Consider the following 57,671-nt stretch of genomic DNA (forward strand, 5'->3'; position numbering starts at 1 on the left):
AAGCTGGCGCAGGTCAGTAAACGTCTGCATCGTCATTACGGCCTGACCACGCACATTAATGAGAACCTGTACGACGCGCTGACTGATGCCTGCCTGCTGCCGGACACCGGGGCACGCAATGTTGACAGCCTGCTGAACCAGCAGATTCTGCCGGTGCTGAGCCAGCAGTTGCTGATGCATATGGCAGCGGGGCAGAAGCCGCATACCCTGACGCTGGGCTGGGATGAGGAAGAGGGCATAGTGCTCGAGTTTGACCGGACAGAAGGAGTGCACGCATGAGCAATAATCCCCCGCTAAGATTCAGCCACAGCCATCACCTGCTTTCGGTGAAGGGCTGCGATGCAGGGCTTGATGTGCTGGCGTTTGAGGGTGATGAAGCTCTGAGCACGCCGTTCAGCTACCGTACTGAATTCACCAGCGCGGACCATGCCATCAGCAAAGAGATGATGCTGATGAAAGCGGCTTCCCTGACGCTTCAGGCCCCGGTAGACCAGGGGTACGGCATCAAAATACAGCAGCCGGTGCGGGTGATTCAGGGCGTGGTCACGGGTTTTGAACGCCTGGGTACCTCAAAGGATGAAACCCGTTACGCAGTGACACTTGAGCCGCGTCTGGCCCTGCTCAGCCGCTCGCACCAGAACGCCATCTACCAGGATATGTCCGTCCCGCAGATTGTGGAGAAAATCCTGCGCGAGCGCCACGGCATGCGCGGCCAGGACTTCCTGTTCTCACTCTCAAAAGAGTATCCGCGCCGTGAGCAGGTGATGCAGTACGCTGAGGACGACCTGCACTTTATCACCCGCCTGCTGGGTGAGGTCGGTATCTGGTTCCGCTTCACCACCGACACGCGCCTCAACATTGACGTGGTGGAGTTTTACGACAGCCGGCAGGGATATGAGAAAGGCCTGACGCTGCCGTCGGTGCCGCCGTCAGGGCAGCACTCGCAGGGGGTGGACTCGGTGTGGGATATGGAGTGCCACCATAACGTGGTACAGAAGGAGGTCAGCACCCGCGACTACAACTACCGTCAGGCCTCGGAGGATATGAACACCCGGGTTGACGCAACCCGCGGGGATACCACCACCTACGGTGAGGCCTATCACTGGGCCGATAACTACCTTACACCCGGCAGCGCGTATGACCGCAACCCGGCCCCGGAGTCCGGGGCGTTTTATGCCCGCATTCGTCACGAACGCTACCTGAATGACCAGACGCAGACCGTTGCCTTCACCAGTTGTCCGGAGCTCTCTCCGGGTATGCTGCTGAAAGTCACCGGCGGGTACGAAGTGGCAGAAGTGTTTAACCAGGGCGTGGTTGTCACGGCGATGCACAGCCATGCGCAGCGTGATGCGGACTTTTGCGTCAGGTTTGACGGTATCCCGGACAGCCCGGATTTCAGTTTTCGCCCGGAACCTGGTTCACGTCCGGTGATGGCCGGTACCTTACCGGCCCGCGTCACCAGTACCACTGAAAATGACATCTACGGGCATATCGATAAAGACGGCCGCTACCGCGTCAACATGCTGTTTGACCGTGAGAACTGGGAGACCGGGTTCGAGAGCCTGTGGGTCCGTCAGTCCCGCCCGTATGCGGGTGACACGTACGGCCTGCACCTGCCGCTGCTGGCGGGCACTGAGGTGGCGATTGGTTTTGAGGACGGCAACCCGGACCGACCGTACATTGCCGGCGTGCTGCACGATTCGGCGCACGGCGACCACGTCACCATCCGCAACTACAGACGTAACGTGCTGCGTACGCCGGCGAACAACAAAATCCGCCTCGACGACGAGCGCGGGAAAGAGCATATCAAGGTCAGCACGGAGTACGGCGGCAAGAGCCAGCTCAATCTCGGCCATCTGGTCGACAGCGAGAAACAGCAGCGCGGCGAGGGGTTTGAGCTCAGAACCGACAGCTGGGGCGCCATCCGGGCGCAGAAGGGGATTTTTATCAGTGCTGACGGCCAGGCGAAGGCGCAGGGGCAGGTGCTGGAGATGGAGCCTGCACTCGCACGGCTTTCAGCAGCATTAGTGGAAATGGAATCCCTTGCTGCCTGCGCACAGCAGGCTCAGGCTCTGGCTGCCGATGTTGGCCGTCAGCAAAAACTCCTGAAGCAGAAAATCGAACAACTGCATGAAGAGGTGATTCTGGGCAGTGCGCCAAAAGGCATGGCACTGGTGAGCGGCGAAGATATGCAGCTATCAGCCAGTGATAATATGACGCTGACAGCGGGTAAACAGCTGGATGTCGGTGCGCAGAATGACTTTACGCTGGCGGCCGGTAAACAACTCAGCCTGTACAGCCGTGAAGGAGCAAAACTGTTCAGCTCGCAAAACGACATTGATATTCAGGCGCAGGGCGGAAACATCACCACGTGGTCCACACAGGATACGCATGTTTCAAGCGGCAGGAAAATGGTCATTACAGCACAGGACGAGCTGACGCTGATTTGTGGTGGCGGCTACATCAAAATCAAAGGCGGGAATGTTGAGATTGGTGGTCCGGGTAAACTGCTGATTAAGAACACGGGCATCAGGAAAGCGGGCACGGGCAGTATGCAGGGGGTGATGAAGTCGTTTGAACCTTCTACGTTTGATGAGAAATTTGTCATCAGAAATGCATTAACCCAAGAGCCGCTTCCAGGAAAAGCCTATAAAATAACTATGCCAAACGGGTCAGTTGTCACTGGTATAACAGACGCGCAGGGCGCAACGACGCTTAATTCTTCGGATTTGATAGATGATATGATAATAACACTTACCGGTCGTTAAATAATATTAATGGAATACATATGTTAGGATTAATACTCTTTATAATGTGTTTATATTCTCTTGTAATTGGTAGCATCTTATATATTTTTGTTGGCTTTTTGCATAAACCTATTAATGGTGGGTGGAAAAAAGCAGGCAAGTGGTGTATGTGTGTGGTTTTATCATATTTCATTATATATATCCTCCAATCACATGGTGTCCCAGTAATAAGATAAGTGGCGGCTTGTCTAATAGATAAAAAAGGATGCTTCTAATGAGTGAAAAAACAGATACAACCAGGGCTTTAGAGTTAAAGTATGACGACAATGGAAAACCTTCATGGCGTTCATGCCCTTCTCATAAAAATATAAAGGTCCGCGGAGGATGTGATTTACCTCCTCATCTCCCTGGTTTGATAATACTCGTCCATGGGGTTAACTCAACAGGTGAATGGTATCAAAATGCGGAAGAGTCTCTCTGCAAAGGATTAAATGACAGGTTAGGGCTCAATGGTTCTCAATTTGAATTGAAGCCGAACAAATATAGTACAGATTGTGAGAAGGAGGAAGGGAAAAGTAACTCGTCACCTTCACCTTTAGCTCGTAGAAAACTTATTGAAAATTCTGAGCGCTCTCCAATCATTCGATTCTATTGGGGGTATTCTTCTGTGAGGGGGGAAGAGGATAAATATATTATCCCGTTAGCTAATGCGGATGGTGAAGATTATCATGAAATGAAAAGAACAGGTATAAAACAAGATGACATTCAAAAAAAAGGGCCATATATATGGGGAGGTGGCCCATTCCAAAATGGCACGAATAACTTACACTCGCTTTGGAGTGACTATGGATTCGATGAGAATCTGGCGGGAATCTCTGGAGCAAAACTTCAGTATCTCAATGAAGATAAAGATAGACTTTTAACAAATGCTCCACCAAGAAAATACTATTCACATGCAGCTAAGAGATTAGCAGATCTTTTAGACCTTATCCGGGATAAATATCCAAATGATACGGTTAGTATTATCTCTCATAGCCAAGGGACAATGATTTCGCTAGCCGCAGTCGCATTAGCAAAAAAAGGGCCAGATACTCTTTTTATATTAAACTCCCCTTATGCAATGCATAATAGCCAGCTTAATGAGCTTTCAATTCCTCAGAAAGAGAGAATTTCTCCAAGCGGACGCGAAAATACATTATCATCAATAATTGAAAAAATTGCAAAGCAATCCACGCATCTGTCCTCTGTGGGTTATAAAGGGTTATGTGTAGGCAAGTTTACTGATAAAACGAATTGGAAGCCTGAAGGTGAGAATGTAATACGGGCTGGAAAAATACAAGAGCGTGATAATCATGGCAGAACGTATATTTATTTTTGCCCTCATGACCGAGTTATGGGGTCATTACCGCTTCGCTCGATAGGGTGGCAAGGGCTACCTAATGATAAAAATGGTAATCCACATCCATTAATTGTGAAATTTAAAAATAATTTGTACCAGAGGATGTTGGCCAGGAATACGCCATGCGGTTCTTATCCTGATAAGCAGACACCATTTGGTACTTTACCTGATGGAAAACCATTTTGGGATGATGATGGTGATAAATATCAAAGTAGTAGCATTACATATCCTGACCCTCCAAAATGGCAAACAGTGTTTGTAAATGCAGAGAAAGTCCCTGAGCCTATTAATCCCAGTGAGCTGGCCGAATTTGACGAAACCAGAGTAGGTAAAGAGCATGGCTCAAAACAACAGGATGGGTGGGGTGAGATAGCCCCTAAAACTGGAAAGAAAAATGACAATACATATGATAACTATGTCAATTTATATCCAAACCAAGATGTCGTAATCGGCTATAAGGAGCTTCCAAGTGGTTATGTGCAAGAGATAACAAGGAAGGAAACTTTCGAAGAAAAAGATAAAAGGTTACGAACTTATGTTTCTCAACCAACAGATCACAGCACACTGCCCGGAAACAAGGAATTTATGACCAGAGTAGTAGCTTATGATTTACCGATAGGTTACTGCGATGCTACATGGGATAAAGAATTTCTTTCAACGCTCCGATATCTTGCTGATTGGACCACTGGCGCAGACCCTTATATGAACACTGGGGTTGTTGAAAGAATTAATGAACCTTCAATGATAAGTCGGGAAACGGGTATCGAGGAAATTATTCGAGAAAAGGCAAAGGAGTATGGTTATTAAATGAGTAGATACGTCGTTGTTTTAGGGGATGCCACTACGCATGATGGTAAAGTTACATCAGCCTCATCCAGTTTCGATATAGCCGGTAAAAATGCCGCACTTTTGAATGATACCGTCAGTTGCCCGGAACACGGTATGAATAAAATTATTGAATGCGATGTTTCTGCGTATGAAGAAAACGGGCGTGGAATTGTATTGCATGGCTGCAAGACGCAGTGTGGTGCGAGTGTCATTGCAAGTTATGCAGCTATCAGTCAGTGATAATCTTACGCTGACAGGGGGTAAACAGCTGGATGTTGGTGCGCAGAAGGACTTTACGCTGGCGGCCGGTAAACAACTCAGCCTGTACAGCCGTGAAGGGGCAAAACTGTTCAGCTCGCAAAACGATATTGATATTCAGGCGCAGGGCGGAAACATCACCACATGGTCCACACAGGATACGCATATTTCAAGCGGCAGGAAAATAGTCATTACAGCACAGGACGAGCTGACGCTGATATGCGGTGGCGGCTACATCAAAATCAAAGGCGGGAATGTTGAGATTGGTGGTCCGGGTAAGCTGCCGATTAAGAACGCGGGTATCAGGAAAGCGGACATAGGCAGTATGCAGGGGGTGATGAAGTCGTTTGAACCTTCTACGTTTGATGAGAAATTTGTCATCAGAAATGCGCTGACAAAAGAACCTATACCAGGTAAAGCGTACAAAATCACCATGCCAGATGGTTCTGTTGTTTCCGGTATTACAGATGCTTCTGGAGCAACGTCACTCAATTCTTCTGATGTTATCGGCAATATGATTATCAGCTTAGTAAAGGCGAATTAAGATGAGATGGAATCAGTCAGACAGGAAAGTCCTTACAATTATAGCCATTATTGGTGTATTCCTGTATGCCATTTATAAAGGCTTACAGTTCCTGGCAGGAGCCAGTATGGGAGCCAGTTTTGGGGTGGGTCTGGGAGGAATGAGCGGTTCTCAGAAGGTAGAAGAGTCACGAAAAGTTGAAACAGATGCTCCTGCTCAAATTATTTATCGCATAGATAAAAATCGATACCTGACGCTGGAAAACTACATATCCTGTGATAGGGGTGGACAAGTATATTACAATGACTCTCAGAGGGGAATAAAAACACACCTGGGATGGGATAACGATTTTTATGATTTCTCATATCGCCGGGGAAATAATATTGCGGCTTATCAAGGCTCTATTATTAATGGGGCGGATAATGGTTATCTGGCATTCCCTGGCGCATCTACCAGACAATATTGTGGTAGTGGAAGGTCAGAAACAGGTTGCCCTGTGTTTTTCTTCTTTTCAGCAGATCATGGTAACACATTTATATATAAAATTGTAGCTATGGAATACAGCACCCCAGAACGTTTTAGTCAGCTTAAAGTAGTAGTAGCTAATGATGGTGTTTATCTAAGGGATGAGTCTAAAACGGAGGATAGCTATTCTCGCCCTACAGGTCTCAATGACCTTAGCTCAGTGAATAAATTAAGGTTTTCTGACGGCAATTTAATCAGTGTTTATGATGACTGGCAGAAAAAAATTGATGAGTTAGTGAAAGAAGAACTGATAAGAAAAAAAATGCCCTATGCAAACGAGTATGGACCTAGATTTCATATATTCGACTATCTCAGAACATTAACGCCACCGAAAACACATGAGGAAAGGAATTTAATGGCAAACGAATTGTCTGAAATCCAGATTAGGATTGAAGATGAAGTTTATAAAGATGGAATTAAATTTCCGAAGCTTTCAACGTCAAGTATTGATGTTAAATATCAATGTAATAAAAATATTAAAGCTAAAGCCATCACATATACTAATGAGTCAAATGGGAAAAAGGAGGTGGTGAAAAATGAACAATAATTATGAACCTGTTCGGGAACTTGAATGTAAGTTTGATGATAATGGGCATCCTTCCTGGCGTTCATTTCCCTCTCATAAAAATTGCCAAATCAGAGGTGGGTGTGATTTACCTCCACATTTGCCTGGAATTATTATTCTTGTACATGGTGTTAACTCGACAGGAGAATGGTTTTCAATTGCTGAGGACAAAATTTGTGAAGGCCTGAATAAGAGACTTGGATTAAAAGGGACTGATTATAAACTGGTGGCTAATAAATATTTTCTGATGAAAAAATAGAGATTGAACCTCTTATAGAAAGAGATTTGCCTGTGCCTAAGAAGGAAACCTCTCCAGTCATTCGCTTTTACTGGGGGTATGCTTCACCTAAAGGTAATGAAGATAAATATGATATACCGTTAGCCAATAGGAAAGGCGTTGATTACCATCACTTAAAAAGGCAAGGCATGCCTCATGAAAATATTATTGCTCAGGGGCCATTTTTTTGGGGCGGCGGGCCATTCCAGAACGGTACAAATAATCTGCACTCTTTATGGAGTGAGACAGGGTTTAAAGAGAGAGTAGCAGGTATCAAAGTCCAGTGGTTTAATGAAGACAAAGATCGCCTGTTAACCAATGCGCCACCGCGATAATACTACGCGCATGCTGCAAAACGCCTTGCAGACCTGGTTGACAGTATTCGTAATAAATATCCCAAAGATACAGTAACCATTATTTCTCACAGCCAGGGAACCATGGTTGCAATGGCTGCGGTAGCGATAGCCAGGAATGCACCTGATGCATTATTTGTACTTAATTCTCCTTATGCACTGGATCATAACGATCTTAATGGGGCGTCACTTCCGGCAGATGAGTGCATTTCGCCAGAAGGGCGGCAGAATACGTTATCTGCCATCATTGATAAGGTGGCTTCCAGAAAAAATCATTTATCATCACTGGGCTATGAAGGGCTTTGTGTCGGACAGACGGCAGATAAAAAGAACTGGCGACCAGATGTCGCTCTTGCCAGTGAAAGTGGCAGCAGTCTTGCCGAACGAGATAACCACGGACGCACTTATATTTACTTCTGTCCTCATGATCGAGTTATGGGGTCACGTCCGCTACGCTCAATTGGCTGGCAGGGATTACCCAATAATTCTCAGGGGCAGCCTCATCCTCTGCTGAAAAAGCATCAGGGAAATTTATTTCAGCGCATGCTGGCTCGCAGTACTCCATGTGGCGAAGCGCCAAATCCCGCAACACCTTTTGCAAAATTGCCGGATGGTAAACCGTTCTGGGATGATAAAGGCGACAAGTATCAAAGCAGTAGTTTCACCTATCCAGATCCTCCGGAATGGCAAACGGTTTTTATTAATGCCGAAAAGGTACCTGAACCTATAGATGCTGCAAAATTAGCTAATTTTGATGTATCACGTGTTGGAGCTGAACACTATGACAGACAGATAGATGGCTGGGGGGAAATTAATCCGGATAAAAATCTAAAAAACGACAATACCTATGACAATTACATCAATTTATACCCCAATCAGGATATTGTGATTGGATTTAAAAATGTGGGAACTGAATCTGAGCCCCGAATGGTGCCTGTGACCCGTAAGGAGACATTTGAAGAAAAGGATCTTCGCATAAGAACCTATGTTTCTCAGCCCACAGATCATAGTACTCTTCCTATGCGTGCTGATTTCATGTCTCAGGTGGTGGCATATGATTTACCGATTGGGTATTGCGATGCAACCTGGGATAAAGAATTTATGGCAGATTTACGGCGAAAAGCGGACTGGACGCAGGGAGAGGATCCTTATCTCTCCAGTGGAGAGCCAGACAAAGTACCTGAACCTGATTTAATTAGTCAGGACACTGTTGTTGATGAATTTTATAAAGAGCAAAGTAAGCTGCCAGCATATAGAGCTGTAAATAAAGCATAAACACACTTCGGTAGGTTGTTGTTCAGTGAGTTTGCTAAAATTCAACGCTATATATTCAGTTGTTTTCTTCGAATTAAAGGATTAGCAAATGGGGAAATTTGTCGTCGTTTTAGGGGATGCCACTACGCATGGTGGCAAAGTCACATCAGCCTCATCCAGTTTCGATATATCCGGTAAAAATGCCGCACTTTTGAATGATACCGTCAGTTGCCCGGAACATGGTATGAATAAAATTATTGAATGCGATGTTTCTGCGTATGAAGAAAACGGGCGTGGAATTGTATTGCATGGCTGCAAGACGCAGTGTGGTTCGAGTGTCATCGCAAGTATGCCGGATATGGAGGTTGGCTGATGGGATGGTCTCTGCCGGAAGTGCCTGAAAAAGAGCAGGCACCATCCTGGTCACCGTGGAACTGTCTGTTGATTATTATTCTCGGACTTTTCACCGGGCTGCTTGTTGCTGTACTGAAATCTCCGGCGACAGGGTTACTTTCATTGAGCAGTGGGGCCTGGTTGCCACTGACGGCCTGGACATTTGCGGGCATTTCGGCTGCCATCGCGGTCTACACTTTCAGGCAGGAAATGCTGGCAGTTCGTGTCTGGAACTGGAATGAGTGGTGCCGGAACATGCGTCTGAAGTGGCGCTTACGTGCACAACAGCATCTTGTCATTCTCAGCCATGTTTTCATTACTGCCGATACGGGACTGTTAGATCGTCTCGCACATACGCAGGAAGAGGAAAGTGCAGACACATCGCCTCTCACGATGTTGCCAGACGAACCGCTTACACCCGGTATTTCACGTTTTGAGCAGCTGCTTCGTCATCTCATTGCTCAGATAATGCCCTCGATTCGGCGGCGATATCCTTCCGGCCCACTCCAGATTATTGTTCAGACCAACGGTAGCGACAAAGACCGTGAATCTCAGTCATTCTATCGTATCTGGTCAGCAGGTTCCCCTCCCTGGAAAGCTGAGATTCATTTTCAGGACGCAGACTCATCCTTTGATGGCTGGAATCAATTTGTGGCGTCAACAAAGCGGCCCGTACTGGTACTGGCAATGCACTATCGTTTGCCCAATGATGTTCTGCCGGAATTTGCCAGCGCGTTATTTTTGATGCCACCATCGATGCTGAATCCGGGTGAGCAAAAAAATGCATTACGGCTTTTCCGGGCGATGCCGCTCAACACCCGTATGCTTGCAACGGAACTCACTGAATTACGGGATATGGCCCTCACGTCTGCCAGCAAGAAACACCTTGTCTGGCACAGTGGGCTCTCAGATGCGCCAAGACAGTCAGTGAGCAGGGTGCTGAATGATCTGTCGGTTCCTTTGTACGATAGCATTGGCACTGGCGGTGTCATTGACTATGACACCGCCAGTGTCCGGTATGGCGGTCTTGCTGGCTGGGCAATGACTGGCGCTGCGGCTGAGATGGCTGCTTATGGCCCCACCAGCCAGTGGCTTCTTCTCGAAGGTGAAGACGATGCCTGGGCTGTGTCGCTCGGAAACGCCGCTCCTGCAGTCGGGCATGATCATTTCGTGATTCAGCCTCCCTTTCCCGGGGGATCTGTTCTTATGGCATTACTGCTTAATGCTGGGCTGTACAGTCTGATGATCCGCTATTTCCCTTCAACTGCATTCTCCTGGGCAGGGATCTCTCTTCTTCTGCTTTCAATGATTGTGACATTGCCTGGGCTGGCCATTTTGCTGAGACGAATTACAGCCTGTCTTCAGCGCCCGGAATTTATCAGGGTTGCACGACACTCCGGAAAGGAATAACCGGCATGAAAAAGGTTTCAAAGCCACTGGGAGCAGGACTACTTATCGTGGCAGTTCTGCTGATGATACTCTTTATTTTTGCACAGACAGCGCAGTTACCGTCCGGTAGCGGTGACGATAATTTCTGGTATGTGCTGGCAGGTTGCATCATTCTGACCGCCACATTATGCACCCTGGTGTTCTTTACGTTGTCCAGGCAACAAAATCCCTATCCCGTTACGCCTGATGGTGAAAACAATCCCAACGAAGAAAGCGCGTCGGATCAATATGATTTTTCAGCACTGAGCAGGAATCTCAGAAGGCGGCACTCGTTCTTCTGGCGGCGTAAAGTCCGCCTGCTGCTGATCACCGGCGATGAAGCCGCGATTGAGCAACTGGTAGCCGGCCTGCAACAGCAGCAGTGGCTTGAAGGCAACCGCACCGTGCTGATTTATGGCGGCAGCCTGGCATCGGAGCCTGACCGCGAAAAATACACAGCGCTGCGTAAACTACGCCGCGGGCGCCCTCTGGACGGGATTATCCGTGTACTGCCCGAGTCGCTTAAGCTGACCCCACATATCAGCGACAGCGATTTACGCGGCCTGGAAAAAATCAGCGAACTGCTGCGTTATTCCGCTCCGGTCTGGCTGTGGCAACTGTGCAGCAGTCACTGGTCGCAGGGTACGCGTCCTGAGCAGGCGGTAGGCGCAAGCTTTCCACCACGCGCAAAAGAAGACGATGTGATCCGCCAGCTGGAACTGATGCTGCCGGCCCTGCGGACGCAGGGGATGAGTCAGGTCGCGGAAAACAGCAGCCACGACTTCCTGCTGCGCCTGAGCCAGCACCTGAACGACGGTGCTATTGCCCGCTGGGCTCAGCAGTTGCAGCCATGGCTCTTTGTTTCTCAGCAGCGCGTCCCGCTGCGTGGTCTGATGTTCAGCCTGTCGGAGAAGAAACCTGCCGGAATGTCAGCGGGAACAGCCGACGCTGAGAATTATGGATCACAGCGTCATGCCCTGACTCTGCCAGCAACCTGGCAGGGTATTGTTGACGACTGCACCCGCATACATGGCCGTCGTGTCGGTATGCGGTGGGAACGGGCGATGGCCTGGACACTGATGGCCATCATCAGTGTCTGGGGGGGAGGGACGCTGCTGTCGTTTGCGGTCAACCGGTCACAAATAGTTTCTGTTGCACAGCAGGCTCATGCTCTGGTGGAGCACCCTTCTGTATCGGATTACCAACTGACTGCCCTGCATGCTTTGCGTAATAATGCCGGTCGCCTGCTGCACCATATTCAGGACGGCACGCCATGGTATCAGCGCTTTGGTCTGAACCATGATCAGCAGTTGCTTGACGCAATGCTGCCCTGGTACGGGGTGGCGAACAACCGTCTGATACGTGACCCGGCAAATGAAGCGCTTAAGCAGAAGCTCATTGCGCTGGTCAATTCGGCACCCAACAGCGACCAGCGGACACAGATGGCGAAACCGGGTTATGACCAGCTGAAAGCCTGGCTGATGATGACCCGGCCGGATAAAGCTGATGGTGCATTCTACGCGCAAACCATGAAAACCGTGCAGCCGACGCGTTTAGGCATCTCAGCTGGCCTGTGGCAAAGCCTGTCACCAGATTTGTGGGCTTTCTACATCACCGAACTGCCAGCGCAGCCACAGTGGAAAACCACACCGGATGCGCAACTGGTCAGCCAGAGCCGCCAGGTGCTGTTGCAGCAAATTGGACGGCGCAACGCGGAAAGTACGCTGTACGAGAACATGCTCAAATCCGTGCGTCGTAACTTCGCCGATGTGTCTCTGGAGGACATGACCGGCGGTACCGATGCCCGTCGCCTGTTTACCACCGATGAGGTTGTGCCGGGCATGTTCACCCGTCAGGCCTGGGAGGGAGGTATTCAGCAGGCCATTGAGAAAGCGGCGAACTCCCGCCGCGATGAAATTGACTGGGTGCTGAGCGACAGCCGGAAAGCCGTCTCCTCAGACCTGTCGCCGGAAGCACTGAAAGCACGTCTGACGGAACGCTACTTCACCGACTTTGCCGGTAGCTGGCTGAGCTTCCTCAACAGCCTGCAACTTAATCCGGCAAACAATATTGCAGACGTCACCGACCAGCTGACGCTGATGAGTGATGTTCGCCAGTCACCGCTGATTGCCCTGATGAACACCCTCGCCTGGCAGGGGCAGACCGGCCAGAAGAGTGAAGGCCTGTCGGACTCCATCATCAAATCGGCTAAAGACCTGGTAGGCGGGAAGGACAAACCGGTAATTGACCAGTCAGCCTCAGGCCCGCAGGGCCCACTGGATGAAACCTTTGGACCGTTGCTGGCACTTATGGGTAAAAACAAAGGCAGCAACGTTATGTCGGCTGACAACTCACTGAGCCTGCAAACGTATCTTACCCGTATCACCCGTGTGCGTCTGCGTCTGCAACAGGTCGCCAGCGCCTCTGACCCTCAGGAAATGATGCAGAGCCTGGCGCAGACCGTGTTCCAGGGCAAAAGCGTGGACCTGACCGACACCCAGCAGTACGGCAGCCTGATTGCTGCAAGCCTGGGCGAAGAGTGGAGTGGTTTTGGCAGCACCATGTTTGTGCAGCCACTGACCCAGGCCTGGGAAACTGTGCTTCAGCCATCGGCAGCGAGCCTGAATGACAAATGGAGTCGCTCCGTGGTGGCGAACTGGCATACGGCATTTGACGGACGTTTCCCATTCGCTATCAGCAAGAGTGATTCCTCTCTGCCAATGCTGGCTGAGTTTGTGCGTAAGGATAGCGGACGCATTGAGCGCTTCCTGACCACGGAACTCGGCGGTGTGCTGCACAAGGAGGGCAGCCAGTGGGTGCCGGATAAGGTTAATAGCCAGGGGCTGAGCTTTAATCCAGCCTTCCTGCGGGCGATTAATCAGCTCACCCAGCTATCGGATATCTTATTTACCGACGGCAGTCAGGGCATCAGTTTTGAGCTACAGGCGCGTCCGGTACCGCAGGTGGTAGAAACGCAACTGACTATTGATGGACAAAAGCTGCACTACTTCAACCAGATGGCAGACTGGCAGAGCTTCCGTTGGCCTGGTGACACCTACAAGCCCGGAACCATGCTGACATGGACCACCGTCAATGCGGGCGCACGTCTGTTTGGTGATTACAGCGGAACCTGGGGCTTTATTCGCTGGCTGGATGAAAGTAAGAGAGAGCAGCTAGACCGCAGTCAGTGGATGATGAGTTTTACCGCCCCGGATGGTCGGACCCTACAGTGGGTACTGCGTTCACAACTGGGCAGTGGGCCGCTGGCGTTACTGGCACTCCGGGGTTTTACGCTGCCAGATCAAATATTCAGCGTCGACAGCGCGGCTATGGCGCAGGCGCTGATGACCAACACAGAAAACAGTGACATGGACGGAGTCGAATAATGGACGCTTTGCAGAATCTGGTTGTTGCCTTCCAGGCGGATGAAACCTTGCTGCGACAGCAGGCGCAGTCACGTATGGAAAGCTGGCAGCGCTGGCTTACCCCTATCAGTGAGATCAATCCTACAGGAGAAGACCCGGGTTATGACGATGATTTCCAGCGTATCCGGGAGGAGGTCAATAAACTTTCCGGCATTGATACCGGGCTGATTTGCCAGCTGGCTGAAAAGGTGCTGACCACAGAGGCCAAAGATGTCCGGGTTGCTACTTACTATTGTTGGGCGCGCTTGCACCAGGACGGTGAAACCGGGTTTGCTGAAGGGCTTGAGTTACTGGCGGGATTACTAACCCAGTATGGAACACAGCTCCATCCTCAGCGCGAGCGAAGCCGTAAACCGGCGCTGGAGTGGCTCGCAGGCTCTCGTCTACTTGACAGCCTGTTACTCTGGCCAGAAGTGGTACGCGACGATGCCCAGCGTACGACCGGTGCGTTGCTGCTCATCCGAGACAGTCTTGAAACTGAGCCTGAAGCGTCACGTCCAGATCTGAGTGCCCTGTACAGCGCGCTGGGAGCCCGCCTGATGAAAGCCGGTGGCGTGGATGCGGTAATACCCCAGAACGCCAGCAGTAAAACACGCGAGCATCCAGCATTTCATACGGCAGAACAGGACGCGCCAGTGCTGAGCCGCATCACGTCCGGTCAGGATTTGCTGGCTCAGGCCCGAACCCTGACGGGATATTTGCGTGAGCAACCTGATGGCTGGCTTGCCGCACACCGGCTGATGAAAAGTCTGCGTCACGACACGCTGAGAGCGATCCCGGCACCGGATGCCGAAGGGAAAACGCGCATCGAACCGCCGCGGGCTGACCAGCGTGCAATGCTTAAACGGCTGTATTTGCAACAGAGCTGGCTGGAGATACTGGAACAAGCGGACAGCACTTTCTCGCGTGGCGCCAATCATCTCTGGCTGGATTTGCAGTGGTACATCCATCAGGCCCTGATTAAATCAGGCCAGGATGTGCTGGCCGATATCATTACCGCTGACCTGAAAGGGCTGCTGCGGCGCCTTCCTGGACTTGAAACGCTGGCCTTCAATGACGGCACACCCTTTGCTGATGAGGTCACGCTGAACTGGATAAACCAGAGCGTGCTCGACGAGATGTCCAACTGGCGGGATGAACCTGTCAATGCCGTGAGTGAAACTGGCAACGATATTCTGGCCCTTGAACCGGAAGCTTTGGAGAAAGCGGACACGGATGGTCTGGATGCCACATTCCACTGGCTGCAGACGCGCCCGGGTACGGACTCAACGAAAGACAAATGGCTGCTGCGCCTGCTGATGGCACGTGTGGCGGAGCAGAAGGGTAGGAATGAACTGGCCCTGCATCTGCTGGGTGAACTTGACGGTGCAGCACAGGCCATCACCCTCACTCAGTGGACACCGGCGCTGTTGTTTGAAGTGAAATCGCGCCGTCTCAGGCTGCTGCGCATGAAAGCCGCCCGCAGTGAAACCGACAAGTCACGGCTTCAGCCAGAGATGGACCAGCTTCTGGCGGGTCTGATTGCGCTTGACCCGGCAGGCAGTGCGGTGCTTTGCGGGTAAAGCGACTGACATACCTTTAAAACACACATATTCAGGTTCATATGGACGACTTAACCCTGCGTTATTACGACGCTGAAATGCGCTACCTGCTGGAAGCCGGCGAAGAATTTGCCCGCGCTCACCCGGAGCAGGCAGCAATGCTCAATCTCGATAAAGCGGGCGCGCGCGACCCATACGTGGAGCGCCTGTTCGAGGGCTTTGCCTTCCTGATGGGCCGCCTGCGTGAGAAGCTTGATGACGACCTGCCTGAACTAACTGAAGGGCTGGTCAGTCTGCTGTGGCCGCATTACCTGCGCACTATTCCCTCGATGTCGGTGGTGGAGTTCACTCCTGTCTGGCGTGAGATGAAAGAACCGATGCGTATTGCCAGAGGTTTCGAGGTCAATTCGCGGCCGATCGGTGAAAAAGGCACGCGTTGTCGCTACACCACAACTAAAGAAATAACCCTTCAGCCACTGGCGTTGGAGCATGCCCGCCTGTCGACTGATCCTGACGGGCGCTCTGTCATCAGCCTGCGCTTCAGTTGTAGCCATCTTGCTGACTGGAGCCGTGTCGATCTCAGCCAGATCCCGTTCTACTTCAACGCTGACGCACCGCTGGCCTGCGCCATGCATGAAGCCTTTACCATGAATACTGCGCGCCTGTGGCTACGCATGCCGGGTGACGCGGACAGAAGGCCGATGGACGGGTATTTCACCGCACTGGGATTTGGTGATGATGACAGACTGTGGCCGAAGGGGGACAGTAGTTTCAGCGGTTACCAGTTGCTGCTGGAGTACTTCACCTTTCGCGAAAAATTCATGTTTACGGGGCTGCGCGGGCTTGACAGCGTGGTCTTTCCGGCTGAGATCCCGTGGTTTGAAATCGACGTGGTGCTGGCGGAACGCTGGGAGCATGACTTCAGCTTTACCGAAAAGCACCTGCGCCTGAATTGTGTGCCGGTCATTAACCTGTTCCCGCTGGAATCCGATCCGCTGACGCTCAATTCTCTGCAAACCGAATACATGCTGCGCCCGATGCGCGTCCAGGATGGCCATACCGAGATATATACCGTGGATTCGGTGATGTCATCGAGCCAGCATACCTACGTGCCGTTTTCGAGCTTCCGTCATAAGGGAGGAATGATGCGTCATGAAGCACCGGAATATTACTACCACACCCGCGTGCGCCGCGGTCCGTCCGGCCTGCATAACACCTGGCTCATCCTTGGCGGCGAAGCATTTGATAATCATACCGTCCCGGAAGACGAAAGCCTGTCGCTGACGCTCACCGGCACCAATGGTCAACTGCCACGACGTGCGCTGCAAAGCACCGTGCTTGATACGGTGATGAAAACCACTTCGGTCAGCATTGCCGTGCGAAACCTGTGTGCGCCGACGCTGCCTTGTTACCCACCTGCGCAGGACCGTTTTCACTGGCGCGTACTGAGTCACCTTGGCAGCGGATTTCTGTCGATGATGGATAATGCCGACGTGCTGCGCGGTACCCTGGCGCTGTATGAATGGACCGACAGCGAGATGAACCGTCGCCGTCTGGAAGCCATCCTCGAGGTGAAGCACAGTGAAACGGAGCGCTTTGAACAGGGCTACCTGGTCCGTGGCGTGCAGATTGAAGTCACGCTGGACAGCAATGGCTTTGCCGGACGCGGCGACATCTGCTTATTTGGCGAGATGATGAGCCGATTCTTTGCGCTATACACTGACATCTATTTGTTTAACCGCCTGATTATCATTCTGCAACCGACCGGAGAACGCCTGGAATGGGAAGAGAAGCACAACCGCCGCATTCCCGGCTGAGCCCACGGCTGGAAGCCGACCTGCATCGTATTAACTTTTACCGTTTATGCCAGTTGCTGGAGAAGCGTAACCCGGGCAGGCCGCTGATGGGCTCGACCAGTCACCCGGGCGATGACCCGGTACGCTTTGCCCCGCATCCGGGGATGGGATTTCCGGCCAGTGAGCTGAAAGCCGTGGAGTATGATGAGGATGATGACAGCCGGCCACCACTTATCCGCACGACCTTTATGGGAATGTACGGTGTCGACTCACCCCTGCCGATGGCGTATCTCGATGACATCGCTCAGCGTCGGGAAGGGCATGACGCACTACAGGGTTTTCTGGATATTTTCAGCCATCGCATTCTGACGCAGTTTTACCGTATCTGGCGTAAATACTCTTATCCGGCCACCTTTGAACCCGGTGGTACGGACAGCATCTCGCAGTCACTGCTGGGCCTGGTGGGATTGGGTATTCCCGGCACAGCAGACCACATTGCCACACCAGTATCCCGTTTTCTGGCTCTGCTGGGTGTTCTACAGCAACCGGGCAAAACTCAGGAGGGAATGCAGGCGCTGGTGACGTTGCTGGCCCCGGATACCACCGTGAAGGTCAGTCCATACTGCCTGCGGCCGGTGGAAATGGGTCAGCCGCTGGGCTTTTACGGTGATGACGATTTTCTGCTGGACGGCAACACGCCACTGGGTGACGAAGCGATGGATGCGGGTAGCCAACTGCTGGTTGCGCTTACAACGGATAATGAACAGGAGGCACAGGGCTGGAAGCCGGACGGTCTGCTGTATCAGGACTTTCTGGTGATGCTTCGTGTCTGGCTCGGCTGGCGTTTTAAAGCAAAGCTCACCCTGACCACACGGACCCGACTGCTGGCCGTTCCGCCGCTTGGCGAAGGCCCTTTCTGGCTCGGGATGAACGGCGTGCTGGGTGCTGATGAGGGGGAACTTAAAGACGATATCCCACCGACCTTTACGACGGAACTGGGCTATTACACTGGCCTGAAGCCGGCAATACCACAACAAGGAAACCGACGTGTTACGTACAAGTTTGATTAAATCCGCAGGCTGGTTGCCTGCACTGCTGGCGTTCAGCCTGACGGGGTGCGGGATGACGCAGGGTATCACCGATGGCACCAAATCGGCATTTAACGCCGTGTTCTACAAAAAAATTAAGATGCTGCACCTGGATTTCACGGCGCGTGAAGCGCTAAACACCGATTCCCGCGAAAGTAACTCACTCTCCGAGCCGGTGGTAGTTCGTGTCTATCAGCTGAAAGACCGTAAAATCTTCGATAAAACGGTTTACCAGCAACTACTGAACGATGGCGAAACTATCCTGAAAACCGACCTGATGGCGACCCGCGATGTGGTCGTAAAACCGGGCGGTGATACAAATCTTGATATGCCAATGGAAGAAGAAACGCAGTTTGTCGCGGTAGTCGGCCTGTTTCGTCACCCGGACCTGGTCAACAATACCTGGAAGCAGGTTCTAAAACGTGAAGATCTCGATCCGGATAAGCCGCGCATTCTGGAGGCCGGGAATAACCACCTGACGTTACAGCCATTGAAGGATGACTGATGCCAAAGGGACATAATGCGCCATCGCTGTATGAAATGCTGAGCGGCAATTTCTCAGGTGGCCTGAGCCTCAACCAGGTCAGCGAACAGAATCAGGTGATTTTATCAGTACTCGATAACATGCAGCGCATCCTCAACTGCCGCGCCGGTACGCTGGCTCACCTGCCGGACTACGGCCTGCCGGATATGACAAAAATCCTCCAGGGAATGCCCGGGACCGCCCACCAGCTGATTACCACACTGTCGGCCGTGTTGCTGAAATACGAGCCGCGCCTGAGCCGGATTAACGTGGTGATGCAGGAACAGATTCAGCCCGGTGAACTCCGCTACGCCATTGATGCGGAGCTGAAGGGGGTCGGGCTGGTGCGCTACGGCACGGAATTTATGCCCGAGGGCAGGGTATTAATCCGTCATCTGAAACAACAGCAATACCTCGATGCACGAGCCGCCATCTAGTTATTACTCAGGTTAAAACAGTTATGACAATAAATTCTGAACGCCAACTTAAAACCGGCGGGGATCCGCGCACGCTTGCGGATTACGCTGCCTTGCGCGACGAAATGAACAAGCTCACCCATCCGGCACGCCCGGATGTTAACTGGCAACACGCGGAAACGCTCTGTCTGTCACTGTTCGAGCATAACGGTGTGGAGCTACAAACGGCTGCCTGGTATACGCTCGCCCGCACGCATCTTGCCGGACTCTACGGCATGAATGAAGGGCTGGCGCTACTGGCTGCCCTGGTCGTCCGCCAGTGGGGTAGCCTCTGGCCACAGCCTGTTCATGCGCGAGTTGAAATCCTCAGCGCACTGAGCAAACGCCTCCAACAGGTGGTGAGAACGCTGACGTTGACGCATGCCGATTTAGGGCAGCTTTATCAGGCTGAGGAGAATCTGAAGGCTCTGAGTGACATGTTGCAGCGCCTCGAACTTAAGCATGCTGCTCAGCTTGATGCCCTGCGCTCGATGATGCAGAACGCAGCAGTGCGTCTGGAAAACAGCGAAAATACGGGCGTAAGTCTGCCGGGGAACGCGGTGGGGGCCGCGGAACTCCACATCACAGAACCGACAGAGCGTTGTAAAAGGGTTTATGTGGTTCAGCCCGAGCCGTTGCTGAATAAAGAGCCTCCTGTATCCGTGAAGCAGTGGAAGCCATTTGCTGCGGGTATGTTGTCCATGCTGGTGGCTGCCAGTGTTGTCGCAGTGGGATGGCAGATGATGCATGCGCCAGATTCGGCGCAAATGCAGCTGACCGCGTCCCTGGCTCCTATACCTGAAGGACTCTCTACAGCACAGTTGCAGGCGCTGCAACAAACGTCACCGCCACCTGAACCGGGGATCAGTAAGACACAGCAGATGTTAGCGCAGCTTTTACACCTGAAACCAGACTGGGCAGTAAGCTACGGCGACCGTCTGGTGCAGCAGGCGCTGACGCTGTGGCCTGAAGAGGCCAAACCCCTGGCGCAACAGTGGCACAAGCAGATTAGCGTTGCCGGACTTGCAGAATCAGATCTGAATGGCTGGCATCAGGGGATGACGCAGTTACAGCAGTTGACGAACAGGCTGAACGCACTGGATGAACAGAAGGGGAGGTATATGACGGTGAGTGAACTGAAATCAGCCGTGTTTGCCATGTCGCAGTCCTTCAGCCATACCGTTCCGCTTGAGGAGCAGCTTCGTCTGCTTTCCATTTTACCTGCCGGGCAACCCCTGTCAGCAGCGCAGCTAAACCAGACCGAACAGCATCTTCAGCAGTTGATTGCCAGCTATGCTCTGCTGAAGCACCAAAAAGAATAATGAGACTGGCGAAAAACACGGAGTTGACATGTCAGCAAGAGAGCGTTTTTTTAAGAAAGTGCAACAGAGTATCGGGGACAAACCGATCTATGTTAATACGGCTGAGGCCGAAGTCAGGGCGTTTTGTGAGCGGATGGAGGATCTTGCGCAGCAAATCATTACATGGTTTGAAGGTTCTGGTATTGAAATATTTTTATCTAAAAAACATATCACCGATTTAAGTACGGTTGGCTACAGCCTTAGTAGCGGTATATGTCGTTATGCTATTACGACGATCATTTTGCAAAATGGGGATCGCAGCGTCACCATTATGCCAGAACAGGTGATCAGGGGGTCGGAGAAGGGGTGTGTGACGATGAGTATTACTGTCCCCGATAGTCTGTCGGGGGCAAGGATATTCCATTTAAGCATGGCGCCTGAAGCAGGCTGGTATATTCGTCGCGGGCATCAAAGTGCAAAAGAGAATATCCTCATGACTGAGGACTGTTTTTTCCAGTCTATCGACTGTCTGGCCTGAACGTCAGCCACCCTAACGGGAGGGGCGTGCAATAACGTAGTTAATATATATTAACTACGTTAACTTATTAAGCACCACTAAACATCGGCACTCTACAGTATCTCTCCTTAAATATATAATTACCGTTATTGAAGGAGTATCAGTAACCAAACGACAAGCCAGATATTTACCGTAACACATGCTTTTTATCCGCCTTAAGTAAAACTGCACATATCAAACTGCAAAACAACAAACCAGCGACGAACGTGAGGACAAATTCGTATGGCAATGCTATAACCCTTAATGCCAACCAAAATATAATGCCCCAGGAAAACGTATGCTAAGAAATATTAGTGTCAGAACGTTCATTGTCTATTTCCTTTTATGTGTATTTTTGGTAAGTGATGGAGTTATAGCGCTATTTTCACGGAATTCTTCGCTTTTTATTGCAGTCATAATTGTACAATTCATCGCCTTATTTTTACTCTGGGCGTACATGACAAAATATCTTGTGACGCCGATCAATACTGTGAAAAAAAGTATTGAAGAAGTGACGTCAGGCAAACTTGGCGTGTCGATACCTGAATTTGGCAACAACTGTGCGGGACGTCTGATCCCGGGGATTAATAGTCTCTCCAGCAACATTGCAACGTTGGTCCGTGAGATCCGCGCCTCCTCGCAAACCGCGATGACCCTGTCAGATCAACTCTCTTCACGCAGCGCGCAGCTTTCCGTCAAAACAGAACAGCAGTCAGCTTCGCTGGTGCAAACGGCAGCCAGCATGGAAGAGATGGCTGCAAGTACAAAAAATAATGCCGACAATACCCGTTTAGCCAGCGAACAGGCGAATCTCGCGACGTTGCAGGCGCGTAAAGGCGGAGAGTTAATGGGGCAGGTCGCGAACAATATGCAGTCGATTACCGACTGCGCCCAGCAAATGACAGAGATTATCTCGCTGATTGACGGTATCGCTTTTCAGACCAATATTCTGGCGCTTAACGCCGCCGTTGAAGCGGCACGAGCGGGCGACCATGGTAAAGGGTTTTCTGTGGTCGCGGGCGAAGTGAGAAGCCTTGCGCATCGTAGCGCCGAAGCGGCAAAAAATATTAAGTCATTGATTGAAGTTACCAGCCATAACGTGACACAGGGCGTTAACGTGGTCTCTGAAGCCGAAAAAAATATGCATGATATTGTTACCGGTTCGGGCAATGTGAGCAGACTGATGGATGAAATATCCGCCTCAACATCAGAACAGGAAAAAGGTATTTCACAAATTACGCAGGCATTGTCTGAGCTTGAACGCGTAACGCAGAGCAACGTGTCGATGGTTGAAGAACTCAATGGATCGTCAGATGTGCTGCGCAATCAGGTGATTGAGCTCCAGACACGAACACGTAATTTCCGTCTGGAAAATGAGCTCCAGGCTGACAATGCGTTAAGAAGCCGCGAATGGGCGGTGAATTCCTGAGCGTATTCAGGACGATGACTCACATAATTATTGCTTAACCCTCGGCGAAAGCTAGACTGACACCGAAAGAGATAAAACGGTGGAGGCGCTGTGGAGAGCATAAAAGGGTCTGAGGTTAACGTACCTGACGCAGTTTTTGCATGGGTGTTTGATGGACGTGGCGGCGCAAGGCCGCTTGAAGATCAGGATCATATCGACAACGAACATCCATGCTGGCTGCACCTCAACTACACGCACCCGGACAGCGCCGAGTGGCTCGCGTCCACGCCGCTATTGCCCAACAACGTTCGGGATGCGCTGGCGGGAGAAAGTCTCAGACCCCGCGTCAGCCGGATGGGTGACGGGACGTTAATTACGCTGCGTTGTATAAACGGCAGTACGGATGAGCGTCCGGATCAGCTGGTGGCCATGCGTGTTTATATGGATGAACGGCTGATTGTTTCCACCCGCCAGCGAAAAGTGCTGGCGCTGGATGACGTCATTAACGATCTGAAAGAGGGCACGGGACCAACGGATTGCGGCAGCTGGCTGGTGGATGTGTGTGATGCGTTGACCGATCATGCCAGCGAGTTTATAGAAGAACTTCACGATAAAATCATCGATCTGGAAGATAACTTGCTCGATCAGCAAATCCCCCCACGTGGTTTTCTGGCGTTGCTGCGTAAACAGCTCATCGTGATGCGCCGCTATATGACCCCCCAGCGCGACGTTTATGCGCGACTGGCCAGCGAACGCATGAGCTGGATGAACGACGATCAGCGCCGCAGAATGCAGGATATCGCTGACCGGCTCGGACGTGGTCTGGACGAGATTGACTCATGTATTGCCAGAACGGCAGTCATGGCGGATGAGATAGCCCAGGTAATGCAGGAGTCGTTAGCCAGGAGAACGTACACCATGTCGCTGATGGCGATGGTCTTTTTACCGAGTACCTTCCTGACGGGGTTGTTTGGCGTAAACCTCGGAGGGATCCCCGGCGGTGAATATCACTATGGCTTCACGACATTTTGCGTCATGTTAGTGGTTTTGATTGGCGGTGTTGCGTGGTGGTTGCATCGTAGTAAATGGCTGTAAATTTACGCTTTTCTGTGGCAGAGTCGGCTTCAAAACGACATTTTAATTGAGCGAAGTCAATAAACTCCGACCATGTTAGGTGCAATATTACTCCCGCAGGTGAATGCAACGTCAAGCGATGGGCGTTGCGCTCCATATTGTCTTACTTCCTTTTTTTGAATTACTGCATAGCACAATTGATTCGTACGACGCCGACTTCATAGTCGGCTTTTTTTTGCCTCCTGTTTATCTGCGTCTACCCTTTAGGGGTCAGCACCCTAATCTGGAGGAAAAGATGAGTATGCTACTTGCCCTGCAACGCCTGAACACCTGGCAGTCCGATCCGGTGCCCACCGATCCGACGCCGATACCCGATCCTGTCCCACGTCCGCAGCCGATGCCTGATCCACCGCCGGATGAAGAGCCGATTAAATTGTCGCATCGTTAGCGCAGATCTGCGAGGATACGCGCCATCTGACTGCAATCATTACTACGAGAGTATATTGTGACCGCTTTTTCCACGCTGAACGTTCTGCCTGAAGCCCAACTGGCTAACCTAAATGAGTTGGGCTACCTCACTATGACCCCTGTCCAGGCCGCCGCGCTGCCGGCTATCCTTGAAGGCCGTGACGTGCGCGTGCAGGCGAAAACCGGCAGTGGAAAAACGGCTGCATTCGGGCTAGGCCTGTTACAACACATTGATGCAACCCTGTTTCAGACTCAGTCCCTGATACTCTGCCCGACGCGCGAGCTGGCCGACCAGGTCGCGGGTGAGCTGCGTCGTCTGGCGCGTTTTTTGCCTAACACTAAAATTTTAACGCTCTGCGGCGGGCAACCGTTTGGTGCGCAGCGCGATTCCCTTCAGCACGCGCCGCATATCATTGTGGCAACGCCGGGCCGTCTGCTCGATCACCTGCAAAAAGGCACCGTTTCACTCGATGCACTGCAAACGCTGGTGATGGATGAAGCTGACCGCATGCTGGATATGGGCTTCAGCGATGCGATTGACGAAGTGATCCGCTTTGCGCCAGCCACGCGTCAGACGCTGCTTTTTTCTGCCACCTGGCCCGAGGCGATTGCGGCGATCAGCGGGCGCGTGCAGAAGAACCCGCTGACCATTGAAATCGATGCTGTCGATGCGTTACCGGCGATTGAGCAGCAGTTCTTCGAGACATCGCAGCAGGGCAAAATTCCACTGCTACAAAAATTGCTGAGCCAACACCAGCCAGCGTCCTGCGTGGTGTTCTGTAATACCAAAAAAGACTGTCAGGCGGTGTGCGATGCCCTGAATGATGCAGGACAGAGCGCATTATCGCTGCATGGCGATCTGGAACAGCGCGATCGCGATCAGACGCTGGTGCGTTTCGCTAACGGCAGCGCTCGCGTGCTGGTTGCAACGGATGTGGCGGCCCGTGGTCTGGATATTAAATCGCTTGAGCTGGTGGTGAATTTCGAACTGGCATGGGATCCGGAAGTGCATGTCCACCGCATCGGGCGTACTGCGCGTGCGGGTAACAGTGGTCTCGCCATCAGCTTCTGCGCACCTGAAGAGGCGCAGCGCGCTAATATTCTTTCGGAAATGCTGCAACTGAAACTCAACTGGGTGAATACCCCAGGTAATATCAGCATCGCTCCGCTGGCGGCGGAAATGGCCACCCTGTGCATCGACGGCGGTAAAAAGGCCAAAATGCGTCCCGGTGACGTTCTGGGGGCGTTAACAGGGGATATCGGTCTCGACGGGACAGATATTGGCAAGATCACGGTCTACCCTGCGCATGTCTACGTAGCGGTTCGCCAGTCGGTTGCGCATAAGGCCTGGAAACAGTTGCAGGGCGGGAAGATTAAAGGGAAAACCTGCCGCGTTCGACTGCTGAAGTAAGCTTAAAACGCGTCTCAGAAACGATATCTGAGACGCTGCCAGGTTACTTGACTTCTACCACGTTCAGGCGCAGTTCATCGAATTGCGCATCCTCTTCCTCTGGCTGCCAGCCAGCAGGCTGCATCGGGATCTCTTCGCGATCAAACGCCAGATCCCCGCCATTCACCACCTCTGAACCGTGGTTAATCCCTTTGAAATCGAACAGTTCAACGTCGGCGAGGTGCGAAGGCACCACGTTCTGCATGGCGCTGAACATGGTTTCGATGCGGCCCGGATAGCGTTTATCCCAGTCACGCAGCATATCGCCAATGACCTGACGTTGCAGGTTCGGCTGTGAGCCGCACAGATTGCACGGAATGATAGGGAAGGCTTTGGCCTGAGAGAAACGCTCAATGTCTTTCTCGCGGCAGTAGGCAAGTGGGCGGATCACGATGTGTTTGCCGTCGTCGCTCATCAGCTTCGGTGGCATTCCCTTCATTTTGCCGCCGTAGAACATATTCAGAAACAGCGTTTGCAGAATGTCGTCCCGGTGATGGCCAAGCGCAATCTTGGTGGCACCCAGTTCGGTTGCGGTGCGGTACAGAATGCCGCGACGCAAACGTGAGCAGAGCGAGCAGGTCGTTTTGCCCTCTGGGATCTTCTCTTTAACAATGCCGTAGGTATTCTCTTCTACGATTTTGTACTCAACGCCCAGGTTATCAAGGTACTCCGGCAGGATATGCTCCGGGAAGCCAGGTTGTTTCTGATCGAGGTTAACCGCGACCAGGGAAAAGTTCACCGGTGCGCTTTGCTGTAGATTACGCAGGATCTCCAGCATGGTGTAGCTGTCTTTACCGCCCGACAGGCAGACCATGATGCGATCGCCTTCTTCAATCATGTTGAAGTCTGCAATGGCTTCGCCCACGTTACGGCGCAGTCGCTTTTGCAGTTTATTCAGGTTGTATTGCTCTTTCTTTGTATTTGATTGATTTTCTTGCATTTATTACTACCTTCGGAGCCAATAGGGGCATAATAGGGGCAAAAATTCTTCAGCGTGCGAGCTTGTCGTTAAGCATCAGCACCTGTTCGCCATTCATTTCTTCAATCCACGCACCGTAGACTTCATAAACCATTTGCGCGTTTTCATGCCCCATCTGGCTGGCTATGAAAGACGGATTAGCGCCGGCAGATAAAAGCCAGCAGGCAAAAGTATGCCGCGTATGGTACGGATTCCGGCGGCGAATACCAGCACGTTTTACAGCTGCGTTAAATCTGGAGCCGATACTCGATAAAGAGTAGTAGGCCTTCTGTATGCCCTTGCGCATCCTGGGCATGAAAACAAACCGCAGGTTCTGATATTCCATCGCACCATACTCTCGGTGATGAAACACAATCTCGGTTTTGGGCTGTAACGAAGTCAGCTTACGCTGTGCCTTCAAGGCCTCTAGTGCTGGCTCTAAAAGCGTGATAACGCGATCACCTGCATCGGTTTTTGGTGGGACGAACATTCCTAGCGCATTAAGGTTGCGCTGTATATGAGCCGTACCTTTTTCCCAGTCGATATCTTCCCAGGCAAGAGCTGCAAGCTCTCCATGACGGACACCAGTATAAACTGCGAACGTCCACATATTGAGGCTTTGGCCACGCTCGGATGCCGCAAGCAAACTAAACTCCTGCTTCGTTAAAGGATCCGGTTTTACTTTCCCTTTGTGTAGTTTCTTGATCCCTTCAAAGGGTTTGCCACTGATAAAGCCAGACTTGTGTGCAAACCGAAGAAGGGAGCACAGAAGCGATATATAGTTGTTCACGGTACGCACAGTGCGTCCCTGTTTGTTACTTCTGGGATTTGCCAGGTAAAGTGTCTCACCGTTCAACAGCTCCTTTCTGTATTTCAGAATGTCGCTGTGGCGTATAGTTGAAACAGGCGTATCTCCGTTAATGATGTGCATTAACGTACCGAGTTGTGAGCGAGTCTTACGCATGGTATTCGCGCTAATTTCGGTTTCTTTAATGCTCGTCCACAGCTCACACAGCTCTGATAAGGTTTGAACTGAAACAGTGGTTACGGTTTTTTTTGCTCTGGACGATGAAGGAAAGCGCTGATGGTAATCAAACTCTCCAAGGTTGATCTCACTAACGATCACAGCCCGAAGATTCCCGGCTTTTTTGATGTTCGCCGGGGTGTTAATCCAACCTTTGAGAATTTCGCGGCAACGCTTTCCCCGGTACATAAACCAGATACAAATCTTATTGTTTCTGATTTCGACACCTGTAGGCAAAGCTGCCATCTTACGCATCCCTTATTAACTGATTAATTCTCGGATAGTTATACCAGGTTGTGCCACGCAAGGTTTTTTCCCCAGAAGGCGATATCCGTTTAAAATGGACACCTTCTACCCAGCAGCCCTGGCGATACTTCTCAATCTGTCGTTGGGTCAGGCCTGTTTTTTCTGTGAGCCTGGCGCCAACAACCCATTCTTCGTTAAAAATTACCTGCGACATGGTTCACCTCAGGTAACCGGCATGAGTATAGATATGCCGGTCTTCAGTCGTTGATATTTCAGTTTCAGTTTGCCTGGCCGGGCAGGGAACGCAGTCGGCGCATGCCGGTCATTGCTGTGGCCACGTAGCTTGCCTTGCAGTTCACTACCTCGACCCAGACCTTCACGCCTTCCACTCTCACCGTATAGGTCTCTTTCATCTTGCTGCGCCCATAGTCACCATATCTTTGCTGGTGGGCTGCGAGCGCGATTTCACATGCCTGGCGAGCTAAAGGGGATTGCTTACTGCCTCGATTAATCAGTCGCATTTCTTCTCCTTGAGGGAGGGTTTCTCCTCCCGATCTCGTTAGTCCACGTATTCCGGTTTCATATCCGCCAGGGTGATGCTGAACTGATCGTGTAGTTCCTCTCCTAAATGGCGTTTCACAGATGCCAACACGCGTTCAGCTTCGCCAAAGCGTTCTGCCGCACCGGGTTCATCTGGAGATGGTAGGGAGTTGATTGCCGCTTCCACCTTGTTACGAGCATCAACCAGGTAATAACGCTTCACAGCTTTGTTCTTCAGTTCAGTGAACAGGGCAGAACCCAGCGTTACTTTCACGGTTTCAATATCTGCGCGCAGAGCTTTAGCGCTATCCACATCCTGAGCCGCCTCGATCCGGTCACGGAAATCATCAGCAAGTGCATCGATATTTTGAGCTGATTCCTGAGCCGTTTGAGTCATAGTGACGTTGTCACCTGAAATGTCTGCAAGGCTTACGTGCTGCGCCGGTGCTGGGTTTACCTCTCGTTCTTCACGGCGATCATCCAGTTCATCCGGGGTATAAACACCCAGAATCACATCCGGGCAGAACAGTCTCGCCCAGCGTTTGACAGCCAAATATGCCAACTGCTGGCGTGGGTCGTCAGCCCACAGGGTAGAGTTTCGGGTTCGGGCCTGAGCCAGCAGTAAATCAAGTTCTCTCGGCTGATCTTCACCTTTCAGAGTTGCGCGGATAATGATGCCGATCCCGGCTTCGTCAGCCAGGGTCCAGCCCGGGACGCGGTACTCGCCTTTATCGCCTTTACGGATGTGGAATTTTCCTACAACCTTTTCCCATGGACCGTACCACTCATAATCAAAACGACTGGCAAGCACGCCGCTGCGTGAAATGACGGCATTAACCAGTTGAGCTTCATACCCGAGCACACCGTTAATCAGGTGCGTCTTCTGCGCCACGGCAAAGGGATTCATCTGCCACTGTGCCGCTTGCATTGCTACCGCCATGCAGTCGGCCTGATTACCCTGTAAGTGTTTAGGAACAGTCGCGGTGCCTTGCGCCATGATCTGCGCGAACGTGCTGATGGCGTTCAGATACTGGGAATCGAACAAAGCCACGTTGGAATTAATAACGGTGTTCTGGTCAGCAACGGAAACGTTTGTGTTATGCATAAATCCCCCTTAAGCCTGAGCGCGCAGCGCTTCGAGGCGGCGCAGGTCGAAGTCGTTCAGTTCATCGGTGTAATCGGTAGTGATCGGCGCTGGCCATTCGCCCGTGTCGAATCCGGTTGCTATGGCACGCATCGTTTTGCGGTACTCGAGCATGCCCAGTTCCAGCAGTTCGGTGGATGCCTCAATGATGGCGATCCAGTGGTAGTTCTCGTCTTTGTTGACGAATATCCAGAAGAACTGGTCCAGCCCCGCGGTCTCGCAATACATAGCTGCGCTGAGGTGGTAGTCCCGGTCAATGATTTCCCGGTGTAGCCTGGCGCGCAGACTTTCTTGCTTCACATTCCACATGCTGATGGTTTTCAGGTCAGCACCGATGCGCACGCCGTCCAGTTCAATCTCAAGGTCAGGGCGTACACGCACTTCTAAACCTGTTTCGTCGTCAAAGCCGAAGTAACTCACTTCAACGGCGCGGCTTGGATGTGTCAGCAGCATGCCGGCGGTCGGGTGCGCCAGGAGTGCAGATTGAATTGCCCGCGCTGTGGCCAGTTGCTGGCGGGTAACCAGAATCTTTTCGCCAGGGTTGTCGCGCCAGGCATCCAGCAGTTCGTCGGCGAATATGGCATCGGGCTTAACCGACTTAACTGCCTGGATCATGTCTGCTTTAGTGCCGGACACTTTCAGCGGCGTCGGTTTCTGCGCTTCCTGTGCGACCAAATCAGGATTGATGATCGCTAATTGCTCGAGTAGCGCATCACGGCTGCCGTTGGTTTTAACCGGCACGGGCAGGGTGGCGTTGTACTCTTTAATGCATGCCTTCATTGCCGTTGCTGTCTGTTTATGGCCTTCTTCAATACGCTGGTAGTCAGCTGGGAGAGCCATATAGCTTTGAGCCGTTTCTTCCAGGCTCGCACCAAGCGGCACTGGAGCGGGAAGGGATGCGTTATGTTGTTCAAGCAACGCTTTAATCTCGTCAGCACTCAGCAGCGCCGGCAGGCTGGCGTTGTACGCGTCGATGAACTCGCGCAGGGTTGCGGTGGTGGTGAAAGCATCCTCCGGGATCCCCGGTTCTAAGCTGAACTCTGCTTCGAGGTTTTCCGGCTGCAATGCAAGGGCATGCACCAGGTTTCCCATGTCCAGCACTTTTGATGCTATGTGAGGGATAGTTTTAGCTACATGGCGCGCATTGAAGTACATCAGGCTGACGCGGGCATCTTTCACCTGAGTTGAGCTGATGCCGTTTGCTGCGTGATAAACATCATTCGGCAGACCTTCGTAGCGGCCAGGTTCGAAGTAGGCCGGGTATTCGATTACTGGCTCTGACTGTTGCTCTTCCGGCGCTATGGAATCTGTCTGCGTATTAGCTGCATAAGCGCCTTCGCCTGGTTGTACCGAATCAACATCTTCGTCTTTCTCTGGCTTAGCCGTTTCCATCTGCACATCGCTGGTGGTCTCCGCTGTGTATTTCGTGTTTTCGACTTCATTTGAGGAGGTATTGACGACCGGTTCGGTATTTCCCCCCATCAGGCCATCGATGGAGAACACGCCGCTGCCGAGATTTTCAACCTGCGGTTGTTCAGCTGGGGCTTCAGTCTCAACTACAGGAGTAGGCAACGGCAGTAATTTCACAGCAGAGTTAAATTCAGCCGTCATGGTTTTATTCACAAACTCAAGATGAGCCGCTGGCGTGTGGTGGATGTTATCTGGCGCGATGCGGATCAAGTTGAAGATTGCCGCACGGTTAACCGCCAGTATGCCGGGCTGATTACGCAGGATGGCGCTCCAGGATTTCCATGGTTCTTCTTTCTTCGCCACGATTTCTTTGGCATGTCGTAACACGCTCGAAGGAATTTCGAAGTGGTGGAAGTCCATAGGCAGTAGGGCGCATGCGATCTCAAGATCGAGAGTGTCCAGAGTGTGATGCGCGCCTTCGCCGCGATCCGTTACATAGCCGCCGTCGGCATTGGTACCAGAATCGGTGCGCTGAACATTACTAATGCGGTTACCGGCTGCCCATTCGCGAACGAGAATGCCGCGGTCAATGTAATCAGTCGCCGCCCAGATTCTGGTGAATCGGAGAACCAAAGCGAGTTCGTGACGCTTCTCCTGGCTGAACACTTTGCGAATGGCGTCGGTGTAGCGCCACAGGTCTTTGGTATCGTAACCCTTCACCTCTTCGCAGTTTTCTGCCGCCAGCAGCAGGTTCTGGACATAGCTGTTGTCTGTGTCCATTTCCAGCGCGCTGATACCTTCGTATTCTTCGCGGATCAAGTGGTGGCGCAGTTCGTCGGCGGTGAACTGAGCGAGTAGCTGCTTGCGAAATGGCATACGAACGACCGGATAACGTGTGGTTTCGTCATCATTCTCGTCAATCTGAATACCGTTTTCAGGTTCTGGAACCTGATCGGTTGTAACATCGGCGTCGCTGGTTCTTTCTGATTTGAGCAGAGTAAGCTTTCCGTTCCTCCACTCTCTCACTACCTCATTACAGTCGCCTGCATCTACTCTCAACCAGTCGGCCATGAAAGCAGCAAGTAGCTTTATTTCGTGCTCTTCATCTGGCGCGAATACCTGCTTAATCGCCTGTACCAGTTTCCACTCAGCGTTCAGGCTGAGTTCGGCAACTTCAGGGGTGTCGTTCTTTGCCAGTAGCAGATTCTGGAGATAGATGTTGCCTTCATCCAGTGACATTTCGCTGGCAACCAGTTGCTGCTCTTTACTGATATGCGTCTGATATTTGTCGCTGGTCAGGTGGAAGGCAAAACGGACTGCTGGAGTACGGTTTTCAAGCTTAACACTCTCGACGGTAGTTTCGACATTTACTGTCGGTTCCGGTGCGGCAGTGTTGTCCACGGCGCCAGTAGACTCAGCACCAGCCTTTGGTAGCCAAGTGCGTCCATCGTCCTGGAGTTCGTAGCGTTTGCACCAGGTGTAATCCACGGTGCTTTCTTTCGGCAGATCGTTATAAACCGGAAAATCGGTGCGAACTGGTTTTGCGTAATCCTTACCGCGGCCGGTTTCAATACCAGCATCTTCAAGCTCAACGTCGAGCTGTAGGTTTGCACGAGCTTCTGATTTCGCAGTGAACCAAATCACTGCGTCTTCTTTGCCGGATTTCTGCGTAGCCTTAACTACATAGAAAAATTCCATGTGAGATCCTCTTTTTTGGATGTAAGATCCCCGGGCCAGAGATAGCGCCCATTGGGTGAACTTTGGTTTTTTAAGTAGTTTTCCGGTGTAACTTTGGTCGGGAGCACCGGACGTACGGGCCGCCTTGCGCGGCTTTAACGTTATGCCTCGTGGGCCATCTGGTCGTACGAAGCACAACGTTCAGAGCAGTATTCTTTTTCTTTGCGCGCCAGCTGGGCACCGTTTCGATAGAGAAGGGTACTTTTAACTACTTTCTCCGGTTCAACCGGCTTGCCGCAGTACCCGCATTTCGTTGAGCTACACATCTGGATTCCCCTTTTGCGCCAACAGGTAGCACAGGCGGCGAAGAATCACCTCGAAGAGGTTCAGTTTCACGGCCTGTTGCCGTCCTGGTTTGCGTGCGAAATCAATCATTCTCACCCTCGTTTGCCTTATCGCCGGCCAGCGGAACGTTTACACCTGATGCGCGTTAATCTCTCCACCTCATCCGACTCTTCATATGCCGTCGGCGGCTACTTCGTGGGCGTCCTGCCTTGGTGGTTCGTAGTGCGTCTTGGTTACTCTAGTAAATCACCACTTTACCCATAGGTCAAGCATTTGAATACACAAAAGTACAGTAATGCTTTACCTGAGGTATGTGGAGTACGAAAATGAGCTATTGAGGGCAAAAAAAATCCCGACGCTAAGGTCGGGATCTGTGAGTTCAGGGCAGGGGCTTGGTGGTTGGGCTGTTGGAAGAAGGCAAAGAAAACCCAGCGCGGTGGCTGGGTAATTGGTTACGGCTTTTTGAGATAAAGGTTGAGCAAGAACATTATTATTGGCATTGCTATAGAAAGTAAAAGTAAGCCTAACATCCAAACCTTGATATCGCCGGCTTTAGAATCAACGAAATCTTTGCTTGCTTTAGTTGAAAGCTTTTCGTCTATATCTTTTAGTTTTTGTAATACTGTAGATATATCAGTTTTAATAGAGGCTGAGCTCTTAGTAAGCTCACGAATATCCATTCGTGCTTCAGAAAGATTCACTTTGATGTTTTCGACATCTGCTTCGAGTTTTGCAACTCTAGCCTCAAGCATGTTTCCACCTCCGCCATTACCGCCATCATGCTCGAATGATGCATTATTTTCGTTATAGCGTCCAGCAGGCAACCGCATGGTCTCTTTTCCAGGTCTCAGTATTGTAACTTTTTCCGGCATGTACTTTTACCCAGCCTTCTTTGTTACCTTAAAAAAGGCATCATTTTGGTGAATGGGTGTTTTACTATCTTGAGGGTAAAAAAGCTCAGCACTAATCTGATAAATTCCTTCCATGTCAAATGGTACTGATGGAAGATCAATATTCAGTCCAACTGCTACTTTATCGGGTTCAGAAGATGGATCTTCTGACATAAATATTTTGTCTCTATCCCAGCTATCGTCGATTACAGAAGTTCCATCTCGAAGTATGTCAAATCTTAATCTGTAGTTTTCTTTGTTTTTCAGGCAGATAAAGTAAAAAGCAATTTGCAGTACCGCTTTGACAGGTAAAACGTCGCATTCAAAAGTTAGTACAGGGGAAAAATTGTGCTGATTTATCCCAACTGTCGTATATGGGAAAAGAAAAGATATTTTTGCATCCATAGTATTACTTCCTTACATCTCATGGAAGAGATCGGAATTAAGGGATTGATTAATTTACTCCGTTATCGCTCTTGATCCTTCGACTCATGTACTTCGCATACAGTTCATCTAGCTCCTTCAGGCGAATTGAGAAGACGCGGAGCATGTTCTTCTGCTCTTCCTCGGGCAGCTGGCGATAGAGCTCAAGCAGGCGCTGTTCGTCTGCCTTAAGTCCGTCTTTCTCGCCAACTTCCTCACCAAGGAGCCAAGGGACCGACACTCCAGCTGCATCAGCTAAAGCAAGTGCCGATTCTTTACTCATCTTGCCGGTTCGAAACCATCCGGTCACCGCTTGTTTGCTGACATTAGCTACTCTGGCCATCTCTGTTTTTGAGAAGCCTTTGTTATTCAATTCAGTCAGCCTAGAAATTAGGCTCTGGTTAGGTTCTTTTCTATTCATATATGGATTGTAAACAATAGCTTTACCACTTGATAGGCAGGTGTTTATTGACTGATTGGTAAATTATTGCTTTACTCTTTTGCACTTAAGGAGGTCCTATGACTGGAATTGAACTTGCAATTTTTCGATCTGGCTCGGCCAGTGCGCTTGGTACTCTGATCGGCGTTTCAAAAATGGCTGTTTCGCTTTGGCGCCGCAAGGGGATCCCGGCTGAGCGAGTGCTGCCAATTTATGGGGTTACCGGCGTGACTCCACACGAGTTGCGCCCTGATCTTTACCCGAATCCCACAGACGGTTTACCTAACCAGGAGCCTTAACAATGCAAACTGTTTCATTTCAACAGAGTAGCAGAGCTTCCTCTACTCCACTGATATTCCCGTGTCATCAAAGCGAATCGGCAGCGCAGGATATTGAACATCGAGATATTTGTTCTGCAGTCCGGGCGTGGGCAGCGGCAGAAGGGCGTGTAGCTGTTGCGCTTCAAATCCAAGAAGCGGCGGAAGAACTTCAGCTTAATGGCGTGGACTTCTCAGGCCAGGCCGACGTCTGGAACGTGAAGCTATTCCGCTGGCTGGATAACAAAGAAGACTCCGCATCGTACCGAAAGAACGTCGAACAGCTGTTGCCAGCGATCATGTCTGTATTACCGATTCGGTACCGCGACCGTGTCGTAAAGAACGACTCGTTTGCCTACCGGATGGCCAGGTTGGAAAAAGAGGTGAGTGAGGCGAAGCAAGCTCTGATGGTTGATGCACCGAAGAAGGAAAAGCTAAAGGAGTTAGGAGAGGGGATTTTCGAAATGTTCCGTGTCGATCCGGATCTCACAGCGCCGCTGCTGGCGATGGTCACAACCATGTTGGGGGCAATATGAGTTCTTCAGAAAAGGCGAAAGCCGGTCTGCGCGAACAGAACCGACTTTCAGGTGCAAAAACGGAGTGTAATTGCGGAGCTAAGTATGTCAAACACAGCTGAAATTATCAATTTCCCCCACAGAACTGAACAAGCGGGAGGTCGTATGGCCGACCTGTCGAACGGGTATACCAAGGTCGCTAACGAGATACAACAACTCAAGCCTCGTCTGAGAATGTCAGGCCGGGAGTGGCAGTGTTTTGAGGCGGTGATCTGGCTTACCTACGGCTGGAACAAGAAACAGGACCGCGTTACGAACACGGTGATCGCCGAGCTTACAGGGCTGAGTGATTCCCACGTTTCGGATGCGCTTAAATCACTCGCAGAACGCAAAATTATCTTCAGTCAGAAGCAGGGAGTGATGAAAACGGTCGGTATAAATACTGACCTTTCTGCCTGGATTTTAGACAAGCCGAAAACGGGAAAAGTCTTCCCGAAATCGGGAAAAGTGTTACCGAAAACGGGAAAAACCTTCCCGGAAACGGTAGACACCCAAGACTATAACAAGAACAATATTAAAATATCCTCGTCTCGGAATTCTGACGAATCCCGAAACCAGAAAACTCAAAAGTTTCTCTCACGCCATCCAGAAGCAGCCGCCGGGATATACACCCCTGCAGGTAAATCATGGGGATCCGCTGACGACCTCAAGGCCGCACGCTGGATTTACGACAGGCTTCTCACCGTCAACGCATCGCTATCCGAACCCAACTGGGCTGAATGGGCAAACACCATAAGGCTGATGCGTGCCCAGGACAAGCGTACTCACTACGAAATCTGTGACCTCTTCCAGTGGGCCAACCGGGATGAGTTCTGGAAAGACAACATCCTGAGCCCTTCAAGTCTGCGCAAGCAATGGGATCAGCTCACTACGAAGCGGCTGCGTGCAACCGGAACGGCAAAGCCATCCCGGGGCGGCATTGACCTGCATAACACCGACTGGATTGACGGGGTGCTGGAATGAAAAACCTCGCAGAGAGCATTCGCGATTTTGACCGGGAACAGGCTTGCCGGGTAGCGCACAACATGCCTGAGCAGTACACCGAACGCGAACAAACGCAGCAGGTGGCTCAGATTATCAACGGGCTGTTCGTACAGCTGGCGGCCGCGTTCCCGGCAAGCCTGGTTAATCGCAGCCAGGAAGACGTGAACGAGATCCGCCGGCAATGGGTGCTGGCCTTTAAAGAAAACGGGATCACAACCATGGCGCAGGTCGAAGCCGGCATGCGCATGGTACGCCGACAGGAGCGTCCATTTCTGCCTTCGCCAGGCCAGTTCATCAAGTGGTGCAGGGAAGGGCGCTGCGTGCTGGGGATCACCACTGCTGACGTCATGGCTGAATACTGGAAGTGGAGGAAGCTGGTTTATCGGTACCCGAGCAGCGAGCTATATCCGTGGCCAAAGGCGGTTTATTACCACATTTGCCTTGAACTGCGGCGCCGTGGAACAAATGGTCAGTTGAGTCTTAAAGAACTCGAGCGTGAAGCCAGTGACATTCTGGATGTGTGGGAAAAGCGGGTGCTGGCCGGGAAGCCGATTCCGCCAGTTCGTAGAGCGTTGGCAGCACCAGTATCGTCGAAGGGACCGACACCTGCAGAGCGTCTCAAAGCCAAATACGAGCGGATGAAGGCTGAAGGAAGGGCATAGGAAAGAAATGGTCCGCTATGAGCGAGAGGTGTGCGTACAGAACGAATTTCATTACATATGAATTAAACATTTCTTCCCTGGGAACGTCGATTGTCGTTTGGGATAGCCAGGCTTTAGCCTGCTGGTAATCGGCAGTTCAGCCAGAAGAAAGAGTGATCCGACAATGTATCCTGCACCTTTTTTACCATAATGATGAAGGCCTTCACCAAGTCACATCCTCAGGTGCCATTTCTGCATAAAGACTAAAATTGGCCATTCAAACAATCATCATTGTTGAATCAAAGTTAAACCCATATTAGTTTCATGGCATTCCATTTCTAACATGTCCTACGCATTTTCCTCTTCTTTGTGTCTTTTTTATATGTCAATTTTGATTATGATGACTTAACACTGAAGTATCCATCAGTAATCCTTCTGAAGAAGGTGAGGCATATTTCCGTAGATAAATCAATCAAGTAACACTTTCTAAAGGAAAACAAATGAAACGTCCAAATTGGTTCCAGGTATCTGCAGAAGGCTCAAAAGCACTGGGAACGCTGCATCATTTCGCCACAACAGGAACAAATCTCCCGGAAGAGTTAATACATTTGGTTTTTTTAAGAGTATCTCAGATTAATGGCTGCGCGCATTGTATTGATATTCACACCCGCGATCTTATGAAGTGTGGCATGTCGGTAGAGAAAATAGTTCTGATTCCCGTATGGGAGGAGGCTACATATTTATTCTCGGATCTGGAGCAAGCGGCGCTGGCATGGGCTGAAGAAGTTACCAGAGTAAGTGAGACACATGCTTCGGATGAAGCGTATTCTGCAGCGCTTTCAGTATTTGGTGAAAAAGATTTGGTCGATTTGACCATCGTTATTGCAACAATGAATGCACTTAATCGTATGGGCGTCAGCTTTCGAATGAAGCCGCTGGCCAAGGCATAAATTACCATTCATTTTCTTCTCGCGATTGGTTACTCATTTCCCCAAAAGTAAAAACCGCCGAAAGGCGGTTTTTACTTTTTTAACAGCTAGCGATGAATATAATCGATCTTAATATTCTTTTAAGCATGTATAATATTAGGTTGAAAATACACTATGAATACTATTCGTGTGCGGTTATTACATTATATGTAAGCTTATAATTAAAAAATAAAGCCGCCAACAAGAAGTGTTGTTGGCGGACATTTATTAATGTAATTCAGCACGATCCAGACCGTAAGCGCTATCCATCGAGCCTGGTGCCATCTGCGATAAAATCTGCAGACGGTTCCAGGCATTAATTACAGCAACGGTGAATGTTAACTCTGATACTTCCACTTCAGAGAAATGTTCGCGCAATTCGTTGTAAAGCGCTTCGCTTACACCATTATTACCAATGCGGGTCAAAGCTTCAGTCAGTGCCAGAGCAGCTTTCTCTTTGGCGCTGAACAATGGCGATTCCCGCCAGATTGCAACGTGATAAAGACGCAGTTCACGCTCTCCATGCATTTTTGCTTCTTTAACATGCATATCCAGACAAAATGCACAATGATTTAGCTGTGAGGCACGGATATCAACTAAGTGCTTAAGTTTTTTATCCAGCGAGATTTTTCCTAATGCCATAGAAGCATCGGCAAGTGTTTTAGCCAGTGCCGGGATGGTTTTGAAATGATTCACACGTGACGACATATTGTAATCCTCTTTTTAAAATAAACGATCAATGGTTTGCAGTGCATGGGGTAATGCTGTAGTACGAGTTACGGGGTCATGCGTGCCGTCTACCCGAATAAATTGCACGTCGGTAATGCCAATATATTCAAGCGCTACGCGAATGTAGGGCGTGAACTGGTCATCTGCTACAAATGGACCGTGGGCAAATACGCTGCCGCTGGCGACAACGCAATACACTTTTTTGCCGCTGACTAGCCCTATTTTTTTGCCCTCTGGCGTAAAGGCGAAAGTTCGTCCGGCGCGGGTTATATGATCGAACCAGGCCTTCAGCACGGAAGGCAGGCCGAGGTTCCACATCGGTGATGAGATAACCAATGTGTCGCAATCAAAAAGCTGATCTACCAGTTGTTCCGAAGTCTTAATAGCGGTGAGCTGAGCTTCACTACGTAGGTCTGGTGGGGTAAAAAAACCAGCAATGGTAAATGCATCAAGATGTGGTAGCGGCCGTTGAGCCAGGTCCAGAACTGATTCTTCAAGCTCGGCATGATGCGCGCGTAATTTTTCTACAAGGCGTTCAGACGCCGCGCGGGATGCCGATCCTGATAAATCCGGACTGACTTTAATGTGAAGCAGTTTCATCATTTTTTTCCTCAGGTGAGATCGCGATAAAAGTGCAGGCCGAGGGCGGTGTATCCGACACGCTGATAAAATGTCTGGGCTCCTGAATTACTAATGGCGGTATCAAGGACCATCTGACCACAACCGTATTCACGTGCGATTACCGCTAAGTGATTCAACAGCGTTGCACCCATCCCCTGACCGCGAGCCTCGCTCACTGTTACCAGATCGTCGACGTAACAGAATTGCCCGTGAATAAAATTTTCGAGCAGTCGATAACCGGCCAGCGCTATTGGTTTGCCATCCTGCTCCAGTCCTGCAAGCCGATAACCTTGCGCCTGCTGGCGCTGTACCTGGGCGATAAATTGTTTCTCATTCGTCAGTTTGCTGCGTAGTTCCCGCATCAGCGCAAAGCAACGGGCAAGGTCAGTAACGGTGTCGTAATGTTCAATCTTCATGACGCCTCATAATGAGTGGCTTAGTTAATAGCCATATCTTAATCTTGTATGTCTGGTTAAAAAGGGCCATTATTGCACTTAATTGATAGGACATCTAAAGGTGCATTTAATGGGGTACAAAGAGATTTATGCCCGCTATCGTCAGCAGATTCAGGACGGTCTTCTGAAACCGGGAGCGCGCGTTCCCTCGATTCGTTCGCTAGCAAGCGAGTTGCAGGTAGCGCGAAAAACGGTAGAAACCGCGTATGAAATTCTTATTGGAGAAGGCTATTTCGTGAGTCTGGGGGCAAAGGGGACCTATATAAATCCGGAGCTCAGGCTAACTTCAACGGTCAGCGCAGACAACGCTGTATCGTCTTGTTCACTTAACACACAGATTACTGAAAGGAAGGGTGATCTGAGGCTCGGAATCCCTGCCCTGGATGAATTTCCCCATAAAAAATGGTTACTAATATCGGGAAAAGCGGCGCGAAGTCTTCGTCCAGAAGAAATGCTCATGCCCCCGGTAATGGGCTTTCAGCCGCTACGTGAGGCCATTTCAAGTTATCTCAATATTTCAAGAGGAATGAATTGCCGACCGGAGCAAATCTTTGTTACCAGCGGCTATCGGGCCAACTTACGGTTAATTCTGTCGGTACTTGCACAGCCTGACGATAAAGTGCTGTTTGAAGATCCTGGCTACTTTTATGGTCAGCAATTATTAAAGCGAATGGCATCCAATCTGCACTATATACCTGTTGATCGGCAGGGCATGGATGTTGATTTTCTTCAGCGCTATCACAATGATGCACGCTTCGCTATCGTTACACCCACTCATCAAAGTCCGCTCGCAGTTAGCCTTTCATTACCGCGTAAGCATCAGCTGCTGGCCTGGGCACAGCAAAACAGTAGCTGGATAATCGAAGATGATTACGACGGAGAGTTTCATTACACACGAAAAGTAATCCCGGCGTTGAAAAGCCTCGATATGCATGACCGGGTTATTTATACCGGTACGTTTAGTAAAACGCTAATGCCAGCTATGCGTATCGGCTATATGGTAATACCACAGGAGACGGTAGCCCGTTTCAGTGAACTGGGCGAAATCCTTGAAACGGGTCTACCATTACTGCCGCAAAAAATACTTGCGCAATTCCTTAGCGAAGGGCACTTCTACCGGCATATAAAAAAGATGCGCTTACTCTATCAGCAGCGGCGTCGCATGATGCTTGAAGCAATTGAAACGAGCTTTCCAGGGTTATTTGAATTTGAGCTTACAGATGGCGGGATGCATATTGTTGCCTTTCTGCAACGTGGCATTGTAGATACCGCATTAGCTGCATTATGGACACAGCACGAGCTTTACGTCCGGCCACTCTCGAGCTGGTATGCGCAGACACAAAAACGTTATGGGTTAGTCATTGGATACACTAATATTCGCTCAACCGAAGAGGCGCAGAAAATTTTGGAGCGGGTTAAGGAAAAAACACTGGCGCTTATGCAGCATTAAGTTTTTTGATAGCCAGGCGTGAATAATAATCTCTTGTTTAGCCGTATCGTTGCCTGATAAAAATATTTAGTCGATCACTCCCTGTAAATGAGGGTCGACTAAATATGATCGTGATACTACATGTGTTTTTTAACAGGAATTTAGTCTGATGTCGGTGCCATATATCTCCTACAGGATATTACGTATCGCTAACGGGAACACCGTTTCTAAGCCAGACGTTCAAAAATAGAGCGGTTTTTTGAGTGTATCTGGAATATTAGCGGATCTCAATTTCAGGAACGGCTGACATCCCGACGCGCAATAATTTTGCATCGGGTTGATTACCATCCAGCACTATTTTCACCGGTAAACGCTGGACGACTTTAGTAAAGTTACCCGTTGCATTGTCTGGCTGGATGGCTGAAAACGTTGCGCCGGTTGCAGGAGCGATACTATCGACATGTCCAGTAAACTTTTTGCCAGGCATGGCATCAATTTTAATTAAGACCTTCTGCCCCTGCTGAACATTTGCCAGCTGTGTTTCAAGATAATTGGCAGTGATGTAAGTTTGATGTAGCGGAACCACGGCCAGCAGACGTGTCCCTGCGTTAACGTAGGCACCGAGGCGCACCGAACGCTGGCCTACCATCCCATCGACTGGTGCAACAATACGCGTATAAGAAAGGTTAAGCCTCGCCTGACTGACCTTTGCCTGCGCGACTGCAACATCGGCTTCCGCCTGACGTAATGCAGCCCTCAACACGCCTACCTGTTTTTCTGCTGAGGTCAGAGCAGCTTCGTTCTGACGAACGACTGCGGATGCAGAACGCTGCGTTGAATGGGCTTTTTGTTGATCGTCCGCAGCGACGGTACCTCTTTGATAAAGTTTGTTAAAACGTTCAGCGTTCTGACTGGCGTACTGCGCCGATGCCTGACTGGCTAAAAGGGTCGCTTTAGTCTGAGCAATAATGGATTGTTGCTGCTCCAGTTGTGCAAGGCTGCTCAGGTGTTTTGCTTGACTAAGCTGCAAATTAGCTTGCGCCATTTCAAGCGCTATTGTGTAGTCTCGGTCATCCAGCGTGGCCAGTGTTTGCCCTGCTTTAACCCGTTGGTTATCCGCGACATAGATATTTTTGATATAACCCGATACTTTTGGTGCTACCAGTGTGTAATCCGCATTCACATAGGCATCATTGGTACGTGTATCATTATTCAGCATTGTCGACCAGACGAAAAATATCATCGTCATCATCAGAATTAATAATGCGCTGAGCATAATCGTCCTTCTGGATACAGAAAATTTCATTTAACCACCTCTATTTAGTCATGGCAGGTTGAAAACGTGTCTGGGGCGGCCAGACACGTTTTGGCAACCAGACAGTGAGTAATAACAGCAGGACGGCAAAGCCAGTCATCAGCAGATAGCTGTCGCCCAGACTCAGAACAATTGCCTGATGTTTTAATAAGGTGATAAATCCCGCGATGTTCTCGGTGTTGCTGATGCTGCCGTCGTGTAATAAAGGGATGCTGCTGCTGGCCTGCTCACTGACCGGTGTCGATATCAACCATGGGCGGTTGGCTACGTTATTGACCAGAACATTAGAATGAAATTGTTCTCTGTTATTTATAAACCATTCCACTAATACGCCAGCAGCGATGCTTGAAAAACCCCGTACGGTATTGAACATAGCAGAGGCATAATGTCCTTCCGGGGGAGCCACAACGCTGGTTGCGCTCATAAGCAACGGTAAAATAATTGACGGTAATCCAATCGCCAGCAGAACCTGTATGGCCCAGAAATTCTGGCGTGCCCAGTCGCTGGTTATCTGCATACCCATCAGGCTGGCGAAAATCATCAGAGCAATCCCGAAAGCTATCAGCCAGCGACAATCAACCCAGCGCAGACTAAGCAGTGCGGCAACAAGTGGAGTGATAATTAACTGCGGGAGCCCAATGGTCAAAGCCAGCGGCGCAAATTGCGCTGTTCGAAAGCCCTCTACTTTGCCAAAGAAATTGGACGGCAAAGCCGAGCCAGCCAGCGACAGTACCAACACTACAGCGAGCGCCATCAGGCCATATGAAAAGTTACTTCTCTCCAGCATCTGTAATTTGAACAAAGGGAGGGGATGAAACCATTCATTAATCAGAAAAATCGCCAGGCACACGATGGCGCTGGATAACAGACAATTAAATAACGGCGATTCAAACCAGTCCAGACGTCCACCCTGAGTGATGGCGATTATTAAAAACGCCATACCAGAACAGCCGGTAAGCATACCGAACAGGTCGATCTGTTTAAATCGGTCGAGATAAATCGGGTCCTGCGGCAAACCCCAGCCAATAAATATCATCGAAATCAAAATGGCGGGGACCGCTTGCCAGAACATGAACATCCAGCTCACTTCATCTGTCCAGAATGCCGCCAGTGAAGGTGCCACATTTGGACCTAAAGTCGCAGTCAGAGCATAAGCTCCAAGTCCATAAAGTTTTATAGATGGTGGCAGAAAACGTAGCGCCACAGTCATGAGTAAGGGAGGAAGTGCGCCGCTAAACAGGCCCTGTATCGTTCGCAAGAGAATAAACAACGGCGCATTCGGCAGTAAGGGTAAAAGTATGCCGCAAACCATAAAACCGCCAGCGCAAGCAAGCGCGAATTTACGCAGCGAAAAAGTCACAGCAAACCATGGTGCGATCATCATCGCCACTACTTCCGCGGCCTGGTAGGCAGATGTGAACCAGCTGGCTTGATCATAAGTCACGCCAATTCCGGCACGCACATCTGCAAGCGCTATATCTATAACCCGACCATTAAGTCCGGAGGTCAAGGCTGCAATCAGTACACCCACAAACCCCATTGCAAGGCGCCAGGTAAAGGGGGGCAAGGGTTGGGTAGAACGCTGTGCATTCATACAAAGTTCTCGTGCATTAAATCGATACAATGTACCGTATTGTGGTACAATGTGGCATCTTACATTGTGGTAGCGTCCATTGCAATGTGATAATTAAGACAAGAACTGAAATAACAGGCTGTCCGTCACCGGACGATAAGGAGCTCTATATGGCCGTTAATGCTTCAAGCTTTGAGGATGAAAAACCCGGCGGGATTCAGGTTATCGCCCGTGCAGCTGCAATTTTGAATGTGCTGGGTAAACACCCAGGCGGCATGAGTCTGGGGGAAATTGCGCAGGAGGTTGCTCTCCCTCGTTCAACGGTGCAGCGTATTGTCGCGGCCTTAGACAGTGCTCAACTTGTGCGTAGCAGCGGTGCAGGTGGTCTGCGTCTGGGACCAGCACTACTCAAACTTATTTCCAGTGTGCACAGCGATGTAGTGGATCTTGTACGTCCCTTCCTGGAGCAGCTTTCGGCCAATATTAATGAAACAGTGACCCTGGCACGTGCCAGTGGTACCCAGCTGGCAATCGTCCATTACGTTGTAGCATCACGTGAATTACGTGTTGTACCTCGTATTGGACTTAATTTGCCGCTCTACAGTACTTCCGGCGGTCGTGTGTTACTGGCTATGGAAAGGGATGAAGATGTCCGCATACTGGTAGGCGATGCCTATGAAGATCTAACCGGAATGACAGTTAAAACTCTTCCACAGCTTCTGGAGCTGATCGCCGATGTTCGTGCCAATGGGCTAGCTATAGATCTGGGTGAAACTCTTGAGGGCGTCTGCACGATAGCAGTAGCGCTAGACACACTTTTTGGTCGTTTTTCTATCTCATTATTAGTTCCAGCGCCACGTTTCCATAAACATGAAGCCTTTTATCGGAAAGAACTCATGCAATGCAAGGAGGCGATAGTTAATGAAATTGGAAGAATAATTTCGGTAGGAGAATAACTAACAACAGGAATAAGTGTTCTCAACGAAATTTGTTAGGCCGCTTGCACAGCCCGGCCCGACCTGCCCCAATATTAGATACAACGATCAGTTGGTAATGGAGTTGACCAGCTTCCCGTTGATCAACACTAAGTACTGTTAGCTACGTCCGCTTTTGGCACAAAGCTGACATTCCAGCCTTTGTATGACTGTAAAAACTACCTTCACGTGATAAGCCGCTTCGGGTAATGACGAGGCGCTTGTGTGACTTACTGGAAAACCAAATTGCGCGGCACGTTTGCTGCGCAAGTATCGCTGACTGCTCGATACCAGCTGAGCTTTAAAAGCCAAATATGATTGGATGAAAGCTGGTAGGAGGGTAAGGGGATGTGTGAGCGAAAATGAGACCAACTATTTAAGCCTGCTCCGTTTACCGCATTTTAGCTGAGTACTGAAGCATTGCTTTTGCACCCGCCGGGCCCGCTGACTTTTCACTATATATTAGTTTATCCGCTTCCAGCTTGACACCCATCGATTATGACTGCGTTAAGCCTATGAAAAAGTAATAAGTCTGGAAGTTTTTTTTTAAAATTCTATGAATTCATTAGATTCTGGCCAGAAGATCTTCAAATATCCATTTTTATCATATTTTGAAAAAAGATTGCCCTGGAAGCAAAATATACCAGCGGATTCTAGCCACATCCATTCTTCTGGTTGTTCGACACCTGTTGCACAAATCCTTATCTCTAAAAGTTCGCCGCAACGTATTAAACTTTGTAGTATCGCCTGCTTAGAGCCGTCCTTATGTATATTATGGATTAGTTGAGGGTGTATTTTGAGCTTCTCAGGCTGAAATTTCGAAAGAAACAATAAACCTGCATTTCCCACACCAAAGTCATTAATAGCAACACTTAAACCGCAGCTTTTGAGAATCTGCACGGAATGCGCGAACTCATCAATTTCAGGGATTATTTCGCTCTCAGAAAACTCAACTAAAACTTGTTCTGGGTGTAAGTTACTTTCTCTGATGTAATCGAGCAAAATCTCAATTGCATTCGGCACCCTCAGTAAGGTTAAAGGCAGGAGTGTTATTGATACTCGTTGTGAAGAGGTAATGAAACCCCCTGCAATTTTTAACAAATCTTTCTTCGATTCCAAATCAAAAAGTAAATTATTGGCTTTTATAACGTCATTATCTGATTTAGCATTCAAGACAAAAGAATGAATCTGGGCAGCCAGAGGGTCTATAACTGCATGCATGTCTTCGATAATATCGGGATCAACCGATGATACATTTATTTGATCGGATGAAAAAAACCAACTGTATCTATCAGGAAGTTCATAATAGCTGTCTGTCTCAGCAGAATCTATAAATGTGCGGAAAAACCTTAAGGCTCTGTCGTTGTAAAGCATTTTATGTTGGGTTGTTCCACGTTGAAGAACCCTGTCCAGACACTCTTCTTTACTGAATAGTCTTATATCAATTAATTCCATGCCTGAGCGGCCAAATCGTCGATAGGGGGCATAATCGGATAAGAGTTCTACAATGTTAAAGTGAAGTGTATCTAGGCAAATCTTTTCATAGATTTGCATTACAGCTGCTTCATCACCTTCCAGAAGCTGTAAGAAATGAATCCCATTGAAAAGTAAAACACCAGTTACCCCCGCACATTCATTTCGGGAATTTGCTTCACTGACCATGTCAATAATGGATTGAATTGGTGTATCAGCTCGCAGGTGGCTTCGGTAGATGAGAGTAGTAAGCATAGTTTCACACTTTAAAGGATTTTCTTCTAAAGTAGCATACGGAAGGTCAGTTAGGGCTATTTAACTGAAAAATTTACAAAAACGAGTACGGTAAAGTTAAAATTGTGCATGAAGAGTACAATGCTTCACAAAAAACCATTAAATTAACGTGGTTTAATCCTGCGAGAAATTCACGATTCTGCAACGTAAATTTGCTTGGTATGCACACGTGACAAAGTAAAAATTGATTCTAAGATTGCGGTAGTAAAAATTATCACATGGAGGTTCTAATGGTTTTCATTGTGGCTTTAACTTTATCTCTTCTTCTTTGCGTAGCGGGCCTTATCTTCATTTTGCTGGAGCTAGTTAGCATAGGCTGCAACCCTCAACGACATTGAAAGATACGTGCAAGAAATCCAGCAAAAGCATTGATTGAAAGGCACTTGACCTCAAGTTAGCTTGAGCTTTTAAGATGGCGATTCTCGATATAGTTAAAGGATTAGCCTAATGAAAGAGATTGATGTCGGTTTTACGCACGTTGCGTTTGTTGTTAGAGATTTGGATAAAAGTATTGATTTTTACGGCCGTTATGCTGGCATGGAAGTCGTACACAGGCGAGAGCCTGACCTTCCGGAGGCACGTAAAGTCGCGTGGTTAAGTGACCTAACTCGCCCTTTTGCGCTTGTCCTTGTCCAGGTTGATGCTGTGACTGACACCCCTTTAGGTAATTTTGGTCACTTGGGAGTAGCTTGTTCAAGCATTGAAGAAATCGACAATAAAGTAGCGATGGCTAGGATGGAGGGCATCTTGCGAAAAGAACCTGTTCAGGCAGGGGAACCGGTAGGTTATTATGTCTTCTTCGCTGATCCTGATGGTAACACACTTGAACTTTCTTATGGTCAGAAAGTCGGGATCGAGGCTTTTCGTCATTATGATACAGTGCCTGCATCTCAGTAAATTTCGATAACCGGTTGGATTACATTACGCTCTGGTAATGTTTCATATCGTTTTAGAGCTTGCTGACTAATTTGTTGCTAGTAACAGCAAGCTCCATATTAGCCTTTACAGATTTTCATTTTATTAATCTCATTTCTAAGCCACAATTTAGTAGCGAAACTGCACCAAACTCCGCTGAAATCTATTCAACATAACTATTGTGTAGACCTCCAAATCTGAGATCTGCCCCATATCGTACTTAAAACATATACCTGTAAGCCTGAAAGCGCTCCATAGTGCGAACACTCTTTAATCGTTGCAAAATCCGTGAGATATGTTTATAAATATACTGTATATGCATACAGTTGTTCATTGCGGAGGGAAAAATGAAAATCGAGTTAACCATTGATCGCATGAAGAAACTTCCTGTTGGAGCTATACCTGCGCTCGAGTCAGAACTGCTCAAAAGACTTAGCAAGCAGTTTGATGGTTGCCAGATTACGATTAAGCGTGCCAGTAATGATGGTTTGACTGTTTTCGGGGGCGACAAGAAAGAGGTTGAGCAAATCGTGCAGGAGACCTGGGAAAGCGCCGACGAGTGGTTTTATTAATCGCGTGAATTTCACTGGAGCAGTTTCAAAGAGTATCGCTGTTTGCGTTCCCCTGGCTGTTCCCGATTACTGTTTACCGCGTCAATAAGTCGCTCTGGGGGAAATAGTGTGTAGTGCAGATGCCTTTAATGCAGATGATCAATGGTACGACGTGGTCAGAAGGGCCGATAAAGCAGTTATCTATAGCTTCCCGGCTGAGGGCAGATATCTGGTTTATCGAGTAAATGGAATAGTTTCATTGCGACCGTTGCTCGAAGAGGAAGAAATATTCACTCTCAACGGGTTTATGCAATTTGCAAAACGACTGGGGTACCGAGTTACACCACCGTCTGATATTATTCTTTCATAGGCCTGAACAACCTATACCTGATGCGCCACGGAGAGAACCATGGCGCTAGAATTACAACTTATCAAACACCATTCAGGAATACTGATCCCGGCTACGCCCGAGACCAGGGATATCCTGCAATCAAAAACCCGGCTCGGCGATATTCTTGTTGCCGAGTTCAGGCGGGTACGAAACCCGGCATTTCACCGGCGCTTTTTCGCGCTTCTCAATCTCGGTTTTGAATACTGGGAACCAACCGGCGGGGCTATCTCGAGTGTCGAGAGGAAGCTGATTACTGGCTACGCCAAGTTCCTGGCTTCGTATGCCGGCAATGAGGGCGCGCTGATCGATGCTGCTGAGCATTATCTTGAGCAGGTTGCATACCGCCGGGTCACAAATGGCATTAGCCTGTGCAAATCCTTTGACGCTTACCGCTCCTGGGTGATCGTCGAAGCAGGGCACTTCGATGCTATTCAGCTACCTGACGGCACACTCAAAAAGCATCCTCGCAGCATTTCATTCGCCAACATGGACGAGCTCGAGTTTCAACAACTCTATAAAGCTGTGCTCGATGTTCTTTGGCGCTGGGTCCTGTCTCGTTCATTCCGCAGTCGCGATGAGGCCGAAAATGTCGCCGCGCAGCTGCTTGGCTTTGCGGGGTGATGGGCATGCAACATTCATGGTTCCATCATACCGAATGCAGCACCGAACAGGCCGACGAACTGGTTAAGCGTTACAAAGCGCGCGGCGTGCGAGTTGAGCGCAGCCTAAACAAGGATTACGTGACCTGGACTGTCAGTGCTTTCCTTCCGACCTCAAATACACCAGCGCGCCCGGATAGCCGCTGGCGCAACCGGATGTGGGGGTGAACGTGAAAACATATCAAATCACTTTGCCCTGGCCACCGAGTAACAACCGGTATTACCGGCACAACCGCGGGCGTACACACATTAGCGCTGATGGCGTCGCGTACCGCTATGCCGTGGCCAGTGTCATTCGAAGCGCCAGGCTAAACATCCGAACGGCTGCACCACTCAAAATCCGAATTGAATGTCACATGCCCGACCGCCGGCGCCGCGATCTGGATAACCTGCAAAAAGCTGCATTCGACGCTTTAACTAAGGCGGGATTCTGGCTGGATGACTGCCAGGTAGTCGACTATCGAGTTGTGAAGATGCCTGCTGTTAAGGGCGGGAAATTAGAACTCACCATTACTGAGCTGGAGACCGCATGAATCTTGAAAATACCCTCAAATACCACTTCGCCAAGTCGACGCTTATTAGCGACTCTCCGCGCGCCACTGCTTCAGATTCACTGACCGGGAGTGATGTTATGGCTGCCATGGGCATGACCCAGGAACGCGCCGCCATGGGATACAGTGCCTTCCTCGGAAAGATGGGCATCAGTTACAACGACCGGGCGAGGGCGATTGAGTTGCTGGCTGAGTACGCGTTAACCAAATGCGATAAGGTTGCCGCGCTGCGCAAGCTGGACGATGCCGTTAAGCCACTGGTAATGCGGCAGCTGGCCACCTTCGCTTTTGAGGATTATTCCCGCAGCGCCGCAAGCGTGAAACAGTGTGATTGCTGCTCGGGGCAGGGATTCATTGAGGCTGATGTTTTCACGATGAAATCGCACTACACCATGAGGCTTCCACAGTGGGCAAAAGACCTTAAGCAATCTCCGAGTGATTTCGAGGTTAAACGCCAGGTGAAAGAGGTGGTGCGGGTTCTATGTTCGGCCTGTGAAGGTAAAAAAGTTGTCAGTTGCGCCTGCAAAGACTGCCACGGGCGCGGTAAAGCAGTGAATCAGGAGCTCACTGAAAAGCAGGGCGTGCCGGTTATGGCCGACTGTAAGCGCTGCGGCGGACGTGGATATGAGCGTATCCCCTCAACTGAGGCATACGCTGCGGTGCGCCAGATAACGGATACAATCAGCCTAGATACCTGGAAGAAGTCTGTTAAGCCCTTTTACGATCAGCTAATCACCAAATTTGACATCGAAGAGGCATGGGCCGATGCGCAGTTGAAGCAGATAACAAAATAGGGCGTTATTTTATCGTGAGCTATTTACTTTTCCCGAATCTGTGGTATTTTTGCTCTAACGATGGGTTATTGCCTTCGTTTAAAGCCCTGCGGTTAACCCCGTAGGGCTTTTTGCTTTATAGCAATTTAAGAATTACTAAAACCTTACAACCCCGTAGTAACTTCTAATTTCCCAGCCATGCTGGTGGGAAAATGGAAGAGGGTTTCTACTAGCTACAGCACAACGGCAGAATTCAGGTAGCCTACTACACCGATGGTGTAACCGATGACCTTGAAACGGGCCAGTTGATAACTGGTGTCTGGCATCTGACGCAGAGAGAGGACATTTGTCACAACGGAGAGGCAGAGGTGATTGAAGGCCTTCTGCCTGAACCATTTAAATGAATATATTCATCTGATTACGTGGCAGATTCTTCATACTGCACATATGCTTTTTAAGCATCCTGAGTAATGGATGTTTCTGAAAGCATTTTTGTGGTGGATCCCCCTAAGCGGAGGGGCGATTCAGCAGGACATTTCTCCAGAGTGTCCAACCAGCGCGCGGAAATGAATGCTGTGATCATTTCCACCGGGAGGCACCCGGCACCACTCCCTCAGTTATTGCCAACTTAGCTATTTATGCCTGCTTTTCCGAGCAGGCTTTTTTTTCATTTATTAATCATCCATTGACCAGATGAATGTTTCTTGTTTTAGTTATGAATGTGGTGAATCCCATCTAAGCGATGGGGCGTCTGGTTAACTGCTATGTGCAGGTATGCACGCGACTTTGACGACCAGAGATAAGTCACCGGGAGGCACCCGGCGCCACATCCTCAAAAAAAACGTTTTGTCGACCACCAGGTTCTGAATCGTCATATACACTTCTAAATGAAACAATTTAAGAGGTGAATTATGAAAGAGGGATATTATTGGATTAGACACAATGACTGTGTCCAGATCGCCTACTTTTCGCACGGTAAAACTGAAGATATGGTTACAGGAAAAATAATCAGAGGCGTCTGGCATCTAACTCGTGGCTACGATCTTTGCCATAACGGTGAAGCGGTCGTTCTGGAAGGCCCCATATCCCCACCTTTATGAACATAATTTGAAGAACACAGGCTGCCTCAGGGTGGCCTTTTTTATTTCCCCTCAAATTTACTGAGAGGATTCACAGCAATATGAGGGGGGCCGATGTCCGATCCATTTTCCGGCACGGGGCTGGCCGGTTTAGCTTTGACTGGAGCCAGTGTCTACGGTCTATTGACCGGAACTGACTACGGTGTTGTTTTTGGTGCATTTGCGGGCGCCGTATTTTACATAGCGACAGCGGCTGACCTGAGTGTGTTACGTCGCCTGGCATACTTCTTCGTGTCGTATATCGTCGGCATTCTTTGTTCGGGGCTGTTGGGTTCAAAACTCACATCCTGGACGGGATACACCGAGAAGCCTCTGGATGCTATCGGTGCCGTAATAGCTTCTGCGTTAGCCGTTCAAATCCTTACGTTCCTGAACAAGCAGGACATTGGCTCGCTGGTGGCGCTGATAACGCGCCGGGGAGGTTCAGGTGGTACTAGATGACCCAACAGCAACTATCAACGCGCTGCTCTGCGCCGGAGTTGTAATTACTCTGATGTTTTATCGCCGTGGTGATTCGCGGCATCGGCCATGGATTTCGCGTTTAGCCTGGCTGATTACCGTCACTTATAGCGCTGTACCGCTGGCGTACCTGTGTGGGATTTACCCGCATTCATCATGGGCCACCATTGCGGCAAACATCATATTCCTTTCCGTGCTGGTGGCCGTCAAAGGCAACGTTGCACGTCTGGTTGATCATCTGAGGCACTAATGAATCAAACACAATTTCAGAAGGCGGCTGGTATCAGCGCCGGGTTAGCTGCGCGCTGGTTTCCGCATATCGACGCCGCTATGAAGGAATACGGCATAACCACACCGCTTGATCAGGCGATGTTTATTGCCCAGATGGGGCATGAAAGCTCCAGATTTACCTGTGTGGTGGAAAATCTTAATTATGCGGCAGAAAACTTGGTGCCGACGTTCGGCAGCCACCGCATCACATCACAGCAAGCCGCTGCACTTGGCAGAACGGCAACGCAACCGGCAAACCAGAAAGCGATCGCTAATCTGGTATACGGTGGTGAGTGGGGAAAAGAACACCTGGGCAATCAGGTTGCCGGTGATGGATGGAAATATCGCGGTCGCGGGCTGAAACAGGTTACTGGTCTGAGTAACTATCGCAGTTGTGGCCAGGCGTTGAAACTGGACCTTGTAACCCACCCGGAACTGCTTGAAGAGGATGAATACGCCGCGCGCTCAGCCGCATGGTTCTATGCCTCCCGCGGTTGCCTTCTTCATTCCGGCGACGTTGAGCGCGTGACACTATTAATCAATGGCGGCCGCAACGGGCTGGAAAAACGCCGTACGTTGTTTAACCTGGCGAAATCAGTTCTGGTATGAGGTGAGTGTGGGTATCGAGACAATAATCGGGCTGGCCGCACTGGTCATTTCCGCTATCGCCGGCGCTTTTGGCCTGGGCCATTTTCGCGGCACCAGCAAAGCAGAAGCCAAAGCCGACCAGCAGCGAACCGAAGATAACGCAGCGGCAATGGTCGCAGCAGCCGAACGCAGGGTAGAAACAACGAAAGAGGCCAGCAATGTACAGCAGACTGTTAATCATATGCCTGGCGACGATGTTGATCGCGAGCTGCGTAACGAATGGAAGCGTCCCGGTGGTGGTTGATACCGGTTGCGATTGGGTGAAGCCAATCTTCCTGACGGATCAAGACATCGACGTTCTGGACCACCAGACGAAGAAAGACATCCTGGCGCATAACAAAGCATGGAAAGCAAATTGCGGGAAAAATTGAGCCTCATCCCTGAGGTTCGGACACAGTCTCTCCTCTGGACTTTAACCGTAGCAAATATTGAGAATTCTGTTATACAAATGGACAATTCTTGTGGCGCAGATGATTAATTAGCAGGGAAAAGCTTGAACAAATCAGGGTGGCTCATCCTTGAGCACACGGGTAGTCCTGAACGACGACTTCACCTGACATAGCAAAGTCTATGTAACAGTCTAGAAAACAATGAGTATTTATCAAGGCGGGAAAGGAAAAAAGTCCCTTCCGAAATGAAATCCTGCAATTCGGAAGGGAGACCAAAGGGGTCATCATTACAAGAGAATGTAAATGTAATCCATTTCTCAAAAGTAAAAAGGTGTATTAAATAAATAACTCAAAGGAACGAAAATCTACTTTCTTCTAATGCCTGATGGGTATACGGAATGAATGATTAGCGAAGAATTTTAACAATGCTCACAACTTTATTTTGTCTGTCAGCTACATTTTAATGGCACGAGTGATTCGATATCTCTGCCATACAGATGAATCCCCCTGAGCGGAGGGGCAACCAGTCACTGCTGGACGTAGTGTTGCGGGTTTGCGGAGTGATGCAAGTCCACCGGGAGGCACCCGGCGTCTGAATGCTTGACTAAAGGAATAGGGTACACGTCGAAATGAGTGCGAAGTAATACCTACTTACTGCTAGACCCAGCCAGTTCTGTCCGAGCTGGCTTTTTTTTGAAAAAAAAGCCCTCTCAGCGAGGGCTACAGGAGTCTCAGTTTCGTTGCTCTTTTTATTGATGTTCCCCGGAGTTGGCATTCTCCGCATCAGAGTCATGTATAGCCTGGCAGCCAGGCAGATAACAACAAGCGTAAGCGTGGGATATTAAGAAATTCCTCAGATTGTTTTCACTGGTGGATGGGCTAAAGACCTTGAAACAGTAAGCGGGTTGACCGCAGCCATAAGGCCATGCAGCAGCCATGATGCTGCCCCGAGTCGCGTAATGGCGAGCAGGTATAGCAGACCATTGTGAGGGTAAATAAGGGGACATGCTCCGGTAAAGCAGCGCGAACGCCAGACGCGCACCGGTTATAAGCGGCGATGAAGCGACAGCAACTCAAGGGCATGAGCGTGGCCACTCCGGGTAGTGGCAGCCATTACAACGCCCACCTGCTGGTGGGCTTGATGATAGTTATAAGATTAAGCGGATGAATCAATCAACTGATTATCTTGCGCAACTGGATTTCTTCCTGCTCGTTAAGCCTGGCATACTCGCTTATTTGTTTAATAAGTGACTCTTTGTTATTAGACATCATGGACGAAACATAGCAGCCAGTTCGCCATTCGAAAAAGCTCACCAAAAATAAGGTTGATGCTGTAGAATGCTGATAATGTATTGAGAGGTGATTGCAAATTTTTTTCGTTACCATGGAGTTAGCTTTTACTTAATGCAAATTACCGGGATTTATAATGCTTTATTGATATGAGATATATGGATACTTAACGGTTGCTAAAAGAGAATTTAGTACCACTAAAAATAGTAGGAATAATCTTACGTCGTTGTTGCTGTTGGCACAATATGGATAATAACTTTGCCTAAACAAAACAATAGCAACCGATGAAAATTCACTTTATTACAATCGCCTTGCTGGCGACGATTTCTTCGCCATCCTACGCAGCGTTTCAGGAAAGAGAATACAATACCTGGTATCAAAAAGATGCTGTACTCTACGACATTACCCAGACCTCAGAGGGATTGCCTGTCATGATAAGCATCTCTCAACCGGGGAGGGAGTCAGCTAATATGCTCGTATCCTATATGTCCGATGGTGGTTGTGGAGATGAGAAGGTGCGGCTTAATGCTAACGGGAAGGATGTGCCTGCAACTTACACTTGTGTATCAGTCGGAGCAGACAAGATTGAACACTTTGCAGTGAATGATGCAAGCAAGGTCAATGAGATGGTTAACCACCTCAAGTCAGATTTCACTTTGTTGCTTCAGAACGATATCAAAGTCTGGGCTGCTAACATAAAGACGCCGAAGTATGGCTTAGCACCAAAATTTTAAATCTCAAAATTTAACCGCCTAAGGGCGGTTTTTTATTGGAGTTAATATGGCAAAACCGGACTGGGGCGAGCTTCAGCAACGGTTCCTGTCCGAACATGCCGCAACCGGCGTATCACCAAAGGAATGGTGTGAAGCGCAGGGACTGAATTACGCTACCGCCCGTCGATATATTAAAAAACCTTCTGCGCAAACTGCGCGAAAAACTGCGCAGAAAAAAGTGCGCACTGCGCAAAAAGAACAAAGCGCAGAAGAGCTGGTGGATGATGATGGATTAACGGCACAGCAAAGACGTTTTGTCGCAGAATACCTAAAGGATGGTAACGCCACACAAGCCGCTATCAGGGCGGGTTACAGCAAAAAATCCGCTGAACAAATCGGTTATCAACTCCTTCAGAAAACTTCAGTTGCCCAGGCTATTGCACAACAGCAGAAAGCTTCCATTGCTCGCACGCTTGGCGGTGCCGATGAAGTCCTCGCGCAGATGTGGCAGCTTGCCACCTTCGATGCAAACCAGCTTTCGCAGTATCGCCGCGGCGCGTGTCGTTACTGCTGGGGCTTCGGTCACCAGTACCAGTGGCGCGATATGGTGGAATTCGAAGAGAAGCGCCTCGAAGCTACAGAACGCGATAAGCGTGAGCCAGTCGATGTTGGAGGTTACGGCTACGATCACACCCGAGAGCCTAACCCAGGCTGTCCGCGCTGCAACGGCGATGGTATTGGTCAGCCGTATTTCGCCGATACTCGGAAACTCTCCCCTGTTGCTGCTCTGGCTTATTCCGGTGTGAAGCTGGGGAAGAATGGCGTCGAGATAACCGCTATCAGCCGTGAGCGAATGTTTGAAGCTGTAATGAAGCGGCTCGGCCTGGCGGATAGCGAGTTCGCTCAACGTCTTCAGCAAATCGAAATCGACCGCCGGCTGCTGGAGGTGGAAAAACTCCGCAAAGAGCTGGCCGGTGATGGTGATGATGACGAACCGACCCCAGTTCAGATCAATATCAATGTAGTGGACGCGAGGGCGGAAGATGGGGATCAGCCCGACACTTAACATTCCTCAGGCGCGCTTCCTCGCGATGCAGCACAAATTCAAAGCCTATGTTGCCGGGTTCGGTTCCGGTAAGACGTGGGTGGGTTGTGGCGGCATCTGTAAGGGGATGTGGGAGCACCCTAAAATCAACCAGGGTTATTTCGCACCGACGTACCCGCAGATTCGTGACATCTTCTACCCGACGATTGAAGAGGTGGCCTTTGACTGGGGCTTGAACGTCAAAATCAACGAGGGGAACAAAGAGGTTCACTTCTACGAGGGGAGACGATACCGCGGGACAACCATCTGCCGTTCGATGGAAAAACCCGGCTCGATAGTCGGCTTCAAAATCGGTAACGCGATGGTGGATGAGCTGGATGTCATGGCGGCTGCTAAAGCGCAGCAGGCCTGGCGAAAAATCATCGCCCGTATGCGTTACAAGATCGACGGGTTGCGTAACGGTATCGATGTAACGACTACGCCGGAGGGCTTCAAATTCGTCTACCAGCAGTTTGTGAAGGCGGTGCGTGAAAAGCCTGAGCTTTCTGCTCTGTACGGGCTGATACAGGCCAGCACGTTCGACAACGCGAAGAACCTGCCGCCTGACTACATTCCATCGCTTCTGAGCTCATACCCTGACGAACTGATTCAGGCCTATCTGCGCGGCAAATTCACCAACCTCAACAGCGGGACCATTTACCACACGTTCAACCGTAAGCTCAATAACTGTTCTGATGAGGTTCAGGATGGGGATCCGCTGTTTATCGGCATGGACTTCAACGTTGGGAAAATGGCCGCG

56 protein-coding genes and 4 pseudogenes (1 of these 60 running past the window's edge) are annotated in these 57,671 nt (G+C 49.9%); 43 read left to right on the top strand and 17 right to left on the bottom strand.

Annotation, left to right across the window (positions count from 1 at the left end):
* The 22 genes and pseudogenes from ACOTZD_RS21190 to dbpA form a co-directional block, all read left to right on the top strand.
* Positions 1 to 279: pseudogene (locus ACOTZD_RS21190) on the top strand (type VI secretion system ATPase TssH); the annotation flags it as partial.
* Positions 276 to 2,768, top strand: a complete 2,493-nt coding sequence (locus tag ACOTZD_RS21195) for a type VI secretion system Vgr family protein (RefSeq protein WP_174402395.1) — start codon at positions 276 to 278, stop codon at positions 2,766 to 2,768. The pseudogene ACOTZD_RS21190 and the gene ACOTZD_RS21195, both read left to right, overlap by 4 nt.
* A gap of 253 nt (positions 2,769 to 3,021) precedes the next feature.
* Positions 3,022 to 4,953, top strand: coding sequence for a T6SS effector phospholipase Tle3 domain-containing protein (locus ACOTZD_RS21200; protein ID WP_047365116.1), 1,932 nt, complete (start codon positions 3,022 to 3,024; stop codon positions 4,951 to 4,953).
* Positions 4,954 to 5,214 (top strand): PAAR domain-containing protein, encoded by a 261-nt coding sequence (locus tag ACOTZD_RS21205; RefSeq protein WP_174402396.1) that lies wholly within the window; start codon positions 4,954 to 4,956, stop codon positions 5,212 to 5,214.
* Positions 5,180 to 5,776 (top strand): annotated as a pseudogene (locus ACOTZD_RS21210) (DUF2345 domain-containing protein); the annotation flags it as partial. The gene ACOTZD_RS21205 and the pseudogene ACOTZD_RS21210, both read left to right, overlap by 35 nt.
* A gap of 1 nt (position 5,777) precedes the next feature.
* On the top strand, positions 5,778 to 6,827 hold the full coding sequence (locus ACOTZD_RS21215; protein WP_045344308.1) for a T6SS immunity protein Tli3 family protein: 1,050 nt from the start codon (positions 5,778 to 5,780) through the stop codon (positions 6,825 to 6,827).
* Positions 6,817 to 7,104 carry a T6SS effector phospholipase Tle3 domain-containing protein gene (locus tag ACOTZD_RS21220; protein WP_174402397.1) on the top strand — a complete coding sequence of 96 codons (288 nt, stop codon included), beginning with the start codon at positions 6,817 to 6,819 and terminating at the stop codon, positions 7,102 to 7,104. The genes ACOTZD_RS21215 and ACOTZD_RS21220 overlap by 11 nt, the downstream gene beginning before the upstream one ends.
* A gap of 32 nt (positions 7,105 to 7,136) precedes the next feature.
* Positions 7,137 to 8,750, top strand: a pseudogene (locus ACOTZD_RS21225) (T6SS effector phospholipase Tle3 domain-containing protein).
* 88 nt (positions 8,751 to 8,838) lie between these two features.
* Positions 8,839 to 9,102 carry a PAAR domain-containing protein gene (locus ACOTZD_RS21230; protein ID WP_032648447.1) on the top strand — a complete coding sequence of 88 codons (264 nt, stop codon included), beginning with the start codon at positions 8,839 to 8,841 and terminating at the stop codon, positions 9,100 to 9,102.
* Positions 9,102 to 10,532 (top strand): hypothetical protein, encoded by a 1,431-nt coding sequence (locus tag ACOTZD_RS21235; protein ID WP_045347397.1) that lies wholly within the window; start codon positions 9,102 to 9,104, stop codon positions 10,530 to 10,532. The genes ACOTZD_RS21230 and ACOTZD_RS21235 overlap by 1 nt, the downstream gene beginning before the upstream one ends.
* A 5-nt stretch (positions 10,533 to 10,537) precedes the next feature.
* Positions 10,538 to 13,936, top strand: coding sequence for an ImcF-related family protein (locus ACOTZD_RS21240; protein WP_421636366.1), 3,399 nt, complete (start codon positions 10,538 to 10,540; stop codon positions 13,934 to 13,936).
* Positions 13,936 to 15,537 carry a type VI secretion system protein TssA gene (tssA, locus tag ACOTZD_RS21245; protein WP_058663420.1) on the top strand — a complete coding sequence of 534 codons (1,602 nt, stop codon included), beginning with the start codon at positions 13,936 to 13,938 and terminating at the stop codon, positions 15,535 to 15,537. Before ACOTZD_RS21240 ends, tssA begins: the two co-directional genes overlap by 1 nt.
* Before the next feature lie 41 nt (positions 15,538 to 15,578).
* Entirely contained in the window at positions 15,579 to 17,333 is a 1,755-nt protein-coding gene (tssF, locus tag ACOTZD_RS21250) for a type VI secretion system baseplate subunit TssF (protein ID WP_023324761.1), read from the top strand.
* On the top strand, positions 17,297 to 18,382 hold the full coding sequence (gene tssG, locus ACOTZD_RS21255; protein WP_174402400.1) for a type VI secretion system baseplate subunit TssG: 1,086 nt from the start codon (positions 17,297 to 17,299) through the stop codon (positions 18,380 to 18,382). Before tssF ends, tssG begins: the two co-directional genes overlap by 37 nt.
* On the top strand, positions 18,360 to 18,905 hold the full coding sequence (gene tssJ, locus ACOTZD_RS21260; protein WP_045333095.1) for a type VI secretion system lipoprotein TssJ: 546 nt from the start codon (positions 18,360 to 18,362) through the stop codon (positions 18,903 to 18,905). The genes tssG and tssJ overlap by 23 nt, the downstream gene beginning before the upstream one ends.
* A complete protein-coding gene (tssE, locus tag ACOTZD_RS21265) occupies positions 18,905 to 19,360 on the top strand; it encodes a type VI secretion system baseplate subunit TssE (protein WP_045329930.1) in 456 nt (151 codons plus the stop codon). Before tssJ ends, tssE begins: the two co-directional genes overlap by 1 nt.
* Before the next feature lie 23 nt (positions 19,361 to 19,383).
* Positions 19,384 to 20,700: a VasL domain-containing protein gene (locus ACOTZD_RS21270; RefSeq protein ID WP_174402401.1), complete on the top strand. Its 1,317-nt coding sequence runs from the start codon at positions 19,384 to 19,386 to the stop codon at positions 20,698 to 20,700.
* 28 nt (positions 20,701 to 20,728) lie between these two features.
* Positions 20,729 to 21,217 (top strand): hypothetical protein, encoded by a 489-nt coding sequence (locus ACOTZD_RS21275; RefSeq protein ID WP_023314232.1) that lies wholly within the window; start codon positions 20,729 to 20,731, stop codon positions 21,215 to 21,217.
* Between the two features lie 316 nt (positions 21,218 to 21,533).
* Positions 21,534 to 22,664 (top strand): methyl-accepting chemotaxis protein, encoded by a 1,131-nt coding sequence (locus ACOTZD_RS21280; RefSeq protein WP_022651306.1) that lies wholly within the window; start codon positions 21,534 to 21,536, stop codon positions 22,662 to 22,664.
* Between the two features lie 90 nt (positions 22,665 to 22,754).
* Complete coding sequence (gene zntB, locus ACOTZD_RS21285) at positions 22,755 to 23,738, top strand: zinc transporter ZntB (RefSeq protein WP_174402402.1); 984 nt, start codon at positions 22,755 to 22,757, stop codon at positions 23,736 to 23,738.
* Between the two features lie 280 nt (positions 23,739 to 24,018).
* Positions 24,019 to 24,165: a hypothetical protein gene (locus ACOTZD_RS21290; protein ID WP_275427718.1), complete on the top strand. Its 147-nt coding sequence runs from the start codon at positions 24,019 to 24,021 to the stop codon at positions 24,163 to 24,165.
* 57 nt (positions 24,166 to 24,222) lie between these two features.
* Entirely contained in the window at positions 24,223 to 25,596 is a 1,374-nt protein-coding gene (gene dbpA / locus ACOTZD_RS21295) for an ATP-dependent RNA helicase DbpA (RefSeq protein ID WP_174402403.1), read from the top strand.
* A 43-nt stretch (positions 25,597 to 25,639) separates the two neighbouring features.
* Here dbpA and ttcA read toward each other — a convergent pair whose 3' ends face one another.
* The 11 genes and pseudogenes from ttcA to ACOTZD_RS21350 form a co-directional block, all read right to left on the bottom strand.
* Positions 25,640 to 26,575, bottom strand: a complete 936-nt coding sequence (gene ttcA, locus ACOTZD_RS21300; protein WP_003856923.1) for a tRNA 2-thiocytidine(32) synthetase TtcA — start codon at positions 26,573 to 26,575, stop codon at positions 25,640 to 25,642.
* A 49-nt stretch (positions 26,576 to 26,624) separates the two neighbouring features.
* A complete protein-coding gene (locus tag ACOTZD_RS21305; protein WP_174402404.1) occupies positions 26,625 to 27,863 on the bottom strand; it encodes a site-specific integrase in 1,239 nt (412 codons plus the stop codon).
* Between the two features lies 1 nt (position 27,864).
* On the bottom strand, positions 27,865 to 28,077 hold the full coding sequence (xisR, locus tag ACOTZD_RS21310; RefSeq protein WP_022651304.1) for an excisionase family protein: 213 nt from the start codon (positions 28,075 to 28,077) through the stop codon (positions 27,865 to 27,867).
* Positions 28,078 to 28,141: 64 nt separating this feature from the next.
* Entirely contained in the window at positions 28,142 to 28,384 is a 243-nt protein-coding gene (locus ACOTZD_RS21315) for a DUF4060 family protein (protein WP_020882485.1), read from the bottom strand.
* A 38-nt stretch (positions 28,385 to 28,422) separates the two neighbouring features.
* The gene (locus tag ACOTZD_RS21320; RefSeq protein ID WP_022651303.1) at positions 28,423 to 29,508 is read right to left on the bottom strand and encodes a RecT family recombinase; all 1,086 of its coding nucleotides are present in this window, start codon (positions 29,506 to 29,508) and stop codon (positions 28,423 to 28,425) included.
* Positions 29,509 to 29,517: 9 nt separating this feature from the next.
* Entirely contained in the window at positions 29,518 to 32,655 is a 3,138-nt protein-coding gene (locus ACOTZD_RS21325; protein ID WP_174402405.1) for a RecE family exodeoxyribonuclease, read from the bottom strand.
* A gap of 140 nt (positions 32,656 to 32,795) precedes the next feature.
* Complete coding sequence (locus ACOTZD_RS21330; RefSeq protein ID WP_032628279.1) at positions 32,796 to 32,960, bottom strand: YdaE family protein; 165 nt, start codon at positions 32,958 to 32,960, stop codon at positions 32,796 to 32,798.
* Positions 32,953 to 33,108 (bottom strand): annotated as a pseudogene (locus ACOTZD_RS21335) (hypothetical protein); the annotation flags it as partial. The pseudogene ACOTZD_RS21335 and the gene ACOTZD_RS21330, both read right to left, overlap by 8 nt.
* Positions 33,109 to 33,431: 323 nt before the next feature.
* On the bottom strand, positions 33,432 to 33,851 hold the full coding sequence (locus ACOTZD_RS21340; protein WP_234784026.1) for a hypothetical protein: 420 nt from the start codon (positions 33,849 to 33,851) through the stop codon (positions 33,432 to 33,434).
* A 6-nt stretch (positions 33,852 to 33,857) separates the two neighbouring features.
* A complete protein-coding gene (locus ACOTZD_RS21345) occupies positions 33,858 to 34,274 on the bottom strand; it encodes a hypothetical protein (protein ID WP_032628277.1) in 417 nt (138 codons plus the stop codon).
* Between the two features lie 49 nt (positions 34,275 to 34,323).
* Entirely contained in the window at positions 34,324 to 34,713 is a 390-nt protein-coding gene (locus ACOTZD_RS21350) for a helix-turn-helix domain-containing protein (RefSeq protein ID WP_023324750.1), read from the bottom strand.
* Positions 34,714 to 34,811: 98 nt separating this feature from the next.
* On the opposite strand from ACOTZD_RS21350, the gene ACOTZD_RS21355 reads away from it, so the two are divergent.
* From ACOTZD_RS21355 to ACOTZD_RS21375, 5 genes are all read left to right on the top strand, one after another.
* On the top strand, positions 34,812 to 35,030 hold the full coding sequence (locus ACOTZD_RS21355; RefSeq protein WP_014832188.1) for a transcriptional regulator: 219 nt from the start codon (positions 34,812 to 34,814) through the stop codon (positions 35,028 to 35,030).
* Positions 35,031 to 35,032: 2 nt separating this feature from the next.
* Positions 35,033 to 35,584: a toxin YdaT family protein gene (locus tag ACOTZD_RS21360; RefSeq protein WP_023324749.1), complete on the top strand. Its 552-nt coding sequence runs from the start codon at positions 35,033 to 35,035 to the stop codon at positions 35,582 to 35,584.
* Positions 35,585 to 35,668: 84 nt separating this feature from the next.
* On the top strand, positions 35,669 to 36,586 hold the full coding sequence (locus tag ACOTZD_RS21365) for a replication protein (protein WP_032628274.1): 918 nt from the start codon (positions 35,669 to 35,671) through the stop codon (positions 36,584 to 36,586).
* Positions 36,583 to 37,269 (top strand): replication protein P, encoded by a 687-nt coding sequence (locus tag ACOTZD_RS21370; protein ID WP_063444233.1) that lies wholly within the window; start codon positions 36,583 to 36,585, stop codon positions 37,267 to 37,269. Before ACOTZD_RS21365 ends, ACOTZD_RS21370 begins: the two co-directional genes overlap by 4 nt.
* Positions 37,270 to 37,748: 479 nt before the next feature.
* Entirely contained in the window at positions 37,749 to 38,198 is a 450-nt protein-coding gene (locus tag ACOTZD_RS21375; RefSeq protein ID WP_005131814.1) for a carboxymuconolactone decarboxylase family protein, read from the top strand.
* A gap of 246 nt (positions 38,199 to 38,444) precedes the next feature.
* Here the strand turns inward: ACOTZD_RS21375 and ACOTZD_RS21380 are convergent, their stop codons facing one another.
* Genes ACOTZD_RS21380 through ACOTZD_RS21390 form a run of 3 tightly spaced genes read right to left on the bottom strand, consistent with a single transcriptional unit; the run spans position 38,445 to position 39,982 of the window.
* On the bottom strand, positions 38,445 to 38,924 hold the full coding sequence (locus ACOTZD_RS21380) for a carboxymuconolactone decarboxylase family protein (protein ID WP_059356660.1): 480 nt from the start codon (positions 38,922 to 38,924) through the stop codon (positions 38,445 to 38,447).
* Positions 38,925 to 38,939: 15 nt separating this feature from the next.
* Positions 38,940 to 39,548, bottom strand: a complete 609-nt coding sequence (locus tag ACOTZD_RS21385; RefSeq protein ID WP_224222677.1) for an FMN-dependent NADH-azoreductase — start codon at positions 39,546 to 39,548, stop codon at positions 38,940 to 38,942.
* Positions 39,549 to 39,556: 8 nt separating this feature from the next.
* On the bottom strand, positions 39,557 to 39,982 hold the full coding sequence (locus ACOTZD_RS21390; RefSeq protein WP_072139601.1) for a GNAT family N-acetyltransferase: 426 nt from the start codon (positions 39,980 to 39,982) through the stop codon (positions 39,557 to 39,559).
* Between the two features lie 109 nt (positions 39,983 to 40,091).
* Here ACOTZD_RS21390 and ACOTZD_RS21395 point away from each other — a divergent pair, with 109 nt between their 5' ends.
* A complete protein-coding gene (locus tag ACOTZD_RS21395; RefSeq protein ID WP_023324743.1) occupies positions 40,092 to 41,471 on the top strand; it encodes a PLP-dependent aminotransferase family protein in 1,380 nt (459 codons plus the stop codon).
* Between the two features lie 256 nt (positions 41,472 to 41,727).
* On the opposite strand, the gene ACOTZD_RS21400 is transcribed toward ACOTZD_RS21395, so the two are convergent.
* Positions 41,728 to 42,756: an HlyD family secretion protein gene (locus tag ACOTZD_RS21400; RefSeq protein ID WP_032628271.1), complete on the bottom strand. Its 1,029-nt coding sequence runs from the start codon at positions 42,754 to 42,756 to the stop codon at positions 41,728 to 41,730.
* A gap of 10 nt (positions 42,757 to 42,766) precedes the next feature.
* Positions 42,767 to 44,359, bottom strand: coding sequence for an MFS transporter (locus ACOTZD_RS21405; protein ID WP_023324741.1), 1,593 nt, complete (start codon positions 44,357 to 44,359; stop codon positions 42,767 to 42,769).
* A 149-nt stretch (positions 44,360 to 44,508) separates the two neighbouring features.
* On the opposite strand from ACOTZD_RS21405, the gene ACOTZD_RS21410 reads away from it, so the two are divergent.
* A complete protein-coding gene (locus ACOTZD_RS21410; protein ID WP_023324740.1) occupies positions 44,509 to 45,294 on the top strand; it encodes an IclR family transcriptional regulator in 786 nt (261 codons plus the stop codon).
* A 564-nt stretch (positions 45,295 to 45,858) separates the two neighbouring features.
* Here ACOTZD_RS21410 and ACOTZD_RS21415 read toward each other — a convergent pair.
* Positions 45,859 to 47,040: a diguanylate phosphodiesterase gene (locus tag ACOTZD_RS21415; RefSeq protein ID WP_023324739.1), complete on the bottom strand. Its 1,182-nt coding sequence runs from the start codon at positions 47,038 to 47,040 to the stop codon at positions 45,859 to 45,861.
* 486 nt (positions 47,041 to 47,526) lie between these two features.
* Here ACOTZD_RS21415 and ACOTZD_RS21420 point away from each other — a divergent pair, with 486 nt between their 5' ends.
* The 14 genes from ACOTZD_RS21420 to ACOTZD_RS21485 form a co-directional block, all read left to right on the top strand.
* Entirely contained in the window at positions 47,527 to 47,976 is a 450-nt protein-coding gene (locus ACOTZD_RS21420) for a VOC family protein (protein ID WP_023324738.1), read from the top strand.
* A gap of 365 nt (positions 47,977 to 48,341) precedes the next feature.
* Positions 48,342 to 48,566 carry a DinI family protein gene (locus ACOTZD_RS21425; protein ID WP_023324737.1) on the top strand — a complete coding sequence of 75 codons (225 nt, stop codon included), beginning with the start codon at positions 48,342 to 48,344 and terminating at the stop codon, positions 48,564 to 48,566.
* Positions 48,567 to 48,672: 106 nt separating this feature from the next.
* Positions 48,673 to 48,915 carry a hypothetical protein gene (locus ACOTZD_RS21430; RefSeq protein ID WP_224065701.1) on the top strand — a complete coding sequence of 81 codons (243 nt, stop codon included), beginning with the start codon at positions 48,673 to 48,675 and terminating at the stop codon, positions 48,913 to 48,915.
* Between the two features lie 39 nt (positions 48,916 to 48,954).
* Complete coding sequence (locus ACOTZD_RS21435; protein WP_072139600.1) at positions 48,955 to 49,557, top strand: DUF1367 family protein; 603 nt, start codon at positions 48,955 to 48,957, stop codon at positions 49,555 to 49,557.
* A complete protein-coding gene (locus ACOTZD_RS21440) occupies positions 49,557 to 49,763 on the top strand; it encodes a hypothetical protein (RefSeq protein WP_023296483.1) in 207 nt (68 codons plus the stop codon). The genes ACOTZD_RS21435 and ACOTZD_RS21440 overlap by 1 nt, the downstream gene beginning before the upstream one ends.
* Positions 49,764 to 49,765: 2 nt before the next feature.
* Positions 49,766 to 50,128 (top strand): crossover junction endodeoxyribonuclease RusA, encoded by a 363-nt coding sequence (gene rusA / locus ACOTZD_RS21445; protein ID WP_032628394.1) that lies wholly within the window; start codon positions 49,766 to 49,768, stop codon positions 50,126 to 50,128.
* On the top strand, positions 50,125 to 50,940 hold the full coding sequence (locus tag ACOTZD_RS21450; RefSeq protein ID WP_023324735.1) for an antitermination protein: 816 nt from the start codon (positions 50,125 to 50,127) through the stop codon (positions 50,938 to 50,940). Before rusA ends, ACOTZD_RS21450 begins: the two co-directional genes overlap by 4 nt.
* A gap of 1,172 nt (positions 50,941 to 52,112) precedes the next feature.
* Positions 52,113 to 52,499: a phage holin family protein gene (locus ACOTZD_RS21455; RefSeq protein ID WP_023324734.1), complete on the top strand. Its 387-nt coding sequence runs from the start codon at positions 52,113 to 52,115 to the stop codon at positions 52,497 to 52,499.
* The gene (locus ACOTZD_RS21460; protein ID WP_023324733.1) at positions 52,486 to 52,767 is read left to right on the top strand and encodes a phage holin family protein; all 282 of its coding nucleotides are present in this window, start codon (positions 52,486 to 52,488) and stop codon (positions 52,765 to 52,767) included. The genes ACOTZD_RS21455 and ACOTZD_RS21460 overlap by 14 nt, the downstream gene beginning before the upstream one ends.
* Positions 52,767 to 53,396, top strand: a complete 630-nt coding sequence (locus ACOTZD_RS21465; protein ID WP_023324732.1) for a glycoside hydrolase family 19 protein — start codon at positions 52,767 to 52,769, stop codon at positions 53,394 to 53,396. Before ACOTZD_RS21460 ends, ACOTZD_RS21465 begins: the two co-directional genes overlap by 1 nt.
* 7 nt (positions 53,397 to 53,403) lie before the next feature.
* A complete protein-coding gene (locus ACOTZD_RS21470) occupies positions 53,404 to 53,679 on the top strand; it encodes a hypothetical protein (RefSeq protein ID WP_032682332.1) in 276 nt (91 codons plus the stop codon).
* A 1,719-nt stretch (positions 53,680 to 55,398) separates the two neighbouring features.
* Complete coding sequence (locus tag ACOTZD_RS21475) at positions 55,399 to 55,848, top strand: hypothetical protein (protein ID WP_032628266.1); 450 nt, start codon at positions 55,399 to 55,401, stop codon at positions 55,846 to 55,848.
* Positions 55,849 to 55,894: 46 nt separating this feature from the next.
* On the top strand, positions 55,895 to 56,893 hold the full coding sequence (locus ACOTZD_RS21480; RefSeq protein ID WP_059294636.1) for a terminase small subunit: 999 nt from the start codon (positions 55,895 to 55,897) through the stop codon (positions 56,891 to 56,893).
* Positions 56,871 to 57,671: the 5' portion of a terminase large subunit domain-containing protein gene (locus tag ACOTZD_RS21485; RefSeq protein ID WP_022651281.1), read on the top strand. The gene runs 507 nt beyond the window's last position; 801 of the gene's 1,308 nt are visible here — the first part of the coding sequence; the start codon lies at positions 56,871 to 56,873; the stop codon falls past the right edge of the window. The genes ACOTZD_RS21480 and ACOTZD_RS21485 overlap by 23 nt, the downstream gene beginning before the upstream one ends.

Source organism: Enterobacter cloacae complex sp. SHL022, from assembly GCF_049237785.1.
GTDB classification, from domain to species: Bacteria; Pseudomonadota; Gammaproteobacteria; order Enterobacterales; family Enterobacteriaceae; genus Enterobacter; species Enterobacter hormaechei_C.

Bases quoted from the DNA above. Each gene is read 5' to 3' on its own strand.
- ACOTZD_RS21195 (WP_174402395.1), top strand. From the start codon at position 276: ATGAGCAATAATCCCCCGCTAAGATTCAGCCACAGCCATCACCTGCTT.
- ACOTZD_RS21200 (WP_047365116.1), top strand. From the start codon at position 3,022: ATGAGTGAAAAAACAGATACAACCAGGGCTTTAGAGTTAAAGTATGAC.
- ACOTZD_RS21205 (WP_174402396.1), top strand. From the start codon at position 4,954: ATGAGTAGATACGTCGTTGTTTTAGGGGATGCCACTACGCATGATGGT.
- ACOTZD_RS21215 (WP_045344308.1), top strand. From the start codon at position 5,778: ATGAGATGGAATCAGTCAGACAGGAAAGTCCTTACAATTATAGCCATT.
- ACOTZD_RS21220 (WP_174402397.1), top strand. From the start codon at position 6,817: ATGAACAATAATTATGAACCTGTTCGGGAACTTGAATGTAAGTTTGAT.
- ACOTZD_RS21230 (WP_032648447.1), top strand. From the start codon at position 8,839: ATGGGGAAATTTGTCGTCGTTTTAGGGGATGCCACTACGCATGGTGGC.
- ACOTZD_RS21235 (WP_045347397.1), top strand. From the start codon at position 9,102: ATGGGATGGTCTCTGCCGGAAGTGCCTGAAAAAGAGCAGGCACCATCC.
- ACOTZD_RS21240 (WP_421636366.1), top strand. From the start codon at position 10,538: ATGAAAAAGGTTTCAAAGCCACTGGGAGCAGGACTACTTATCGTGGCA.
- tssA (WP_058663420.1), top strand. From the start codon at position 13,936: ATGGACGCTTTGCAGAATCTGGTTGTTGCCTTCCAGGCGGATGAAACC.
- tssF (WP_023324761.1), top strand. From the start codon at position 15,579: ATGGACGACTTAACCCTGCGTTATTACGACGCTGAAATGCGCTACCTG.
- tssG (WP_174402400.1), top strand. From the start codon at position 17,297: ATGGGAAGAGAAGCACAACCGCCGCATTCCCGGCTGAGCCCACGGCTG.
- tssE (WP_045329930.1), top strand. From the start codon at position 18,905: ATGCCAAAGGGACATAATGCGCCATCGCTGTATGAAATGCTGAGCGGC.
- ACOTZD_RS21270 (WP_174402401.1), top strand. From the start codon at position 19,384: ATGACAATAAATTCTGAACGCCAACTTAAAACCGGCGGGGATCCGCGC.
- ACOTZD_RS21275 (WP_023314232.1), top strand. From the start codon at position 20,729: ATGTCAGCAAGAGAGCGTTTTTTTAAGAAAGTGCAACAGAGTATCGGG.
- ACOTZD_RS21280 (WP_022651306.1), top strand. From the start codon at position 21,534: ATGCTAAGAAATATTAGTGTCAGAACGTTCATTGTCTATTTCCTTTTA.
- ACOTZD_RS21290 (WP_275427718.1), top strand. From the start codon at position 24,019: ATGCTACTTGCCCTGCAACGCCTGAACACCTGGCAGTCCGATCCGGTG.
- ttcA (WP_003856923.1), bottom strand. From the start codon at position 26,575: ATGCAAGAAAATCAATCAAATACAAAGAAAGAGCAATACAACCTGAAT.
- ACOTZD_RS21305 (WP_174402404.1), bottom strand. From the start codon at position 27,863: ATGGCAGCTTTGCCTACAGGTGTCGAAATCAGAAACAATAAGATTTGT.
- xisR (WP_022651304.1), bottom strand. From the start codon at position 28,077: ATGTCGCAGGTAATTTTTAACGAAGAATGGGTTGTTGGCGCCAGGCTC.
- ACOTZD_RS21315 (WP_020882485.1), bottom strand. From the start codon at position 28,384: ATGCGACTGATTAATCGAGGCAGTAAGCAATCCCCTTTAGCTCGCCAG.
- ACOTZD_RS21320 (WP_022651303.1), bottom strand. From the start codon at position 29,508: ATGCATAACACAAACGTTTCCGTTGCTGACCAGAACACCGTTATTAAT.
- ACOTZD_RS21325 (WP_174402405.1), bottom strand. From the start codon at position 32,655: ATGGAATTTTTCTATGTAGTTAAGGCTACGCAGAAATCCGGCAAAGAA.
- ACOTZD_RS21330 (WP_032628279.1), bottom strand. From the start codon at position 32,960: ATGTGTAGCTCAACGAAATGCGGGTACTGCGGCAAGCCGGTTGAACCG.
- ACOTZD_RS21340 (WP_234784026.1), bottom strand. From the start codon at position 33,851: ATGCCGGAAAAAGTTACAATACTGAGACCTGGAAAAGAGACCATGCGG.
- ACOTZD_RS21345 (WP_032628277.1), bottom strand. From the start codon at position 34,274: ATGGATGCAAAAATATCTTTTCTTTTCCCATATACGACAGTTGGGATA.
- ACOTZD_RS21350 (WP_023324750.1), bottom strand. From the start codon at position 34,713: ATGAATAGAAAAGAACCTAACCAGAGCCTAATTTCTAGGCTGACTGAA.
- ACOTZD_RS21355 (WP_014832188.1), top strand. From the start codon at position 34,812: ATGACTGGAATTGAACTTGCAATTTTTCGATCTGGCTCGGCCAGTGCG.
- ACOTZD_RS21360 (WP_023324749.1), top strand. From the start codon at position 35,033: ATGCAAACTGTTTCATTTCAACAGAGTAGCAGAGCTTCCTCTACTCCA.
- ACOTZD_RS21365 (WP_032628274.1), top strand. From the start codon at position 35,669: ATGTCAAACACAGCTGAAATTATCAATTTCCCCCACAGAACTGAACAA.
- ACOTZD_RS21370 (WP_063444233.1), top strand. From the start codon at position 36,583: ATGAAAAACCTCGCAGAGAGCATTCGCGATTTTGACCGGGAACAGGCT.
- ACOTZD_RS21375 (WP_005131814.1), top strand. From the start codon at position 37,749: ATGAAACGTCCAAATTGGTTCCAGGTATCTGCAGAAGGCTCAAAAGCA.
- ACOTZD_RS21380 (WP_059356660.1), bottom strand. From the start codon at position 38,924: ATGTCGTCACGTGTGAATCATTTCAAAACCATCCCGGCACTGGCTAAA.
- ACOTZD_RS21385 (WP_224222677.1), bottom strand. From the start codon at position 39,548: ATGATGAAACTGCTTCACATTAAAGTCAGTCCGGATTTATCAGGATCG.
- ACOTZD_RS21390 (WP_072139601.1), bottom strand. From the start codon at position 39,982: ATGAAGATTGAACATTACGACACCGTTACTGACCTTGCCCGTTGCTTT.
- ACOTZD_RS21395 (WP_023324743.1), top strand. From the start codon at position 40,092: ATGGGGTACAAAGAGATTTATGCCCGCTATCGTCAGCAGATTCAGGAC.
- ACOTZD_RS21400 (WP_032628271.1), bottom strand. From the start codon at position 42,756: ATGAAATTTTCTGTATCCAGAAGGACGATTATGCTCAGCGCATTATTA.
- ACOTZD_RS21405 (WP_023324741.1), bottom strand. From the start codon at position 44,359: ATGAATGCACAGCGTTCTACCCAACCCTTGCCCCCCTTTACCTGGCGC.
- ACOTZD_RS21410 (WP_023324740.1), top strand. From the start codon at position 44,509: ATGGCCGTTAATGCTTCAAGCTTTGAGGATGAAAAACCCGGCGGGATT.
- ACOTZD_RS21415 (WP_023324739.1), bottom strand. From the start codon at position 47,040: ATGCTTACTACTCTCATCTACCGAAGCCACCTGCGAGCTGATACACCA.
- ACOTZD_RS21420 (WP_023324738.1), top strand. From the start codon at position 47,527: ATGAAAGAGATTGATGTCGGTTTTACGCACGTTGCGTTTGTTGTTAGA.
- ACOTZD_RS21425 (WP_023324737.1), top strand. From the start codon at position 48,342: ATGAAAATCGAGTTAACCATTGATCGCATGAAGAAACTTCCTGTTGGA.
- ACOTZD_RS21435 (WP_072139600.1), top strand. From the start codon at position 48,955: ATGGCGCTAGAATTACAACTTATCAAACACCATTCAGGAATACTGATC.
- ACOTZD_RS21440 (WP_023296483.1), top strand. From the start codon at position 49,557: ATGGGCATGCAACATTCATGGTTCCATCATACCGAATGCAGCACCGAA.
- ACOTZD_RS21450 (WP_023324735.1), top strand. From the start codon at position 50,125: ATGAATCTTGAAAATACCCTCAAATACCACTTCGCCAAGTCGACGCTT.
- ACOTZD_RS21455 (WP_023324734.1), top strand. From the start codon at position 52,113: ATGTCCGATCCATTTTCCGGCACGGGGCTGGCCGGTTTAGCTTTGACT.
- ACOTZD_RS21465 (WP_023324732.1), top strand. From the start codon at position 52,767: ATGAATCAAACACAATTTCAGAAGGCGGCTGGTATCAGCGCCGGGTTA.
- ACOTZD_RS21475 (WP_032628266.1), top strand. From the start codon at position 55,399: ATGAAAATTCACTTTATTACAATCGCCTTGCTGGCGACGATTTCTTCG.
- ACOTZD_RS21480 (WP_059294636.1), top strand. From the start codon at position 55,895: ATGGCAAAACCGGACTGGGGCGAGCTTCAGCAACGGTTCCTGTCCGAA.